General features: G+C 42.1%; 51 protein-coding genes and 1 pseudogene. 38 read left to right on the top strand and 14 right to left on the bottom strand.

Annotation, left to right across the window (positions count from 1 at the left end; all coding sequences use genetic code 11):
* Nucleotides 1–35: 35 nt before the first annotated feature.
* Complete coding sequence (locus ACTRWF_RS18005; RefSeq protein ID WP_012516828.1) at nt 36–872, top strand: formyltransferase family protein; 837 nt, start codon at nt 36–38, stop codon at nt 870–872.
* Between the two features lie 941 nt (nt 873–1,813).
* Here the strand turns inward: ACTRWF_RS18005 and ACTRWF_RS18000 are convergent.
* Nucleotides 1,814–3,220, bottom strand: coding sequence for a heavy metal sensor histidine kinase (locus ACTRWF_RS18000; protein ID WP_156079160.1), 1,407 nt, complete (start codon nt 3,218–3,220; stop codon nt 1,814–1,816).
* Complete coding sequence (locus tag ACTRWF_RS17995; protein WP_020742690.1) at nt 3,204–3,887, bottom strand: heavy metal response regulator transcription factor; 684 nt, start codon at nt 3,885–3,887, stop codon at nt 3,204–3,206. The genes ACTRWF_RS18000 and ACTRWF_RS17995 overlap by 17 nt, the downstream gene beginning before the upstream one ends.
* Nucleotides 3,888–4,634: 747 nt before the next feature.
* On the opposite strand from ACTRWF_RS17995, the gene ACTRWF_RS17990 reads away from it, so the two are divergent.
* From ACTRWF_RS17990 to ACTRWF_RS17950, 9 genes are all read left to right on the top strand, one after another.
* Nucleotides 4,635–5,144: a DUF411 domain-containing protein gene (locus ACTRWF_RS17990; protein ID WP_012516831.1), complete on the top strand. Its 510-nt coding sequence runs from the start codon at nt 4,635–4,637 to the stop codon at nt 5,142–5,144.
* Nucleotides 5,144–6,508, top strand: a complete 1,365-nt coding sequence (locus ACTRWF_RS17985) for a TolC family protein (protein WP_014996986.1) — start codon at nt 5,144–5,146, stop codon at nt 6,506–6,508. The genes ACTRWF_RS17990 and ACTRWF_RS17985 overlap by 1 nt, the downstream gene beginning before the upstream one ends.
* Entirely contained in the window at nt 6,505–8,523 is a 2,019-nt protein-coding gene (locus ACTRWF_RS17980; protein ID WP_156079161.1) for an efflux RND transporter periplasmic adaptor subunit, read from the top strand. The genes ACTRWF_RS17985 and ACTRWF_RS17980 overlap by 4 nt, the downstream gene beginning before the upstream one ends.
* Nucleotides 8,520–11,657 (top strand): efflux RND transporter permease subunit, encoded by a 3,138-nt coding sequence (locus ACTRWF_RS17975; protein WP_239241041.1) that lies wholly within the window; start codon nt 8,520–8,522, stop codon nt 11,655–11,657. The genes ACTRWF_RS17980 and ACTRWF_RS17975 overlap by 4 nt, the downstream gene beginning before the upstream one ends.
* A 257-nt stretch (nt 11,658–11,914) precedes the next feature.
* Nucleotides 11,915–12,307, top strand: coding sequence for a copper resistance CopC family protein (locus ACTRWF_RS17970; RefSeq protein WP_012516837.1), 393 nt, complete (start codon nt 11,915–11,917; stop codon nt 12,305–12,307).
* Nucleotides 12,308–12,474: 167 nt separating this feature from the next.
* A complete protein-coding gene (locus ACTRWF_RS17965; RefSeq protein ID WP_462835964.1) occupies nt 12,475–13,230 on the top strand; it encodes a CopD family protein in 756 nt (251 codons plus the stop codon).
* Nucleotides 13,231–13,241: 11 nt separating this feature from the next.
* On the top strand, nt 13,242–13,721 hold the full coding sequence (locus ACTRWF_RS17960) for a YybH family protein (RefSeq protein WP_020742693.1): 480 nt from the start codon (nt 13,242–13,244) through the stop codon (nt 13,719–13,721).
* A gap of 34 nt (nt 13,722–13,755) precedes the next feature.
* The gene (locus ACTRWF_RS17955) at nt 13,756–14,238 is read left to right on the top strand and encodes a YybH family protein (protein WP_015066008.1); all 483 of its coding nucleotides are present in this window, start codon (nt 13,756–13,758) and stop codon (nt 14,236–14,238) included.
* A 14-nt stretch (nt 14,239–14,252) separates the two neighbouring features.
* A complete protein-coding gene (locus ACTRWF_RS17950; protein WP_020744863.1) occupies nt 14,253–14,951 on the top strand; it encodes a heparan-alpha-glucosaminide N-acetyltransferase in 699 nt (232 codons plus the stop codon).
* Between the two features lie 272 nt (nt 14,952–15,223).
* Here the strand turns inward: ACTRWF_RS17950 and ACTRWF_RS17945 are convergent, their stop codons facing one another.
* Together ACTRWF_RS17945 and ACTRWF_RS17940 are read right to left on the bottom strand one after the other, a co-directional pair.
* Nucleotides 15,224–16,327, bottom strand: coding sequence for a hypothetical protein (locus ACTRWF_RS17945; RefSeq protein WP_020744630.1), 1,104 nt, complete (start codon nt 16,325–16,327; stop codon nt 15,224–15,226).
* Nucleotides 16,328–16,639: 312 nt separating this feature from the next.
* Nucleotides 16,640–18,754 carry an SDR family NAD(P)-dependent oxidoreductase gene (locus tag ACTRWF_RS17940; protein ID WP_043959776.1) on the bottom strand — a complete coding sequence of 705 codons (2,115 nt, stop codon included), beginning with the start codon at nt 18,752–18,754 and terminating at the stop codon, nt 16,640–16,642.
* Between the two features lie 433 nt (nt 18,755–19,187).
* Between ACTRWF_RS17940 and ACTRWF_RS17935 the strand changes: the two genes are divergently transcribed.
* The 20 genes from ACTRWF_RS17935 to ACTRWF_RS17840 all read left to right on the top strand — a co-directional run bounded on the left by ACTRWF_RS17935 (nt 19,188) and on the right by ACTRWF_RS17840 (nt 32,702).
* Nucleotides 19,188–19,361 (top strand): hypothetical protein, encoded by a 174-nt coding sequence (locus tag ACTRWF_RS17935; RefSeq protein ID WP_012516845.1) that lies wholly within the window; start codon nt 19,188–19,190, stop codon nt 19,359–19,361.
* Between the two features lie 8 nt (nt 19,362–19,369).
* Complete coding sequence (locus tag ACTRWF_RS17930; protein ID WP_012516846.1) at nt 19,370–19,585, top strand: hypothetical protein; 216 nt, start codon at nt 19,370–19,372, stop codon at nt 19,583–19,585.
* Nucleotides 19,586–19,600: 15 nt separating this feature from the next.
* Nucleotides 19,601–19,894 (top strand): c-type cytochrome, encoded by a 294-nt coding sequence (locus tag ACTRWF_RS17925; RefSeq protein ID WP_239241040.1) that lies wholly within the window; start codon nt 19,601–19,603, stop codon nt 19,892–19,894.
* Between the two features lie 96 nt (nt 19,895–19,990).
* Complete coding sequence (locus tag ACTRWF_RS17920; RefSeq protein WP_012516848.1) at nt 19,991–20,422, top strand: hypothetical protein; 432 nt, start codon at nt 19,991–19,993, stop codon at nt 20,420–20,422.
* Nucleotides 20,423–20,494: 72 nt separating this feature from the next.
* Nucleotides 20,495–20,851, top strand: a complete 357-nt coding sequence (locus ACTRWF_RS17915) for a hypothetical protein (RefSeq protein ID WP_012516849.1) — start codon at nt 20,495–20,497, stop codon at nt 20,849–20,851.
* A 28-nt stretch (nt 20,852–20,879) separates the two neighbouring features.
* Nucleotides 20,880–21,725, top strand: a complete 846-nt coding sequence (locus tag ACTRWF_RS17910; protein ID WP_020742694.1) for a hypothetical protein — start codon at nt 20,880–20,882, stop codon at nt 21,723–21,725.
* Nucleotides 21,722–23,656, top strand: a complete 1,935-nt coding sequence (locus tag ACTRWF_RS17905; RefSeq protein ID WP_202285640.1) for a 2Fe-2S iron-sulfur cluster-binding protein — start codon at nt 21,722–21,724, stop codon at nt 23,654–23,656. The genes ACTRWF_RS17910 and ACTRWF_RS17905 overlap by 4 nt, the downstream gene beginning before the upstream one ends.
* The gene (locus ACTRWF_RS17900) at nt 23,656–24,414 is read left to right on the top strand and encodes a hypothetical protein (protein WP_014996999.1); all 759 of its coding nucleotides are present in this window, start codon (nt 23,656–23,658) and stop codon (nt 24,412–24,414) included. The genes ACTRWF_RS17905 and ACTRWF_RS17900 overlap by 1 nt, the downstream gene beginning before the upstream one ends.
* Entirely contained in the window at nt 24,411–25,205 is a 795-nt protein-coding gene (locus tag ACTRWF_RS17895) for a cytochrome c3 family protein (protein WP_458733403.1), read from the top strand. Before ACTRWF_RS17900 ends, ACTRWF_RS17895 begins: the two co-directional genes overlap by 4 nt.
* Before the next feature lie 12 nt (nt 25,206–25,217).
* Complete coding sequence (locus tag ACTRWF_RS17890) at nt 25,218–26,441, top strand: hypothetical protein (protein WP_156079167.1); 1,224 nt, start codon at nt 25,218–25,220, stop codon at nt 26,439–26,441.
* A 14-nt stretch (nt 26,442–26,455) separates the two neighbouring features.
* Nucleotides 26,456–26,848: a hydrogenase maturation protease gene (locus tag ACTRWF_RS17885; protein WP_014997002.1), complete on the top strand. Its 393-nt coding sequence runs from the start codon at nt 26,456–26,458 to the stop codon at nt 26,846–26,848.
* Nucleotides 26,833–27,282, top strand: a complete 450-nt coding sequence (locus ACTRWF_RS17880) for an AIR synthase-related protein (RefSeq protein WP_014997003.1) — start codon at nt 26,833–26,835, stop codon at nt 27,280–27,282. Before ACTRWF_RS17885 ends, ACTRWF_RS17880 begins: the two co-directional genes overlap by 16 nt.
* Nucleotides 27,283–27,400: 118 nt before the next feature.
* Nucleotides 27,401–27,811, top strand: coding sequence for a MerR family transcriptional regulator (locus ACTRWF_RS17875; RefSeq protein WP_015066020.1), 411 nt, complete (start codon nt 27,401–27,403; stop codon nt 27,809–27,811).
* Nucleotides 27,812–27,835: 24 nt separating this feature from the next.
* On the top strand, nt 27,836–30,184 hold the full coding sequence (locus ACTRWF_RS17870; RefSeq protein WP_012516867.1) for a heavy metal translocating P-type ATPase: 2,349 nt from the start codon (nt 27,836–27,838) through the stop codon (nt 30,182–30,184).
* 9 nt (nt 30,185–30,193) lie between these two features.
* Nucleotides 30,194–30,550, top strand: a complete 357-nt coding sequence (locus ACTRWF_RS17865; RefSeq protein WP_015066022.1) for a cupredoxin domain-containing protein — start codon at nt 30,194–30,196, stop codon at nt 30,548–30,550.
* A gap of 46 nt (nt 30,551–30,596) precedes the next feature.
* Nucleotides 30,597–30,920 (top strand): DUF2933 domain-containing protein, encoded by a 324-nt coding sequence (locus tag ACTRWF_RS17860; protein WP_014997005.1) that lies wholly within the window; start codon nt 30,597–30,599, stop codon nt 30,918–30,920.
* On the top strand, nt 30,910–31,563 hold the full coding sequence (locus ACTRWF_RS17855) for a methyltransferase family protein (protein WP_014997006.1): 654 nt from the start codon (nt 30,910–30,912) through the stop codon (nt 31,561–31,563). The genes ACTRWF_RS17860 and ACTRWF_RS17855 overlap by 11 nt, the downstream gene beginning before the upstream one ends.
* 10 nt (nt 31,564–31,573) lie before the next feature.
* Nucleotides 31,574–32,026: a hypothetical protein gene (locus ACTRWF_RS17850; protein ID WP_015066023.1), complete on the top strand. Its 453-nt coding sequence runs from the start codon at nt 31,574–31,576 to the stop codon at nt 32,024–32,026.
* A 49-nt stretch (nt 32,027–32,075) separates the two neighbouring features.
* Entirely contained in the window at nt 32,076–32,444 is a 369-nt protein-coding gene (locus ACTRWF_RS17845; RefSeq protein ID WP_012516876.1) for a hypothetical protein, read from the top strand.
* 75 nt (nt 32,445–32,519) lie between these two features.
* The gene (locus tag ACTRWF_RS17840) at nt 32,520–32,702 is read left to right on the top strand and encodes a hypothetical protein (RefSeq protein WP_012516877.1); all 183 of its coding nucleotides are present in this window, start codon (nt 32,520–32,522) and stop codon (nt 32,700–32,702) included.
* Between the two features lie 251 nt (nt 32,703–32,953).
* On the opposite strand, the pseudogene ACTRWF_RS17835 reads toward ACTRWF_RS17840, so the two are convergent.
* The 4 genes and pseudogenes from ACTRWF_RS17835 to ACTRWF_RS17820 form a co-directional block, all read right to left on the bottom strand.
* Nucleotides 32,954–33,903: pseudogene (locus tag ACTRWF_RS17835) on the bottom strand (IS481 family transposase).
* A 71-nt stretch (nt 33,904–33,974) separates the two neighbouring features.
* Nucleotides 33,975–34,634 carry a hypothetical protein gene (locus tag ACTRWF_RS17830; protein ID WP_462835963.1) on the bottom strand — a complete coding sequence of 220 codons (660 nt, stop codon included), beginning with the start codon at nt 34,632–34,634 and terminating at the stop codon, nt 33,975–33,977.
* A gap of 158 nt (nt 34,635–34,792) precedes the next feature.
* The gene (locus ACTRWF_RS17825) at nt 34,793–35,608 is read right to left on the bottom strand and encodes a hypothetical protein (RefSeq protein ID WP_015066024.1); all 816 of its coding nucleotides are present in this window, start codon (nt 35,606–35,608) and stop codon (nt 34,793–34,795) included.
* Between the two features lie 61 nt (nt 35,609–35,669).
* Complete coding sequence (locus ACTRWF_RS17820; protein ID WP_232363010.1) at nt 35,670–36,041, bottom strand: hypothetical protein; 372 nt, start codon at nt 36,039–36,041, stop codon at nt 35,670–35,672.
* 1,198 nt (nt 36,042–37,239) lie between these two features.
* Here ACTRWF_RS17820 and ACTRWF_RS17815 point away from each other — a divergent pair.
* The 6 genes from ACTRWF_RS17815 (at nt 37,240) to ACTRWF_RS17790 (ending at nt 44,649) form a co-directional block, all read left to right on the top strand.
* On the top strand, nt 37,240–37,596 hold the full coding sequence (locus ACTRWF_RS17815) for a hypothetical protein (protein WP_223866653.1): 357 nt from the start codon (nt 37,240–37,242) through the stop codon (nt 37,594–37,596).
* A 44-nt stretch (nt 37,597–37,640) separates the two neighbouring features.
* The gene (locus ACTRWF_RS17810; RefSeq protein WP_015066027.1) at nt 37,641–38,921 is read left to right on the top strand and encodes a TolC family protein; all 1,281 of its coding nucleotides are present in this window, start codon (nt 37,641–37,643) and stop codon (nt 38,919–38,921) included.
* Between the two features lie 2 nt (nt 38,922–38,923).
* The gene (locus ACTRWF_RS17805) at nt 38,924–40,105 is read left to right on the top strand and encodes an efflux RND transporter periplasmic adaptor subunit (protein ID WP_020742699.1); all 1,182 of its coding nucleotides are present in this window, start codon (nt 38,924–38,926) and stop codon (nt 40,103–40,105) included.
* Nucleotides 40,106–40,120: 15 nt separating this feature from the next.
* The gene (locus ACTRWF_RS17800; RefSeq protein WP_012516886.1) at nt 40,121–43,228 is read left to right on the top strand and encodes an efflux RND transporter permease subunit; all 3,108 of its coding nucleotides are present in this window, start codon (nt 40,121–40,123) and stop codon (nt 43,226–43,228) included.
* A gap of 43 nt (nt 43,229–43,271) precedes the next feature.
* Nucleotides 43,272–44,150, top strand: coding sequence for a cation diffusion facilitator family transporter (locus ACTRWF_RS17795; RefSeq protein WP_012516887.1), 879 nt, complete (start codon nt 43,272–43,274; stop codon nt 44,148–44,150).
* Nucleotides 44,151–44,433: 283 nt separating this feature from the next.
* On the top strand, nt 44,434–44,649 hold the full coding sequence (locus ACTRWF_RS17790) for a DUF3955 domain-containing protein (protein ID WP_012516888.1): 216 nt from the start codon (nt 44,434–44,436) through the stop codon (nt 44,647–44,649).
* Nucleotides 44,650–44,893: 244 nt separating this feature from the next.
* Here the strand turns inward: ACTRWF_RS17790 and ACTRWF_RS17785 are convergent, their stop codons facing one another.
* The 6 genes from ACTRWF_RS17785 to ACTRWF_RS17760 all read right to left on the bottom strand — a co-directional run bounded on the left by ACTRWF_RS17785 (nt 44,894) and on the right by ACTRWF_RS17760 (nt 50,883).
* On the bottom strand, nt 44,894–45,301 hold the full coding sequence (locus ACTRWF_RS17785) for a diacylglycerol kinase (protein ID WP_015066029.1): 408 nt from the start codon (nt 45,299–45,301) through the stop codon (nt 44,894–44,896).
* The gene (locus tag ACTRWF_RS17780) at nt 45,289–46,896 is read right to left on the bottom strand and encodes a phosphoethanolamine--lipid A transferase (protein ID WP_462835962.1); all 1,608 of its coding nucleotides are present in this window, start codon (nt 46,894–46,896) and stop codon (nt 45,289–45,291) included. Before ACTRWF_RS17780 ends, ACTRWF_RS17785 begins: the two co-directional genes overlap by 13 nt.
* A 120-nt stretch (nt 46,897–47,016) precedes the next feature.
* Entirely contained in the window at nt 47,017–48,759 is a 1,743-nt protein-coding gene (locus tag ACTRWF_RS17775; RefSeq protein WP_168534324.1) for an ArnT family glycosyltransferase, read from the bottom strand.
* Nucleotides 48,734–49,450 carry a TVP38/TMEM64 family protein gene (locus ACTRWF_RS17770; protein ID WP_012516895.1) on the bottom strand — a complete coding sequence of 239 codons (717 nt, stop codon included), beginning with the start codon at nt 49,448–49,450 and terminating at the stop codon, nt 48,734–48,736. The genes ACTRWF_RS17775 and ACTRWF_RS17770 overlap by 26 nt, the downstream gene beginning before the upstream one ends.
* On the bottom strand, nt 49,451–50,185 hold the full coding sequence (locus ACTRWF_RS17765) for a glycosyltransferase family 2 protein (RefSeq protein ID WP_061094012.1): 735 nt from the start codon (nt 50,183–50,185) through the stop codon (nt 49,451–49,453).
* A 404-nt stretch (nt 50,186–50,589) separates the two neighbouring features.
* Nucleotides 50,590–50,883, bottom strand: coding sequence for an LNS2 domain-containing protein (locus tag ACTRWF_RS17760; protein WP_043961311.1), 294 nt, complete (start codon nt 50,881–50,883; stop codon nt 50,590–50,592).
* Between the two features lie 196 nt (nt 50,884–51,079).
* On the opposite strand from ACTRWF_RS17760, the gene ACTRWF_RS17755 reads away from it, so the two are divergent.
* Together ACTRWF_RS17755 and ACTRWF_RS17750 are read left to right on the top strand one after the other, a co-directional pair.
* The gene (locus ACTRWF_RS17755; protein WP_168534320.1) at nt 51,080–51,769 is read left to right on the top strand and encodes a response regulator transcription factor; all 690 of its coding nucleotides are present in this window, start codon (nt 51,080–51,082) and stop codon (nt 51,767–51,769) included.
* Nucleotides 51,753–53,192 (top strand): sensor histidine kinase, encoded by a 1,440-nt coding sequence (locus ACTRWF_RS17750; protein WP_069945568.1) that lies wholly within the window; start codon nt 51,753–51,755, stop codon nt 53,190–53,192. The genes ACTRWF_RS17755 and ACTRWF_RS17750 overlap by 17 nt, the downstream gene beginning before the upstream one ends.
* Nucleotides 53,193–54,506 lie beyond the last annotated feature (1,314 nt).

Here is a 54,506-nt window from a genome sequence, read left to right as displayed (position 1 = left end):
ATGGCATTCGCTACTCTCAGAAGGTGCAAACATGTATGAAGATAGTTTATTTTGGAAGTGACTTATTCTCGAATTGTTTGTCACTTCTAATCAAAATTAGATTGAACATTGAGCTCGTTTTCATAAACGATGTTCAGGAAAATGCGAGCTTTATCAAACGAATTTGTCGTACACACAATATTGTTTATTCCACCGAACGCCCAAGTGTCGTGACTCTTAAAGAATATTTAAATGACGAGCAGACAGTCTTTGTTGTAGCAGATTACGGATACAAACTACCCATAAACGAAATAAAATATGCGATTAATATCCACCCATCTTTACTACCCAAAAGTAGAGGCCCAACCCCACTAACCTACATTATCGACAACCCTGAGAACGCGGGTGTTAGCATTCATAAACTTACTGAGAAACTTGATGCAGGTAGCATCCTAATCCAAGAGAAATTTGAGGTCGAAGACAATGAAACGATATCATCATTGATGGTCAAGTCTCAGTTACTCGCAGAAACTCTGTTAGAAGAATTACTCAATAACTTTAATGAGCTTTATAATAACGCCACACCTCAATTGGAAAAGCTAGCGTCATTCCAAAGTCTACCTCCAGTAAAAAGAAGGTTTGTAAATTGGGATCAAAACACCACTCAATTTAGTCATGCTCTTCGACAATACGGGCACTTTGGGATTCTTATTTCGTTAGATAACGCGTTATATATCGCAAATGATGTCGAAGTCACAACTTTCAGTCACGATTTCACGTGCGGTAGCGTAATCTTTGAGGATGCACTAATTAAAAGCATTGCTATAAATGATGGCTATGTTGTACTTTCTAAGCGTAGTTTAAGGCTATATGAATCAAGAGTACTAAACTAGTTGATTACGGCTTTAATATTTAAAGGCCCTACGCACTTTTTTGTGTTGTGTTGATCTGCGTCAAAGTAAGAATAACGGAATACCGCTACTATTTCCTTACTCACTGATGGAGTTTATTTGTGTCAGGCATTTATAAATGGTTTAAATTAGTACTAATAGCTGCGCTGCTTTCACAGCATGGCTTTGCTATGACGAACCCAATTATATGTGATGGTCACGACACATCAGAATCTCATATATCCTCAAATGATTCCTTATCAAACGTAGAACATACTAATTTAAATAATCACACACTTCATTCAGAAAAAGAACCAAGATGCACAGCACTGCGAAGGAAATGATCAATCGATATGCGCGTGCTGCATAGGTGCTTACTGTGCAACTTCTTTAACCCAATTTTTTGCTCCTGCGCAATCCGTTTTTTCGAAAAATAGCATTTTGGCTTTTTATAAACATACACAATAGCACTGATATTTGTGGCGTCACCGTCCGAGCGTGTGGGAAAATTTCAAACGATGCGAATGAAATAGTCCTAAGTGTGATTGGCCAAAATGAGTCAATGATGACGACTATTATAGCAGCTGAAACAACACGACAGATGTGCGTTTTCCATCTGGCTCCAGGTGTTTTTCACAGTGAGCAGGTTATCATTCTTTATCCAATAATTGAGGAACTGAAAAATGAGTTTCCCAATTTGGTAGTGAGGCTCTAGGCTTGGTTTTTTCCGAAGGTATTAATCAACTTATTCCGAACTGTTAGATCAATCGTTGATACACACAAGTAAAGCCTATACCAGCAACTGTATTAAGATTAATGATGAAATGTCCAGTTTTATGAAGAAGGTGTTGGAAAGTGCAAACATGACAAATGAGGGGAAGTGGCCGATACATCAGCTTCAGAAAGTGACCACCTGTTTAGAGTCCAGGACGAAGTTTGATTGATTATTTGTGGAATGATACAACAAATACGGTTAAGTTGTCATCTGAGCTAACCGTTAGTTTAGCTCCGTTCATGTGAAGCAATGAACGAGCGATAGTCAATCCTAAACCAACGCCTTGACCATGATTTTTTCGTGAAGGGTCTGCTCTAAAAAAGCGATCAAAAAGTCTCTGAAGATGGTCATCAGAGATTTTCGGGCCTGGATTTGAAACGGTAATTTTTGTATGTTCATCGTTGGTAGATACTGCTACCTTAACAATCGCGTTTTCGAAGGAATATCGAATTGCGTTTGACAATAGATTACTCATAGCTTGTCGAAACATGAACCTATCGCAATCAATTGTGGCATCGGCCCCTCGGATGCGAATTTGAATTTGTCTTTCTTCTGCCAGTAGTTCAAAATACTCAACTAATTCTTGAAGCTCTGCCCGGCAATTTAGTCGCTCTAACTGTGGCTTGACGAGTCCATGTTCCGTTTTGGCTAGAAGTAACATGTCACTGACCATCTTGGTCATACGTTCGTATTCTTCCAAATTAGAATATAAAATTTCAACATATTCACTTTCAGTGCGCGGTTGATTCAGAATAACCTGCGTTTGAGTTGTCAGATTTGTGACCGGTGTTCTCAATTCATGCGCAATGTCCGCAGAAAAATATGAAAGTTGCTCAAAGCCAGCTTCGAGTCGTTCAATCATAGCATTAAACGACCCCACTAATCCTGCGAGCTCGACCGGTACCTCTAAAGGATTTAGTCGGATATCGAGCTTGTCAGCAGTAATAGAACCTATTTTTCTACTCAGTTTTCGTAGCGGCGAGTGGCCTCGATACACAGCAAAACGTGCCACTATTATCGTGATCAAACCAGACACGAAAATAATGCCCCATAACGTCTTTTCAAAGTCTTCCATGTAATTCATGTGAAATTCCATGTTGGAGGCTACCACAACACGGTATGTAGACTTATTCTGACCAGTGCTGACGGTCACGAGAGCTTCAGTTGCTCGCAACATATGGGATCCATCAAAAAAAAGTGTCAACATATCAGGCGTTATGAGATCGTTGTCAAACAATTGACCGGGGTATTTGTGCAAGTCAACGCCTTTACTCGAAAATACGGATTCTCCATCTTCATTTTGCACAAGGTAATAGACTCCATGATGACCAGACACTGCTTCAACGAGGATACTCGAAGGTGCCACCTTTTCAGTGTATGCTTCGCTAAGCTTTCGTTTTACAGCATGGAATACCTCATTTAATTCATCAGCATCCTGTTCAGCAAAATGCGTTGCAATTGATTGTTGAACGATTAAGCTGATTATTGTAAGGCACACAAATACGGTAATGCCAACAAGTATAGTGACTCTAAACGCAAGAGAGTTTGGCCGTTTTAGTTTATTCGTTACTATCATCTACACTCATTTTATAGCCCATCCCCCTGACAGTTTGAATTAGCTTTACAGGAAAGTCATCATCAATTTTTGCACGCAATCTTCGGATAGCGACATCAATGACATTCGTGTCACTGTCAAAATTCATGTCCCATACCTGAGAGGCGATCAAAGAACGGGGCAATACTTCACCTTGACGTCTGACCATTAGTTCAAGCAATGTAAACTCTTTAGTCGTCAGATTGATTACTTTGCCACCGCGCTTCGCAACGCGAGAAGGGATATCAAGCTCCAAATCTGCAATGTGTAACGTGTTGTTAGGGACAGAAGTCCCTCTCCTGATCAAGGTGCGCACTCTTGCGAGGAGTTCCGCGAAAGCAAACGGTTTAACCAAATAATCGTCTGCGCCTAACTCAAGTCCTTTGACTCTGTCATTAACGTGATCGCGAGCGGTTAAAAAAAGAACGGGTGTAAATTTACCAGTCTCTCTCAATGAAGACAGGATTTTCCAACCTTCTATGTCGGGCAGCATTACATCGAGTACGATTAATTCATAATCACCAATCATCGATTTGTGGTGACCATCCAGGCCAGTCCTTACTAATTCTACAACAAAGCCGGATTCAATTAGCCCTTGTTTGATGTAATCGCCCGTTTTTACTTCGTCTTCGACTACAAGTATTTTCATGGTATGTGATTAACCTGCTGCATAGCTTTAATTCAATGGAGTAAGCCTGTTGAATACACCGCAATCGTAAAATGCTGTTAGTATACTAATAATAAAACGTATGCCAGCAACCAACAGAGTATTCAATATACTAATGAGCGCACCACATCGTAGCTCGAAGTCGCAAATATTCAACTAAAAATACACTTTCGCTATCAATATCGCTCATGATTACAAAATTGTAATGTCAAGGTAATCTGTCTGTCAGGGCCATTTGATATTCTCATTGCCGTAGCTAATCCGTGAAAACGCGTTTCATTAAAGGAGTCAGGTTTAAGTGAAACTTTCATTCGTCAAATACCTCGTTGTTATCGCTTTGTTGAGCGTGCAAGTAAGCGGGTCTTTCGCGAGTGTAGCTACGCCATGTGCAAGCGATATGGTGCATGAAATAGATAACAGAATCGGTCATCACATGGACCACTCATCACACGACGCATCAGAGAGTTGTTGCAATCAAAATTGCTGTTGTCCCATGGCAGTCTTTCAGCTCGGCATGTTGGCTGGGGAGAGTTTCGAAACACCAAAACTGTTGAACACCCCAGCCCTAAGCAAACAAACAAGGCTGCATAAAGTCTTTATCGCTATACATTTACGCCCCCCAAAATACTCTCTCGTGTAATTAGATTAGTCGATGTAAAGACTAACAGTTACTGCACGTGACGTTTCCATCGTAAAGCGTGCAAAATCCAATATATGTGAGAGTTGTTTATGAACAAAAATATACCGTTTGGGGCTTTGTTTTCTTTAGTCCTCTTTTTAACGGCGTGCAGTGATGTACTGCAGGCAAAGAATGATGCAAAGTCTGCAACACAGGCACCGAAATTCACATTACATGTCTACAAGAGTAGAACATGTAAATGTTGTCAAAAATGGGTGCGACATGTTGAAGAACATGGCTTTGAGACAGATGTGACAAATGTCACGCTAATGTCCGGAGTCAAAGATAAATATGGCGTCGAACCCCAGTATCGCTCCTGCCATACTGCTCTTTCTCAGGACGGGTTTGTATTTGAGGGGCACATACCCGCAAAATACATCCAACAATTTTTAGAAAACCCTCCTGAAGGGGTTTTAGGGTTGAGCGTTCCAGCCATGCCAATTGGATCGCCGGGCATGGAAGTTGACGAACGATTCCAACCTTACCTTGTATTGCAACTCAATGTAGATGGTTCAGTTACGACCTTTGCTGAAGTCAACACCTATGAGGAGCAATTCTAATGAACCGGTTTTGTCTTTTTGTTTCTATTTGGGGAGCGTTCTCGTTCTCGATGGTCTCTCCCGCTATCGCGAATGAAAAATTAACGCTCAAACGTGCAGTAGAAATAGCGGTAGAAAATGATCCATGGCTCGTTAGCAGTGCACATCGTGAACGTGCCACATTGTCCAGTAGTGTCGTCGCCTCGAGCCTACCAGACCCCGTTGTCAACATCGGTTTAGCAAATGTACCCACTGATGGTTTTGCGTTTGATCAAGAGCCCATGACTCAGCTAAAAGTAGGTGTGTCACAGATGTTTCCTCGTGGTGATTCGTTAGCCATAAGGTCTCGTCAATTGCGGGAGCAAGCAGCAGAGCATCCCCTGATGAGAGCCGACCGAGTGGCCAAAGCACGCGTTCAAGTATCAAACTTATGGTTAGAAATATATCGGGCGCAGCAAAGTGTAAAGCTAATTGATGAAGATAAAGCGTTATTTGAACAGCTCAGCGATATCGCAAAGGCAAATTATTCAACTGCCTTTGGACGCGTAAATCAGCAAGATATCGTTCGTGCAAAGTTGGAATTAACAAGGTTGGAAGACCGACTTACTAAACTACGAGCATTAGAAGAAAGAGCCACAGGGAAGCTTCTAGAGTGGCTAGTTAGAGATCAAAATTATCCAAGTCAATCGGGATTTGATGCCTTTTCTCGATTAACGTTGCCGCATGCCCTACCTGAGATCAAAAACATGGGGCAGAATATGAGAACAATACTTGAGCGCAGAGATCAACAATCGCTTGCAATGGTTCTCAATCAACACCCTTTGATCCTCTCGATAGAGCAAAGAATTCGCGCCAGCCAAACCGGTATTGACCTTGCCAAAGAAAAATACAAGCCACAATGGGGGGTTAACGCTAGTTACGCCTACAGAGACGACACGCCCGACGGTACAAGTCGAGCAGATTTTTTATCGATGGGTGTAAGTTTCGATGTACCTCTTTTTACAGAAAACCGCCAAGACCAAGAGGTTTCGGCTGCCGTAAGCCTATCTGAAGCCATTAAAACCGACAAGCGCTTAGTCCTCAGAGAAATGATGTCATACATCCAGTCTTTATATGCGGAAAATGAGCGATTAATGGAGCGACAAGCGCTGTACGAACTCGAATTGTTAGAGCAAATGCAAGAGCAAGCTGAGGCATCGCTCAATGCTTATACCAACGACGAAGGAGACTTTGCTGAGGTAGTGCGTGCTCGTATTGCGGATCTTAATGCCAGAATTGACGCACTGGATATCAGTGTGGATTTGGTCAAAACAAAAATTCAACTCAACTATTACTTTGATACCAACGCAGGTATTCCTTTGTCTCAAATCGGAGAACAACAATGAGCACAATTAAAGCACTCGTCATAGGCGGGGTAGCAGGCGGTATTATGACTGCGTTGGCATTCACGTTTCTGATACCATCTTCATCATCCACCGCGAATAATGAGCAAAACGAAGAGAAGCAACCGTTGTATTGGGTTGCGCCGATGGACCCAAATTACCGCAGAGACGAACCAGGAAAGTCTCCGATGGGCATGGATCTCATTCCTGTCTACGAAGAAAGTTCAAGTGGTGATGCGGGCTCAGGAACAATTACTATAGCGCCAAATGTGGAGAACAACCTTGGTGTTCGAACTGCGAAAGTGCAGCGCCGCGCGCTGCATGTCCCTATTAGAACTGTCGGGTACGTTCAATACAACGAAGAAACATTAATCCATGTGCATCCTCGCGTTGAAGGCTGGATAGAAACACTGCATGTAAAAGCATCAGGAGAATATGTTAAAAAAGGGGAACCACTTTACTCTCTATACTCGCCTGAGTTAGTGAATGCACAAGAAGAATTGCTGCTTGCTATGCGCAGAAACAACAAAGATCTGATCGTAGCTGCTCGTTCTCGCTTAAATGCATTGCAAGTGCCTGAAGACGTCGTGGAGACGTTAACAAAAACAAAAAATGTTCAGCAAACCGTTACCTTTTCCGCACCCCAAACCGGATTCGTAGATAATTTAAACATTCGAGAAGGTTTTTTTATAAAACCTGGCGTTACAGTCATGTCGATTGGTGCATTGGATGAGGTTTGGGTTGATGCAGAGGTATTTGAGCGACAAACCGCCCAAATAGTGGAAGGGCTGCCTGTTACTATGAAATTAGATTTCCTCCCCGGAAAGACGTGGCAAGGCGTTGTAGACTACGTCTACCCAACCCTTGAACAGAGTACCCGCACACTGCGTGTGCGTCTTCGCTTTGCTAATCAAGATTATACGTTAAAGCCGAACATGTTCGCTCAAGTGACTATCCACTCTGATATGGATTCGACCAACTTGATCGTGCCAACCGAAGCGGTTATTCGAACAGGCAATCAAAATCGCGTTGTATTGGCATTGGGAGATGGAAAATTTAAATCAGTTGCAATCAAAATTGGGCGAGTGGTTGACGAGTTTACAGAAGTACTTGAAGGACTGATCGATGGTGACAGCATTGTCACCTCCGCTCAATTTATGCTTGATTCAGAGAGCAGTATTAGCTCTGACTTTAAGCGAATGGAACCCCCTGAAGAAAGTCCAACATCGGTCTTCACAGAGGTGATGATCACAGACGTGATGCCTTCTCACAACATGATAACTGCAAAACATGGTCCAATTCCAGAATGGGATTGGCCGCCGATGACCATGGATTTTGTGGTAGCGGAGCATATCAATTTAGCAACGGTCAAAGGTGGTTCATCGGCACATATCGAGATCAGTAAGCAAACTGATGGTCAATATGTGGTGACAACCGTGCACATTATCGATTCAGCACAAAGTACACAGGCGACTATGTCTGAAAGCGTTTGGACTGAAGTCAAGATTAATTCTGTAATGGATGGGCATCGAATGATAAATGTCGATCATCCCGCTATAAAAGAGTGGGATTGGCCCGCGATGACGATGGATTTTAACGTGGCAGATAACATTACCTTGTCTGATTTGGCCTCTGGAACGCTTGCGCATATTGAAATTTCAAAATCCTCAAGTGGCGAATATCTTGTTTCTACCATTCATGTTGTTGAAGAGGCAAGTAGTGAAACAAGTACCGCTGTCGACGCTGTGTGGACTCAAGCAACGGTCAATGCAGTGATGAGTGCTAGCAACCAGTTAAGCCTTGAACATGACCCTATTGAGGCGTGGGATTGGCCTGCAATGACAATGGATTTTAACGTCGCTAATGAGGTTGATTTATCTGACATTACCGCTGGTATGCGACTGCACATCGAAATTACCAAAACCCAAGACGGTGCGTACGTTATTACCACAGTACATATACAAGCATCTGATAAAGGAACGATGGATAACAGCCAACATGAAGGAGCGCACGAATGATAGAAGCAGTCATACGTTGGTCGGTCTCAAACCGCTTCTTTGTTTTACTCGCAACCATCATCATAGTCGGTGGCGGTTTAGTTACAATGAAAAATACGCCAGTAGATGCGATCCCAGATTTATCCGATGTCCAAGTGATAATCAAAACGAGTTATCCTGGTCAAGCGCCACAAGTTGTAGAAGATCAGGTAACGTACCCGCTAACGACCGCCATGCTTTCCGTACCGGGTGCACAAACGGTTCGAGGTTATTCGTTTTTCGGTGACTCCTACGTTTATATCATTTTTGATGATGATACCGACTTATATTGGGCAAGAAGCAGGGTGCTTGAATATTTATCGCAAGTTGCCCCCAATCTACCTGAAAACGCCAGGCCGCAATTAGGTCCAGATGCCACAGGCGTTGGTTGGGTTTATCTGTATGCATTGGTCGACAGAACCGGCCAACACGATATTTCTCAATTACGCAGTTTGCAAGACTGGTTCTTGAAATTTGAGCTCCAAACTGTGCCTGGCGTGTCCGAAGTCTCGGCGCTAGGGGGTATGGTGAAACAGTATCAAGTGAAAGTAGATCCTGAAAAACTCCGCGCTTACGGTATACCGCTTTCTCATATTCAGATGGCAATAAAGCGAGGGAATCAAGAAGTTGGGGCCTCTGTAGTGGAGCTTGCAGAAGCTGAGTACATGGTTCGTGCTACGGGGTATATTTCTGATAAGAAGGATATCGAAACTATTCCTCTTGGCGTCAATGACAATGGCACACCGCTTTTAATAAGGGATATTGCCACTGTAGATATCGGTCCACAAATGCGCCGCGGTATAGCAGAGCTAAACGGCGAAGGGGAAACAGTCGGCGGTATTGTCGTGATGCGTTTTGGCGAGAATGCTCAAAAAACGATAGATGGCGTCAAAGCAAAACTAGAGGACTTAAAAAAAGGACTACCTGATGGCGTTGAGGTGGTCACTGTTTATGACCGTTCCGCATTAATTGAAAGGGCCGTTGATAACCTAGCTTCAAAACTATTAGAAGAGTTTATCGTAGTCGCTTTGGTATGTGTCGCCTTTCTTTTTCATGTTCGGTCGTCACTCGTCGCTATCATCAGTATTCCTGTTGGGATCATTACCGCGCTAATCGTTATGTATATGCAAGGTATCAATGCCAATATCATGTCGTTGGGCGGCATTGCTATTGCCATTGGCGCCATGAGTGATGGTGCGATCGTTATGATTGAAAATATGCACAAACACATGGAAAAGACGCCTCTTACCAAGGAAAATCGCTGGCAGGTTGTTATCGATTCTGCGGTCGAAGTTGGACCTGCGTTATTTTTCAGTTTGTTGATCATTACGGTTAGTTTTGTACCTGTTTTTACGCTTGAGGCCCAGGAAGGGAGGATGTTTTCCCCTCTTGCTTATACGAAAACATATGCAATGGCTGCATCAGCGGCACTTGCGATTACACTGGTCCCAGTCTTAATGGGGTATTTTGTACGTGGAAAGGTTTTGCCTGAACACAAAAACCCAGTCAACAAGTTTTTAACGTTTTTATACATACCGACGCTCAAGACAGTTTTGCGCTTTCCAAAGTCAACGATGGTCGCAGCATTGATTGTCTTGGCTATCGGGCTTTGGCCAATTGATAAAATTGGTAGTGAATTTATTCCCCCGCTTGACGAAGGCGATTTGATGTATATGCCAACCACCTATGCCGGCATATCAATCGGGAAGGCACGAGAGCTTCTTCAACAGACCAACAAATTAATAAAAACCGTGCCAGAAGTAGAAACGGTATTTGGCAAAGTAGGGCGGGCGGATACGGCGACGGACCCCGCGCCACTGACCATGATTGAGACATTCATTCAATTGAAACCCAAAGAACAATGGCGAGAAGGGATGACCACGCAGGACCTTATTAAAGAGTTTGATGCAGTGGTCAATTTACCGGGCTTAACCAACGCATGGGTGATGCCAATAAAAACCCGAATTGACATGCTTGCCACAGGAATTAAAACCCCTGTTGGGATTAAAATTGGTGGTCCCGATCTAATGGAAATTCAAAAAATCGGCCAACAAATTGAGTCAATATTAACTGACGTCGATGGCACGGCTTCAGTGTATTCTGAACGCGTCGCTGGCGGTCGCTACTTGAAAGTCGACATTGATCGCGAAAAAGCCGCCCGATATGGGCTCAATATCGCTGATGTTCAGCAAATTGTCTCTAGTGCAATTGGCGGTGTTAACGTAACACAGAGTGTAGAAGGGCTGGAGCGCTATCCAGTAAATATTCGTTATCCGCAGTCATACCGAAGCTCTCCAGAGTCGCTTTCTTTGTTACCTGTAGTGACACCACAAGGAAAACGTATAGCCTTAGCTGATGTTGCTGACGTCTACATCGAAGACGGACCACCGGGTATCAAGAGTGAAAACGCGCGGCTCAATGGATGGGTGTATGTTGATATCGATGGTGTAGACATAGGCACGTATGTGGCTACCGCGCAGCAAGTTGTTGCTGAACAACTCGTTTTACCCGCCGGCTATTCAATTAATTGGTCTGGCCAATACGAGTATATGTTAAGGGCAAAGGAGAAGCTCACTTACGTTGTGCCTTTGACGCTCGCTATAATCGTTATTCTATTGTACCTCAACTTCCGAAACTTCATTGAAGTGGCGATTATTATGGGGACGTTGCCATTGTCGATGGTTGGCAGCATATGGCTTATGTACATCGAAGGCTTTAATTTCTCCGTGGCCGTAGGCGTAGGTTTCATTGCCTTGGCCGGTGTCGCTGTAGAAATAGGAGTCATTATGCTTGTATATCTCAATCATGAATATCAGGCACTGATGGATAGATGCAAAGAAGGGGGTACCTTACCGAGCGCCGAGATGTTGACCGAGGCAGTACTGCACGGTGCAGGATTGCGTGTTCGTCCCGTCATGATGACAACGGCCACTATCATCTTTGGATTGCTGCCGGTTTTATATGGCTCTGGTACGGGGTCCGAAGTCATGAGTCGGATTGCCGCGCCGATGGTGGGAGGAATGGTTAGTGCGATTATTCTGACACTACTCATACTGCCTGCCATTTATTTAATATGGCGCAAACAACAGCTTAAATACTTGGCTGTCGTTGCGTAATGAAAGGACCTGTTCGCCGTTCACATCGTTGGCTTATGCTGCTAGTCGGCGGGCAGGTGTTGTTTTGGTCGTTAAGCGGCCTTTACATGGTCTGGTTTGATATCTACTACATTCAGGGTGAACATTTTTTTACCTGGGCCCAGCGCGATGATGAAAGACGTCACAGGCTTGCTGATCGACAATACCATTGACCCAAATGCCATCAATATTGAAGCATTTGTGTCATCTATAACCCATCAAGTCTAAGGAGACTTCAAATGAAACTAATCTTTTCAATGCTCATGGTAGCCTTAAGTTTTTCTACTTTTGCTCACACAACACTTAAGACATCTACACCTAAGGATAATGCGATGTTGATGTCATCTCCACCTGAACTATCATTGGTTTTTACCAAGCCTGTAAGGTTGGCTAGAGTAACGTTGCAATCAAAAAGTGGGGAAACCATTCCGTTTGAGTTTAAGCCAAGTACGGAACTCGCTAGTGCCTTTAGTTACGAATTACCCGGATTACCAGTAGATACATACACTGTCAATTGGATGTTGCTAGGTCAGGACGGTCACAAAATGGAAGGGGCTTTTAGTTTTATGGTGCATGCTTCAATGATGAAACATAACGATAAAAAGCACGACAGCACGCACGGCAACCATTAGAGGACGCTATGGACATTTGGCAGTTGGGGTTGTTGATTTCAAAGTTTGGTGTTTATCTCGGCGTATCAGCGCTGCTTGGTGGTGGTTGGATTTTGTGCATTACCAATACTGATACTGACACCAAATTTACTCTACCCGCAAGCTTACAAACAACGGTAACAAGGCACATGCGTTTGTTTGCGGTCATTGGCATCATTTTTAGTGCTTTTGACTTTTTGTTTCAGGTTGGGCAGCTCGCTCAATCTGGATACGCTGGTATGTTTGACCCCGTTATGCGAGAGATGGTCGCGCATTCAACGCTCGGAGATGTTGCAAAAAGTCGACTAGTGCTGTTCGCAAGTGCGCTACTATATTTAACCTATTTAGGTCATTCAATTAGAAAAAATGCTTTTATTTCAAATCACTCTCTTGGAATTTTCATTGTTATTGCGTTGGCAGGATTTGGGTATACATTTACATTAACTGGGCATACTCAACAGTTACAACCTAGTTTCAAGTTTATCCTGGCTGCTCATGCCGTTATTGCGCTCGCGTGGGTGGGTTCACTCTGGCCTCTTTCAAGGACGTGCGTAGCGCTTTCTAACCCCAATTTGCACCTCGTCATGACAAAATTTGGGAAATCGGCTGTATACCCCATTGGGGGGTTAATTATTGCTGGTTTACTACTGGCTTGGCAACTTGTGCGTTCTGTTAGCAATTTGCTTGACACAAACTACGGCTTTGTATTGCTTGTTAAGCTGTTGTTTGTTGGTGCCATCTTTCTGATCGCGTTGTTACACAAACTGCGATTGGCTCCTCAGCTTTTAACCGGCATAACCAGTCCTCGAACGCTTCAAAAATCAATCCAAATCGAACTTTGTATAGGGATATCTATTTTAATGGTGACGGTGGTGTTAAGTACCGCCGTAGGCCCCAATTATTGAAGAAACACAAAATGAAAAAAATCTACTTGTTGTCAATCATACTCTTTCCTTTGCTATTAACTAACAGTGTTAATGCTCATGATAAATCGCATAACGACACCAGCAATAGTCCTATGTTCTCAGGGCTAGACTCCGACGCAGGAATAATAGCAAAACAATTCCACAAAGCACTCTCCGACGCTAATGCAGAGACAGTCATGAGCTTACTTGCCGATAATGTCCTTATTTTGGAAGGTGGCAGAATTGAGCGCAGTGCCGACGAATATCGTGCACATCATTTGCAAGCAGACATGCAATTTTCATCTGCCGTAACCACGAAGACGATTGAGCATCATGTTCGTGTGCATGGTAATACAGCTGTCTCCATTTCAAGAAGTCACACTTCTGGAAACTATAAAGGTCGAGATATTGATAGGACAGGCAATGAAACGCTCTTTTTAACGCTGATCAATGGACAGTGGAAAATCAGTCATATTCATTGGTCTCACTAACTCCCCACCAAACTAAAATAAAAAGGTCACAATAATGAAACTTTTCTATGCAAGCTGCGTTGTTATTTTTTTGGCCACATCACCATACATTTATGCGTCTGAGCAAACGAACGACGAAACAGAGATACTAGAAATGATCCAAGATATTGAAAAGGGGTGGGAGTCTGGTAACGGTATGCCGTTCTATCAACACTATCTTGGCCAGGTAGGTGCGCGTTACATTGAGTCAGGCAGTCAGAATAAAGGTTTAGAGGATTTGGTCAAAAATCATGTAGAGCCGGAAAAAGAGGTATTGAAACGATTGACCATTGATATTCTAGATATCGAAACAAACGTTGAAGGAGACTTCGCTTGGGCAATTACGACAGTAAATGTTTCAGGAGAAGTGCGCAAAACCGGCGCAGTTTTTGATAAAAAAGGATTTCAAACCTATTTGTTTCGCCGAACTGATGAAGGATGGAAGGTCATTCATTCGCATTCATCCACCCGTGATAACAAGCCACATAAGCACCATTAACAACGTTGAATTCCGTGCAAAATCGCAATATCACATTGGATGCAATACGAACGTTAGCCATTGTATTGATGGTTGTATTCCATTTTGCTTACGATCTTCGTTTTTTTGGTTGGGTTGATTGGAATGTCCCCAATGGAAAAGGGTGGAGGGAGTTTCGGTATGTAATATTGACGCTCTTCTTTGTGAGTGTAGGCGCGTCGCTCGTGCTCGGGAATTTTCGAAAATTTAATCTAAAAATGTTTTTACTGCGGCTGTTTTCCATAGCGTTCTGGGCCGCGGTAATATCGCTTTTTACGTATTATTTTTTTAATGCAAACTGGATATTCTTTGGCGTATTGCATTTTATTGTAGTAGCAAGTGTTTTGTGTGTTCCGTTGATTCGAAAACCCATATTGTCGCTGTTGTTGGGTTTTGTTGCGGTCACGTTGTTTAACAGTGGCCTCGTATCCAGTAAATGGCCATTTAATCTGATCAGTTTGTCACTACCTCATTCTCCAAACGATTACGTTGCGATTTTTCCATGGATAGGTGTGGTATTGTTTGGTATTGCGATAGGGCACGTTTTGAAAAGCGGATTTGATCCTGTTGCAAAATGGAATATTCCGAATAAGTTGACTCTTCTCGGACGGCATAGTTTAGTGGTTTACATATTGCATCAACCTATCTTTTTTGCGCTGTTTGGTACTATCTATTGGTTGAGCTCATCGGTGTAACTATACACCTTCTTTTACTTTGCCATTAATCACCTTCAGTAACTAATATCCGCTATGCTGCTGCAGACATAAGATTACGATGAGATGTGCACATTTTTTTTTGGGGGGGGGGGAGAGTCAAGGCAGCAGAGCAATGCTTAATACACGCATATGCGCTTGCGCGCAAATGCATGTGTCGATATAATCTTGTTATCAACGCTAATGTGTTTACAGCAACGCAAGACTAATTCGGAGAAGATTGTGCTTTTAGTGCCAACAAACCCAGACTACCGTTAATACTCGAACAGTTTTGGCCGTTCTTCTTTGAAGTTGGTGTATTTTGACCACAAAGAGCTACATTCATTTGAATCTATTACGTCAGTTATTTGTCTTACAGTAGCCATATCGTTTTCTACTAGCAATGCAGACACTTGTGATAACATTTCGTCTTTAGCGGGTTTTTCTTCAGATATTTCGTGAAGTTTCAAACATCCCCTGATAAAAACCAAGCTGTCTACCATGCAGATTACGCGAAAAATGAAACGCGGTAACCGCTCTGGTGTTTTGTATTCGCTTCGTTCTTCGTTTAACCAAAAGAGTACATTCTGCTCAAAAGCAACAAGGTTTTCATTGATCCGTTGTGTTGCATCGACATTCAATATACCAAACCGCGACATTTCAGCCTCATAAAACGCAAGATCTAGTAATGCTTCGTAATACAGCATTTTAGCATCTTCTAGCTTGTTTTTGACTTTTTCAAACCGTGAAATTGCGTGCTCTTGAATTGAAATCACTTCTCTTAATATGCTTGGATCACACCGAACCGTTGCTGTTTCATCAATTGAAATAAGCGTTAAGTCGTTAAAAAACCGATCGTAACCATCTTCCACTAAGAACCGGCGAAGATATATGGAGACCGCTAGATTTTTAAATATCAGCCCATTTTGTGTTTCTGTTTCTCCCATTAGATTTTCAAATGCTGTTTCTGCATGTTGAACCTTGTCTAAATTTAATTGCTCAAGACGCCTTACTTCTTCCTTATGATCTTGAGTGAGGCGAACAATATCGTTTTCGTGCCTCTCAGTCAGTGAATTAATTTGCCGCTGCGTGTTCATTTGTAGTTCGATCAGTTCACGATCCGTTGCTTCTCTCAAGGCAACTAAGTCGCTCTCAGCTTCATCTTTAACTGCCTTCGTTCGCGAACTTTGAACATGGTTCATCCAAGCAATTGCCGCTGAAATCATGGCGACCAACAGCGAAATAAGTGCCAGCGCCATTGTTGCAAGGTTTCGACTGGTTTCATTTGTGAAATCTCTAGACGCGAGTAGTGTTTCAGATTTAGTTGATTTGTGCAGTTGATTTAAATGAGGTTGCAATTGCATTCGAATGTCTTGCATGTTGAGAACCTGCAACGACTGCTTTACCTGCTCTAACTCTTGAGCACTCAACTCACGTAACTCTGCGTCAGAAGCCTCTGAAATTTTCTAATACGCGTCATCAATTTGTACTTTAAGACCAGTTAATCCTCTGTAAAAATCGCCATGCTCACGATCATTTGGATGTGCGAGCGATGATGACATCACAAGAAACAAACATATCCATCTTTTCATAAATTATTTCCTTGTTACAAGTAACCACAATGCCAATTCAATATGGGTAGAACATACGTTCACAATATCGAAATCGTCACAGCAATGACTAAAAAACTTTTAGTCAGGGCGCAGAAGAGAGCTCATAAACAGACCAGTAGGATCGTATTGTTGTTTTAATAATTTCAAACGAGCTGTGTGTTGGCCGTAGTAAAGAGCAAGTGGCGACCCATTCCCCATGTCATAATTTTGGTAAGAATGACCATTAAAAAACGGTAATAGCAAATCGAAAGATTTATTCACCCAATCGATAACTTCAGTATCGTCACATTCAGCTTGAGTGATCCCTGTGATACTACAGACGAAAGAAGCGTTGCGGTGAATAAATGCCGAATCGTCAGCGTTTACATCCTGAATAGCGCCACAAAGCGGGTCTAGCATAAATCCACCTGAATTTACCGGACAAGCTCGGTAACACGATAAAAGTGTTTCAATGAATTCGTCTGATAGCTCGCCTTCAATTATGCCATTTCGCCAATACAAACTCAGATCACTATCGTAGTCATTGGATTGGCATTCAACGTATTGCGACCGCCTACTTAACAATGTGGCACCGTCTTGCCATTTGGCTACAGAATCCAAACCGTGCACCCAGTCCTCACTAAACCCCATTATCGAAATTCGTGCTTTATCGTGCATCGATCGCGAGAGATATGCATATAGAAAAACCGATCTGTTATCACTGAGCACTGTTTTGCTATATTGCCTAAGAATAGATCGTGCGTGACATAATGGCCACTCGAGTATTCGGCCATCAATATTTTGGGGGGCATCATTTAATTTAAACGTGACATCGGTCACAACGCCAAATTGACCATGGCCACACCCTTTTAATGCCCAAAACAAATCCGGATGTTGGGATTCGGTCACTTGTCTTACTTTACCGTCAGCAGTTATCAATCCAAACGCGAGCACATTGTCGCAACTCAAACCAAGCTTTCTGGACAAAAAACCGATCCCCCCTCCCAATGTTGCGCCGACAACACCAACATCGGGACAGGTACCCAAAGGAACTACTTTGTTGTGTTGCGCTAGAAAATGGTCCAATTCACTATTTTTGACGCCTGCGCCGACGTTTACTGAGCTCTTATCAACATTCAGTACAGTTGTTTTAAACATCGACATATCAATTACAATTGCATTGTTAAGGACCGACATGCCACTTACACCATGCCCTTGACCCTTAATTGTAATAGATAAGCGCAACTGCTTTGCACATCTGACAATGTGTATAATATCGGTCTTTGTTTTAGGTTGAATAATTACTAACGGAAAACGCGAAACACCTTGATTGAATACTTTCCTGTTTTCTTCATATTCTGCACTACCCGGTGACCAGAATGCGCCGTCAACAAGACTTGCCAGTTCTACCAAACTTGTTTCAGTAGCCCGCGTGATTGAATCTGTTTTTGTCTGTTTTGCAGGTGAAACTTCAACAATACTCTCTAGTAAATTCCAACTACGACTACCAAAAGTGTTTGGCGTGATATCGCTCAGCAATTGTCGCAGATATTGTGCAACTAATCGGGGAGGTAAAAGCTTGTTTGCTGAATACATACTGCGCATTAACTCCGATGCAGGCAACGCGTGATTTGAAGCTTGCCTTATCGTTTCCTGCATTTTGGTGTCGACGTTTCCAGGAGCCACAGTTGTAAAAACAGCAATATCGTTATCGACTTCAAGTTGAAAACACTGGCACAGCATATTTAATGATGCTTTGCTCACACAATAAGCTGAGGCGCCAGCAACGGGTTGTACTGGCAAATCACTGGTTAAAAACATCACGCGGCTATGACTAAATTTTTTTAAGCATATCTGCGTTAAAAGGCGAGGTACTTCGACATTTATCCATTGGGTTGCCTCCCACTCATCAGGGGCGACGTTGCTAATATCTCCAAATGGCATGACAACACCTGCGCAATGGATCAGGTAGCTAAAGTGAGTATGCTGATTGACAACGTTTTGAAGGCTTTTAATACAATCCCTATTAGTGAAATCGATACACTCGATTCTGACCCTATCCCCATAAGACCTTTTAAGCTGTTGTAAAGTTTCTGGATTTCTACAAAGTGCTACGATCTGGATAAAAGGGTAGGAGAGTAGAAGCTCTTTTGTAAGCGCAAGTCCTATACCAGAGCTAGCGCCTGATATTAGTGCTGTCTGTTGATACAACATCTTAAAAGCCTATTTCGTAGAAGAGTGAAAGCTCACTTATATGTTTGATAGCTTCAGCATAAGTAAAGTCCTTGAATGGATAAATAAAGTTAATGATTTGATTACAGAAATGTAATCAAACCGTAATCGATTCGTTGTGATGCTTTGATCTGAATCAACTACAGTTGAAATGAAATCACTACGATTAAATACATAAACATTTTATTAAGGTGCCTACGACGAACAAGGACAACTAGATATCACAGCCAATGGGTTTGATATCAACTTTATTAGTACTCACGCCATCATCAGAGGCGAGTATATTAAAACTGAAACGGACTCATTTGTTGAGCGAGATCATGAGCAAACTATTGACTCATTTTCACGCAATGGATGGTTTTTACAAGGTACTTTCTTCGTTGGGCATGCTTTTCAATCCCTAGGTAGTACTGAATTGGTCCTTGAATATGCTGAAACCAATAAAATTGAAGAAGCGGAGCGCTGGATGGTAGGTGTCAACTATTGGTTGGACCCTCGTTCAGTTATTAAGGTGGGCTATGAAGATACAGACGTAGTTGAAGGCCCTGATGATACACGGTTTGCTGTGCAATTCAGCTATGGATTCTAGGGGATATCATGAACAAGAAATTAATTATATGTGCACTAATCACATTTATTTCGTTACCGAACTTGGCAGACGATGAAACCACACTTTCTGGCGCAGAGTTAATTAATAACAACTGTGCGCGTTGTCATAACAGTAGGCCTGTGCGTGAGTTTTCTATCAGTGAGTGGAGAGTGATCATGCCACACATGCGCGAAAAAGCGCATTTAACCGGCAGCGAAGTATAAGCCATTCTTGAATTCATGGAAATAGCTTCTAGTCCTGCTCAACCGGTAGAGGTGACTCTGGCTAAATCATTAACAGTCAATCCACGTGACGTACTCACTCGATATGGTTGTCAGGGGTGTCATCAAGTGCAAGGCGCAGGCGGAACACTCGGTCCATCGCTGGATAATGTTATTAGCGAAAACGGCAGGGCATTCTTTTTGCGCAAAGTTAAGGAGCCTCAATTTAATAACTCGTCGTCCGCAATGCCGCAAATGCCGATTACAGATGATGAGCTTGAAGCTTTAGCTGAGTTTTTATCGTCCATATAGCCTATTGACCTGAGTCTAAGACATTAGATTAAGGTGACAAGACGTAAACTTTAAACCTAAAACGCTCAACTGAGCATAATCAAAGGAAACAATCTTATGAAAAAGCTTACTTCACTATTACTGGCCAGTGCTTTAGTCGTTGCGCCAATAGCGACTTCTTTTGCATATCAACAGACTGACAAATCTGATATGCCGATGATGGATGGTCAGATGATGCAAAAGATGCAGACGCATATGGAAGAAATGCGCGCAGTATTGGATGCCGTTAAGAGTGAATCGGATCCGGAGAAGCGCGAAGCCATGTTGCATGAGCATGCCCAAAAGATGCAAGACATGATGGGCATGATGGAAGGAAGCGACTCGATGGGGATGAAAGCGGGAAAAGGAATGAAACACAAACACACTGATATGTCCACCGAAGACAAAATGAAAATGATGGAACAGCGTATGTCGATGATGGAAGACATGATGAGCCAAATGATGGGGCACACCGCTGAAAAGTCTAAACCAATACATAAACACAAATAGAGCTAATCACCACGTTACGAGGCAGGAGGTGACCTGCTGTCTCGCTTATTTCAATAATCACAGGAATTTTACATGAATAAATTAATTAAGTTTTTTTCAATTGTAGTCTTGTCAGTTGGACTCCTCGGAGGATGCGCAAGCCAGGTTTATCACGACTACATCATGAGTGGGCAAGTTGTTACAGTCGATGATAAGCAAGCAGTGGTATGTGTATCTGATACGGATGGTTTGAAGGAACATCAAGTTTTTAATGTCTATAGAACTGTCTACGACCCTACAGCAATCTCAGAAGGTGAAAACAGCTATTCACGAGAGTTCGTTGGGAAAATTCGTCTTGGAAAAACTAAGGATAAGCACTTCGCGGAAGCTATTGTGCTGGATGGCGAAATTACGCGTTATGACATGGTCGAGTTTGACCGTGGTTTTTGATTAATATTTTAATTAGGAGTATGCCGTTGTGAATAATAGAGTTTATCACCAACCCTACCGTATAGCGGTTATTGTGACGCTGGTATTAGTGAGTGTCTTATTCACAACCGCGTGCTCAGCAGTACCACAAAGTACTGAGCCAGACAAAAAAAACAATTCATCAGAAACTAAAGAAACTCAGCCTGAGTTAAACGTTGATGACTTCGCTAAAATCCAAACCGCTTTGCGCTCGTTAGACAATTCATTAGCGACCCAGCCAAAAAGCAATGAGAGTGTAAATCCGAGTGATACCAGTGTTTCACTCAATACATCATCAATGCCACTTTCAGCAACAAACACAATGAAAATGGGAAAGAGTAAGAATAAAGGCATGATGCCAATGCGCGGGAAATCGTGCATGGGAATGATGTGCAAAATGATGATGAAAAACAGCTCAATGATGGGTACACCACCTGAACAAAATAAAACACAGATATCTGGTTCTCCATTAAATGAAAGCTTACCCGGTGTCAGTGGAGCGCTGCATTTATACCACGTTGGAGAGCAAGCTTTTTTCTTAAACCACAAAGAGACACTCGAATTGACCGATGGTCAGTACCAAACGCTTCTCACGATCCGAACTGAATGGGAGTCTACTCAACAAAGCTTTACGCTGCAGCGAAGTGCGTTAGAAGCATCGTTGTGGGAATTGACCGCTCAGGGGCTACCTCAATACGACAATATCAAAGACACCATTGCTGAAATAGAAGCCACAAACAGCGCCTTGCGGTTGCAGTTTATTACATCGGTAGGGAAAGCGGTATCAGTATTAACGCCCTCTCAGATCGCTAAGATAAATAGCCTGTGGATGGCCGAACAAACAGGTGAGTTATGAGCATGTGGTGGCCACACACATCATTTTTTCTGCGTTACGCCGTCATTTTGAACGTTATGCTGTTATTCGCAACGACGAGCAGTTACGCACAGCAACAGCCAGAGGATAGTGAGCATGCGAGCCACCATCCTGAAGCTACCAATGATCCCACTGTCAACGCTAATACGGATGTTTTGCCGACTGCTACACAAGGTAAAGGACCGCTGGGCAATGCTGACGCCATGATGGGACCCGGTATGGCAAAAGGCATGGATAAAATGATGGAGAAAATGGGTGCACCCAAACCTAAAGATCTCTATCCCACGCTAATGCGCATGCATTCAGCTACACCCGAACAAAGAGAGACTGTTCTGATTAAAGCAACCGCAAGAATGCAACAAGGAAGTGAGCAACTTGCTACAGGTTTTGATTGGCTTGCCCGCGCAGCTGCCACTGATGACTATTCCCAAATGCAAATGGCTGTTGAAACAGTTAAAGAGGGTATAGCCCATTTTGACAGTGGTCTTGCTGCGAAACGTGCCATACAAGACGGGCAAGAACCACGAAGAGTGGCATTAACCTGGTTCAAGTCACAAATGAATTTGCTTCCCAGTGCGCCGGAAAAAGGTACTTCAACCCTATTTGGTATGACACCGTTTCACAGCGCAGTGATGCTCGTTTTACTCATATTTACAATTGTTATGGTGTATGTGTATGGATTTAAGATGCGCAGAGCTGCCGCGCTGCTCGAAGAGCTTAAGTCTACAGACACCGCAAGCACATCTGCGCCAACGACAAAAGTTTCCTCTGTTGTCGAATCTAATCCGGCTGCCCAGCAGCATGCTTCGGCACCAGCGCAAAGTAGCGAGCCAGCATTGTCATCCACTGCCTCATCGCGCAAGGGCACGTTTAGTGGCGATATGGTAGTAACCGCGATTTTTAATGAAACCCATGATGTTAAAACGTTACGTCTAGCCAGCCCAGATGGACAAACCATTCCATTTGATTTCGAACCAGGTCAATTTGTCACGTTCACACTGAACATCGATGGTTTTGAAAAGCCAGTTAAGCGCTCATACACCATTGCATCATCGCCCACTGAACAGTATTACTTTGAAGTTACGATAAAGCGAGAGGAGTTCGGTGTGGTTTCTCGTTATATGCATGACGCGGTTGAGGTAGGAAATACGCTTTCAATTAAAGCCCCCGGCGGTAAATTTTATTTCAATGGTCATGGTTCAAACAGCGTGGTGTTGATTTCTGGGGGAGTGGGGATCACACCGATGATGAGCGCTGTCCGCTACTTGACGACGACGTGCTGGGACGGTGATATTTATTTTCTGTTTTGTACGCGAACGTCCAACGACTTTATTTTTGAACAGGAATTAAAATATCTGCAAGCACGTCATCCTCGGTTAAAAGTACTGGTCAGTATGACTCAAGCAGAGGGTACATCCTGGATGGGGCCCCAAGGCCGCTTTTCATCCGCAATGATAAACGAATTTGTGCCAGATATTGCCTCAAAAACTGCGCATATTTGTGGGCCTCCTGCAATGATGGATGCTACGAAAAAAATGCTAGCCGAATTGGGTATGCCTAACACGCATATTAAAACCGAAGCGTTTGGGGCTGCTAAACCAGAGCCCGCTCCCGTTAAACCTCAATTAGCCACTAACACCAACGCAGGCGACAACAGACAAGTACGGTTTAGTCTTTCAGACGTCGAAGCCCACGCGGGTCCGGATGAGACCGTATTAGACGTCGCTGATGGACTCGATGTAGATATAGAGAATTCATGCAGAGCGGGTTCGTGCGGGAGTTGTAAGGTGAAACTGCTACGTGGTGACGTCGATATGGAGGTTGATGATGGGCTGGAGCCTGAAGATAAGCTCAGTGGGTATATTCTGGCGTGCCAAGCTATCCCTAAATCTGATGTGGAGGTTGAGGCTTAATGAATTCTCAAGAGCGCACAATTGTAAGCAGCTTGGTTGTCCTAATGATCCTGCTATGGCTCGGTTTTTTATGGCATAGAGACCCAGCATTCCCAGGCAGTTTTATTGGATTTGGCGTGGGTTTAAGCGCTTCGGTATTAATGCTTATCCCATTGGTATACATGACCATTAAGCGTAACAAATCACTTAAGAAAGTCGTGACGAAGCACATCGCTATGCCAACGCTCCTGCGTATACATATCTATGCTGGTGTGCTGGGGCCTATTCTAGCGCTGATCCATAGTGCCCATCGTTTTGATAGTGCTACCGGAGTTTCGCTTGTTATCTTTATGATGGTCGTTGTGATCAGTGGGTTTGTGGGTCGATATGTACTCGGTCTTATTTCATCGAATGTGAAAGAGAAAAAGCGCCAAGTAAATGAACTCCACGTTGCGCTTTCTAACGCAAAACAGGCGTTGAAAGACGCAGTCTGTGATGACAGATATTCGACGTTTGCCCAAACATCCGCACGACATATTCCTTACATCACGTTAAATGTGCCTACTTCAGCACAAAGTAAATTGTTCAAACAAGAAAGCCAGGTTCTTTCTATCATTGATACAATTTCCGATGTTGAGTACAGCATTCTCATTCATGACACCGCGAAGGTGTGGTTTGCTCGTTGGTTAAAATTTCACATCGTGATTTCAATGACACTTTATGTAGTCCTGTTTTTTCACATTTTCAGTGAAGTTTACTTTGGACTGCGCTGGTTATGATGAAATGGATAATAATCGTTCTTGGCTTAGTTGCTGCTGGCTTTGGCGTCAGTCATTTCATTCATATGCCTGAAGATAGCGCACAAATTCCATGGGAAAAAATGGTTGAACCCGGTTCACTCAATAAAGCACATGCCTTTCTCGCGGATGACTGTTTGAGTTGTCACACACCGGTGAAGGGCGTTGAGCGTGACAAATGTGTGGCGTGTCATGCAAATGATACGCATATCGTTGCGCGTCAACCCACTGCATTTCATACCGACATCAAAGAATGTGCAAGTTGCCATGTAGAGCACAAAGGTGAATCGGCCAACATTTCGCTCATGAGCCATATAGCGTTAGTCGACATTGGTTTCAATATGCTCCCCAACCCAAATGTCCCGTTTGACGAGGGCGCTGCCACCATGGCGTTTTTGGAGAACATACTAGCGAATAAACAAACTCCTGAGCCCTTGTTTGTGCACCCTGAGGTCAGTAATAAAGAAGCCTTATTAAATTGTACGCAATGTCACAGCAACGATGATCGCCATTTAGGTCTATTTGGAGAGGATTGCGTGCAGTGTCACAGCACAGACAAATGGTCATTGCCAAAGTTTATTCACCCGTCGAGTCAATCACGTGATTGCAATCAATGTCATGAAGCGCCGCCCAGTCACTATATGCAGCATTTTAAAATGATTTCCGCCAAAGTGGCAGGCGAGCCTAAAGCTAAAGTTGAGGAATGCTATGCCTGCCATCAATCTACGTCCTGGAACGATATTAAGCGTGCCGGGTGGTATAAACACCATTAAGGGGTACAAACTGTGATCACAAATTCCATTGCGCTCGCAACCTCGGTGCTGATCGCAATAGTATTGTGTCTGCCTCGCTTACGACAATCTTTCCAATGGCGAGCAACAGTCACACCGTTGGCTTCCATTATTGGTAGTGGCTTTTTGATCATTGCACCACTGCTGCATTCGGTAATGGGGAAATGGGCACTGCTTGGAATAGTGTTGTTGTCCATTCTGGCATATGCGCTGGGGTCGGTTATTCGCTTCAATATACGCCACGCAGAACCTGAGCTAGCTAGCAATCAACAAAGCAGTATTATGACGCTTGAAAAAGCAAGTCAATGGGCGCTTGGTGCGGCATATGCCATTTCCGTGGCGTTTTATATTAGTTTGTTTGCAGCGTTTGTTTTTGATCGTTTATCTATCTCTGATACGACGTACATCAAACTGTTTACCAGTGGGTTGCTTGTCATCATTATGGTGGTCGCTTGGCTTCGAGGTGCTAGGGGGCTAGAGACCATTGAGCTATTCGCCGTGACAATAAAGTTGGCTATTATAGTAGGTGTGCTCGCAGCGCTGGCAACCTACGACATACAAGTACAAAGTGCTTGGTTTCAACATGAAGCGATACAGGCATTGAGCCATTTTGAAACTGTTAGCATGCTCGCAGGGATGCTCATGGTAACGCAAGGGTTCGAGACAACCCGTTTTATGGGGAATAACTATACGCCAGAACAGCGCATTAAAGCGAGTCGTTATGCTCAGTGGATCGCTATTTTTCTCTATGTTGTTTTTATCGGTCTAACGTGTCCTATTTTCCTGGATTTTCCGATCACGGAATTAAACGAAACAACGATTAGCTACACCCTAGGGCAAGCAATATGGGTATTGCCGATTTTATTACTGGTTGCCGCCACGGCAAGTCAGTTAAGTGCAGCATTAGCCGATACTATCGGTGGCGGAGGCCTCTTAAAAGAGCTTTTCCATTTACCTATCTCCCCCCAATTTTACTACGTTTTAGTTATCGCCATCGCAGGTATATTAGTTTGGTCATCTAACGTATTTGAAATTATTAATCTCGCTTCAAAAGGGTTTGCACTTTATTACCTGATCCAAACAATAATCGTGATCAAACTCGTGATGCGTCAAAGCACAGGTCAACGCATTAGGTCAACAAAATTACTTGGTCTATCGGTGATCGTTCTCTGTTTATTCTTTGTGATTGGCTGGTCAATTCCAGCACCTCATAGCTAATAAGGAAAATACCGATGCTATCACTAGAAACTACACCAACAATTGACCAAATTAAAAATGCGGCTAAGCGCTACGCTATCATTGGTGTTGGAAATCTACTGCAGCGAGATGATGGCGTTGGTGTGCACGCGGTTCGTGCTCTGCAACCCCTGCTAAAGTCTTATTCAAATGTATCTTGCATTGACGCTGGGACACTGAGCTATGAACTTTTGGAGTGGGTCGCGAGTTCCGATCATACGATAGTCATCGACGCGGCCTACATGCGCTGTTCGCCTGGTACGGTGAGAGTGTTTGAGGACGAGGCAATTGCGGATCAGTTTAAGCAAGCGACGACCCATTCCGTTCACCAGATCACGGTGCGTGTGTCCTGCTTGCTCGCGAGGACTATGGTTTGCAAGGTCAGCTAAAGTCTGATTGTGGAAGCGTTGTTCCTCTTATTGATCCAATCAAGCATTTGGAAGGTGTTCGTTTTGTGCGTGACCCAACTCGTGGAGGGTTGTCAGTATTACTCCATGACGTTGCTAATGAAACAGGCTTCGATATCGAGTTAATTGAAAATAATATTCCGGTGCGACCTGAAGTGGCAAGCGTGTGTGAAATATTAGGCTTTGATCCGTTTGTTTTAGCGTGTGAGGGACGCATTGTTGCTGTTGTTGCCCCTGACATAAGCGGTAAGGTGCTAGAACACTGGCGGAGCATTCGAAACGGGGAGCAGGCCGAACACATTGGTGTAATAGTAAAAAACACCGAATCAAAAGGGCGCGTGACCATTGTTACGCCAATGGGAGGAAGACGTTTCATGAATGAACTCGAAGATGAGCCGCTTCCAAGGATCTGCTGAAAGAATAGGTGTTGACCTGTGAGCAACACATAGGTTTACCCTAGTAACGTGAGAGTAGAACATAGGATTAAAGGCGTGCTTAACCGCATATCTATGTTGATAAAAGAGGAGCGTTAAAATGCGCGTTAAACAAATTGCAGATGCACTAGAGATTAGCGCGGACAGCGTACGGTATTACACGCGCATTGGGTTTTTGGTGCCAAGTAAATCGCACAATGGTTACAAGTATTACAGGCCCGCTGATGTGACACGACTACGGTTTATTTTAAGCGCGCGTTCATTAGGTTTCTCTATCAATGATATTAAGGAAATTCTGTTCACGTCATCACAAACCAACGCGCCATGCCCGACGGTTCGGCGCCTTATTGAACAAAGGTTGAAAGAAACTGAACAGCGGTATCAGGACATGCATGAGCTAAGACTGCGCATGCGAAAAGCAATCTCAGAATGGGAAAATACACCGGATCAGCATCCAACGGCCGATACGATTTGCCATTTGATTGAAGGTTTCACAACACTTAAATCATAACATTATTTAGAGAGGGAGTGGCTCATGAATTCAAAAACGGACGATGCGAAAATTCATTCGTGTTGTGGCGGTGACAAAAAAGTATCAACCGCTAGTAAGGCGGTCGAGAGTGAAACAAATACTGAGCAAGTCTCTGCGTCTTCGGGTGAGCTACAACTCAATATCCAAGGTGCAAGTTGCGCCAGTTGTGTGTCTAAAATTGAAGCGGCCTTAAAACAGGTCTCGGGTGTCACCAATGCTGAGATGAATTTTGCTGAACGCTCGGTGTTGGTGATGGGCAGTTCATCCTCCCACGCATTGATTAAGGCGGTAGAGCAAGCTGGGTATAACGCAACATTAGCGAATACGGATTCAGATGAGGCTGCCATTGAAGAAAAGGAACAGGCGGACTGGGCATATTATAAAAAACTAATGCGAGACATGGTCATTGCATTATCTCTTGGTGTGCCACTGATGCTTTATGGCTTGGTGACGGGGGAAATGAGCGTCAACACGACCACTGAGCGGATCGTGTGGTTGATTGTAGGGATCATGACATTGGGTGTTATGGTGTTTTCTGGTCGGCATTTTTATGTAGGTGCTTGGAACTCCTTTAAAAATCACGCCGCGAACATGGATACTTTGATTGCATTGGGGACAGGAACAGCCTGGTTGTACTCTATGGTCGTTGTGTTTTTCCCCGGATATGTGCCTGAAATGGCGCGGCATGTCTATTTTGAAGCAACAGCCATGATAATTGGTCTCATTAATTTAGGCTTAGCGCTTGAGATAAAAGCACGCGGTAAAACGTCCGAGGCAATTAAACGACTGATTGGTTTACAAGCCAAAACAGCTCGCGTCATTCGTGATGGGCATGATATAGATATTCCGATTGAAGATGTTCTGCTAAATGATCTTATCCGGGTTCGCCCTGGGGAGCGCATCTCTGTTGATGGCTTAGTTGTCGAGGGCCAGACAAGTATTGATGAATCAATGCTAACGGGTGAACCCATGCCCATAGAAAAACGAAAAGACGATGAGGTCGTTGCCGGCACGATAAACAAATCAGGCTCTATCGTCTTTCGAGCAGAGCGCGTGGGAAAAGATACCGCGCTTGCTCAAATTATTAACATGGTAAAACGCGCACAAAATTCTAAACCGCCTATTGGTCGATTAGCTGATATGATTTCCGCCTATTTTGTACCGGTCGTCATGATCATTGCCGTGATCAGTGCGCTGGCCTGGTTGAATTATGGTCCATCTCCTGAAGTAGCTTTTGCAATCGTTTCTGCGACCACAGTACTGATTATTGCCTGCCCTTGCGCCTTGGGTTTGGCCACACCGATGTCGGTGATGGTCGGTGTGGGAAAGGCGGCTGAAGCGGGGGTTCTTATCCGAAACGGCGAAGCGCTGCAATCTGCATCAAAAATAACCACTATGGTTCTAGATAAAACAGGCACTATTACTGAGGGGGCCCCTAAAGTAACAGATGTCGTTATAGCTTCAGATCATAGTCACAACGATGTGCTTTCTTTGGCGGCTAGCCTTGAGTCTGGTTCTGAGCATCCACTTGCCATGGCGATCGTTGAATCTGCAAAGGAGCAAGGTGTGCCGATCCATTCCGTTACTGATTTTCAGTCCATTGCGGGGAAGGGGGTTGAAGCCATGCTAAATTCTCAACGCCTGCTATTTGGAAATGAAAAATTGATGATAGACCAAGGGATCGAGCTTCATCATTACATCGACAAAGCGCAGAGGTTAGCAGCGGATGCAAAGACCCCTATGTATTTTGCTATTGATTCTACATTAGTTGCCGTAATTGCCGTCGCTGACCCAATAAAATCTGACTCAATAGATGCGATAAAGCGGCTACAGCATAACGGGATACGAGTTGTGATGTTAACCGGGGATAATCGACTGACCGCAAAAGCCGTCGCCCGAAAAGCGGGGATTGCAGATTACGTTGCCGAAGTGATGCCGGAAGATAAGGCAAACAAAATACTTGAGCTTCAACGTGAAGGCGAAATTGTGGGTATGACCGGTGATGGCATAAATGACGCACCGGCCCTTGCTCATGCCAACGTCGGCTTTGCGATTGGGACTGGGACTGATGTAGCGATCGAAAGTGCGGATATAACGTTGATGCGCGGCTCCCTACATGGGTTAGCGGATGCAATTGCCGTGAGCAAAGCAACACTGCGTAACATCAAGCAAAACCTCTTTGGCGCATTTATTTATAATGTCGCCGGAATACCATTTGCGGCAGGCCTCTTTTATCCATTCTTAGGGATACTGCTTAACCCAGTCATTGCTGGTGCAGCGATGGCATTCTCATCACTAACGGTGGTGACCAATGCTAACCGATTACGTCTATTTAAAGCGAAAGAGCACTAGGAGTACACAATGATGATATGGATTAATTTAGCAGGGCTTATCCTGATTGGGCTTATTGTTTGGTGGTTTTGGCTTTACAAAGCACAATCAACCCAGATAAAAGACGGCAGTATCAAAGTCCTTGTAAAAGACGGCGTGTATCAGCCTGCCAATATCACGGTGCCGGCGCATCAGTCCGTTAAGCTTATGTTCGTCAGAGAAGATGCAACGCCCTGTGCAGAAACGTTATTGATCCCGGAGTTGGATATCAATGAAACATTAGCGCTTAACAAGCGAGTGACGGTCACTATTCCTGCTTCCAGTGCCGGCGTTTACCCATTTCATTGTCAGATGCAAATGTATCGTGGCACGTTGGTGATCAAGTGATTAAACGCTTTTTATTAACGTAAAAGATACCAAAGCGAGGTGTATTATGAGTAAACAAAAAGTCCCCTTTTGGCGCACCCCCAGTGGTTGGTCTGCCATAGGCCTTATTACCGCCGCGAGCTACTTCTTGCTGGTTGAGCATGGTGAGCATGTGTTTCCGTATTTACCTTACTTGATCTTGTTGTTGTGCCTTGTCATGCACATTTTTATGCACGGCAGTCATGGCAAAGGACATGAAACACATGAGCACACCGAAAAAACATTTAAAGAACAAACCGAGGACAATGAGCAATATCGAAAAGGCTATATCGAAGGGTTAGAGCAGGCCCGTAAAGGAAAACATAAAACGGAGAATAATAATGCACGGTGATTCTGATTATGGGCTCTGGGCACTAGTCATTATAAACTCAGCCATTTTTATCTTTTTTGCGTTTAGTTTTATCAAGCCGAAGTCGAAAACAGATTGGCGAAGCCTAGGTGTATTTTCCGCTTTTATCGTGGCCTTATTTACCGAAATGTATGGTTTCCCCCTGACAATATATTTTTTGTCAGGGTGGTTAGCGGAAAGTTATCCAGGGGTAGACTTTTTAGCGCATGAAAATGGTCACTTGTGGCATACTTTGCTAGGGCTATCCGGCGATGCTCACTGGGATATTTTACACATCTTAAGTAATGTCATCATCATTTTAGGTTTCTTTTTACTATCCGCTTCTTGGAGTGTCCTACACCACGCGCAAAAATCGCATAGTTTAGCCACTACTGGATGGTACGCTCGCTGCCGGCATCCTCAATATGTTGCATTTATACTGATCATGTTTGGCTTTTTGTTGCAATGGCCAACACTGCCAACCTTACTTATGTTTCCAATTCTTATTGTCGTTTATGCTCGACTCGCCACGCGAGAAGAGCAGCAAGCTGAATCCGAGTTTGGTGATAGCTACAGACACTATAAACAAACGACGCCAGGTTGGTTTCCCCGTATGGGTATTTCAAACGTTTCAAGCACTAATTAAGGATTACAAAATGAACAAAGTACTACTGTCATTACTGTTTGTTGGAGGGGTGTTACCCGCGACATTTGCTGCTGCTCAAACGTCGATGAGTGCGGATGATATGCTTCGAAGTAATGAGCTTGTCATGGATGCACTAATGCAACGCATACAACGGATCAACGACGTCTCTGATAGGCAAACTCTCATCGTTGAGCATATGAAAATGATGGAAATTTATTTAACGAATATTGAGAAGAGACTCCAAAGTGAAACAGACCTGCAACACAAAGCACATCTGGAAGAAACGTACACAAATGGCCTTCAACGAAGTCTCGTTCTTATCGACAGCGGTTTAGCAGGGGGCGACTTTGTAGTCATGGGAAATTCGGTAGACGAACTTTTGTTTTATCTTGAACAAAGAATGTCAATTTTACAATCGTTAATGAAGCAGCAGCTCGGTGCCAATAGTGTTTTAAATAATTAAAGAAATGACGAACATAAACAAGTTAACAATCGATTTATAGGAGGAAAAGATGAGCGATCTAGATCACAGAGTCGGTGTATCAGAGGCGAATTTAGTCGTACGGCATTTAAAGTTGGTTGGTATTACCGAAGATAACATAGAAGCAATTATTGCTGGCATTGATGGGACCTTTGGAATCGATGCAGTTTCATTTGAGGACGCCAAAAGTACCCTGCATATAGGCTACGATGCAACCCACTGCAATTTAGATGGCATTGAGACAATCATTCGTGACAACGGGGCAGACATTTCGGACGACTTTTGGACAAAAATGAAAGAAGGCTATTACCAATTCGTTGACGAAAACATTCGTGAAAATGCAAAACACAAACCCTGGAGTTGCCACCGTGTTCCTCCTGGGCAAACCCATAAAAAGTAATTGGTTCAATAGCAACGATCAGACTTACGTTACGCCTGATCGTACAGCCATAACAAACAAAAACAGGACAACACAGTGGTACATAGTAAAAACGAAGCGGACAGAATTAAGTTACTTAACTTGGGAATAATTGAAAGAAACCCAGCTGAGCATGAAATCCATCAAGCGGTACAAGAATTCACAGGTTCCGTTATGCCTAACGCAAAATATTCACTGGAAAAAGCATTAAAAGCGTTTTCTTCAAGCAAAGACGAATAGAAGCGTGGCAAGTTTTAGCCGCTGGAAGGGGCAATTTTTCTATTACCGGCACATGGGTAAATAAAGTGTTAGTGAGTACTTCAATAGGGGCTTTGGTAGCTGTTTTAATAATAGGATTGGCGAAGTTAAATAAATTCGATAAAGACCGAAGTTTTTATCCAACGCTCACTGTTGTGATCGCGAGTTACTATCCATTGTTTGGAGTGTTAGAAAGTCGATTTATATGGCATGAGTTGTGTGATTCATAGACATCATTTCACTTTTCTCAATTGCAGGTCGCGTTGATAATTTGATAGCTGAATGCGCTCGTCCTCAGTTATATAATCCTCGTGAACCTCTTCTCAAAGTGGGGCTTGTTCAAGTCTTTCACAGACAATATCCATTGGCGTTTTTCCCTTTAACTAACCATGTGCCCGTTGCCAGTTGTAGTAATGCTGCCATTCGGGCAATGTTTCGTTTTTTAGTTCGTCTAGATTCAAGTTTACTGTTGAATAAAACTCTTCTTTGTCGGTTCTTTGCTTTCAACCTTACCATTCAGGTGAGGAGAACCAGGCTTGTTAGGACGAAATTTGATGCCATAATCCATCAGCTTTCGCTGAACTTTCTCTGCGAAGAATTCTGTACCACGGTCGGTTTGTATTCGCTGTATTGGAAATGGCATTTCCTCGATTACCTTATCGATAAAAATAAGGGTGTTTGCTGCCGACCTCCGGTTAAACACATCCAGTACGCGATATCTAGAGCAGTCATCAATAGCAGTATATTGGTAAATTCCAGGAGCGATTTTGCATGTATCCATCTGCACTCGATCACCTGGAATGGGTCTTTGGTAACGGATGAAGTCTTTTTTCTTCCGTTGAAATACTATTGGTTTAACGTCATGTCTGGTCAGCACCTTATGTATGGAAGCAAGCGATGATTGAACACTATGCTCGCGAAGAAGTTCATTTTGGATTCTCCGCGCACCAAGCTTCCTGTCTTTTCTCAGGCTTAGAATCCATTCCTCTATCTGATGGTTTATTTTAGTATTTGGCGAGGTATGAGGGCGTTTAGAAACGTCCTGAAGACCGTCTAGACCATTTTCTTTGTATCGTTTTAACCATTTACGAAGAGTGGGTCTGGATATACCACACCTGCGGCAAACCAGACCTGCATTTTTAGTTTCTTCGTAAAGCTCAATCCACTTGAGTCGCTGTCTAATTTCTTTGTTCTTAGAGTCGTATTATGTTGAAACGATCTCTATGAATCACACACATAAACGTCCTTGTTGTCTTAAATATTCTGACTACTGTTTTCGAAGACCGTAATTAAAGATTCATCCAAATAGGGACCGATCTCGCTAAAATCGTAAATGCTATTTATGTTCTTATTGCTAATGATCCTTCTGCATTTTAATTTAGTTAAAAATGAATCACTACTAGCAACGGTGAGAATATCTTGTTCAAGATCTCCAGCTAGTTTTTCAACCAATTTAGATTCTAACCTTCGCGAAATACTCTCAAAAGAAGGCAAATTTTCTTCGTTAGTGTTATCGACCCAATCTTTGGTCCTTGTTAGATGATTCTCTATTACCTCGAAAGTTTTTTCAATTTTTATGTTTTTCTGCAATCGGTAAGCAAGTATTGGGTCATGTTTTGAAAGCTCTAAAATAGCGCTGTCAAACTGAGAGGAGAAATCTACTCGCAGTTCTTCCTTCATATCAATGATTAACGAATTAAATGCTTTCTCAAGGGCAATTCGTAGCTCTGCTTCGAATGCTGATTTATCTTTAGGCGAGAATGCTTGGTCATTCAATTTCTCTAAATACAGCTTCAAGTAACCGTCAATCGCGCGATCTGTATTAATTACTGAATTGATAAATACATTGCGTAACTCAAGGAGTAAATAAATTATTGTTCGATTACTTTCTTTTTTTCTCTCTGAATTTTCCATATATATGTTGCTAAGGCTACTAAAATAGTTGCACTAGCGGTAATAAAGGATCCTAAAATCTTAAGTTCTATCATGTAACTCTCGTGCGATAAACTCATCAACTAAAGATGCTAACAAATGCAAAATTAGTTTTTGTTTATGAAGTAGATTAATAAGTATCAGCAATTTTGTAATACTGTGAAGATAGCGTTTTGCGCAGACTCTCTAAATTCACGACCAATTCTTGGTGTGTATGAAGGGTGGGGGGCTGATATTACAGTTGTTTTAAAATCGCCTTTTTGCAGGCTACCTACTGAAAACTTGAACGTTACTTTACCTCTCACTTCGTGATGCTGTATGTCTGTTAAGTTTGAAGAGTGTAGTAGCCAATTCTTTGATGATGGGCTATTAGAGCTCTTGGGAACAAGAACAACCTTTGGCTTGAAGTACTCTATTATCTGATTGTTCAGCTCGTAAGAAAACTGAATAGCTCTCTCTAAAAGCGCTTTATCGTATTTAGCCAACTGAGAAGTGAAGCTTTTAAAATCCTTACTTCCCCACAGCACTATGTTAGCCATGAGCGTTTTGTGTTCGCCAAACCGCTTATTGAATATTTCTGAGTAGAATTGCCACTTGTTGTTTGGCTTGTTAATAGGATCCCACAACGGGGCATTCACACCATCGCTATTTCTGTACGCTTCGCTGAAGTTGTCGTTCATGGCTTGTTGCACAAACCCCTCGTAGTGAGAAGGGGAGGAAGGAGTCAAAATAGCGTCGAGAGATTCAGGAACATTAGGATTTGAGCCTAACCAAATCACATCGACTGATTCGGTATTGAGCTTACTTAATACTTTTTCTGTCTCGATTTCTCCAAAGATAGAGCCTCTAAACGGTATCGAATAAGAGCCTGTACCTCTCTTGAGCGCTTTATTTTCTTGGTTTTCTACAAAATCAGAAATACTATTGTTTATTACTCCAAATATATTCAACGTCATGTCCCTATGATTTGCTAGCGTATTCTTGAGTGAGCGACTTTTTAAATTTTAGGTATGCTTTTTATGAACTAAAGATGCGGTAATGCTTATCTTGCTTCCAAGTGCATTGACTCGGTATAAGGTTAAATTTATCACATATCAAAGTTTGAAGCTCCCTGCTTTTTATCACGTTTCTGTCTGCATAAATGTTAAAGAATGTTGAGTCTCCAGAGTAGATTACTCTACCCCTGCTGATTTCTTGATATTCAACAGCAATGAGCTCAGGAAAACACGGAAGGTATATTCTATGCTCTTCCCACTCTACTAAATGGCTAAAGTCACTGTCATAGAGTGAAAGGCTATCAGGCTCTGCACTATTCAAAGGCATTGCTTTAGCAAGTACAGTCGACTTGTAGACCCAAAAAATACCAATATGAGGCAGCTTAGTTTTCATCTTGTATATCTCCAACATGTTGACGTCACCCAACTGTCTTGACAGAGATTTACAACCCTTTAATTATTTTAAATTTGCTGCTGACGTGAGCGCTATTCGCTTGCATGACATATCGTAATCAAAAGCGGAAAGCTAACTTCTTATCTTTACTCGAATAGGTAACGTTAATGTGCATTAACATGAACTATTTAACATGAAAGTAACTCTGCTACGGTTCTAGATCAGAAAGAGAATTATCACAATTATTATAGTGCCCCTTCATAGATTTCAGTCATCTGTGGAGCCTCTTCAGATTTTTAGGAAACCTCCCCTAAAGAAGCTTGCTATGCCAGGAATGAGTGGTTGTTAACAAACAAAGTATACTTCAGAATTCATACTCGAAGCGGTATTACTCTGCTAGAAACCTGATATTATTGGTCGTCAGATTGCTTTAGATATTAGTATTTTTCTTAGTCTACCTAACTGCTGAAAACATCATGCTGCGCAATCTAAAGATAAAACACATAAGAGCAGTGATCCCCGTTGTGACGCGGGGATAGCAGATTAAAACATGAACTTGCCAAGGTCAAAAAATGACCGGTATTTTTACGCGAAGCGACAACGTTTTTAGCCAAAAAGTTACAGTAAGGTATCTAGCGATATCGAGTTTCCGATATGCCTTTCTACTAGTCTATTGTACCGTTTATTCGAAAATGGAGCCTTAGATGATTTGGTGAACTCAAAGAAGCGATGCGAACCAACTTCATGCTCATAAGCATAGCATCACGGTTATGGCATGAGCCAGATAATATTTACTTTGTTGTTCATTGATGCGCTCACTGTAAGGAGATCAGATAGCAATTGGAAAAGCTACCTCTTGGGTCAACGGTGATTTTATCTTTCAGTATTGGACTTGCTTTTACACTTGTTGTAGGGGGTATTACAGGTTTTGGTACGAGCGAGACGCAATAATTGTGACAGGCTTATTGAAAATGCATTTTGTATTCTCCTATTCCTTCGGTGTACTTATTTTACATTGCCGGATTATGTATGAGCAGGCTTCGCAGTAGATTTCTGTTTTTCTGACAAGATTTAGCAACTTAATTGAAATACATGGCTTTTTAATACAGAGTTCCTCTTGTGAATCAGAAAGCTGACCATTTAGGCATTGACTACAATCATATTTTAAGAGAACATAGATTGCCAATAGAGGAATCTTGTGTTGAAAACGAATTACCGCATTAGCAAAAATCTAAAAGTGGTCTTAGCCGCTTTTTTGTTGTGCGCACAATTTTTGTTGATTGTGACTGACGCGTTTTCTATTGAACAAGACCACTTGTTTAGCAATGAATTATGTACTGAAAATACATTAATCGAACTGTCCGATGCTTACGATTTAGATGCGGGAAGTGATTGTGACCATTGTTGTTCTTGTCATGGTCATTTTACACACATAGCTTTTTACTTTGATATTGAAAGCTCGTTTCTAAAAAAGTTTCCCAATTTAGTCTCAGTTTATAGTGAAGCTACACCTAATCGTTTCATTAACCAAATAGAGCGTCCTCCAAGAATTTAATCCCTGTCGTTTTTCGTTTTTTCAACTGACTAGGATTATATATCATGAAAATTTCACAGTTTCCTGTGCGCAAACTTACGCGCGCCGGGATATTGACTAGTGCATTGATGCTATCTCAAGCCAATGCATTGGCAGAACAAGTAACTTTAGATGATGCAGTTCAACTTACTCTCAACCGTCATCCAAGCTTGTTGAAATTCAGACCTCTTACTAGAGCTCTTGAGGGAGATCGCCAACAAGCTTTGCTTTCTCCAGCTTACACCGTAGGTGCTAATCTAGAAAATGTGATGGGCACAAGTTCTACTTCGGGAGTTCAAGCAGCAGAAGCAACCATCTCTCTATCTTCAGTGTATGAACTTGGTGGAAAGAAGAGTGCAAGAACACTGGTTGTGGATGCCAGAGCTGCCCTTTTAGATTCAGAGCAGTATTCAATGTCTCTCTCACTACTTGGTGGGCTCACTCAGCAGTATATTCGCGTTCTGGCACAACAGGAGCGTCTGCAAATAGCTGAGCGAAGTGTGAGCTTAGCTGAAGATGCTCTTACTGTGATCACTAATAGAATAAAAAGTGGTGCAACGAATGATGCTGAATTGTTCAGAGCTAAATCGGCTTTAAATCAAGCGAAATTAGAACTTGCGACAGCAAAGGTGAATAAAGAAATAGCCCTGCAATCTCTCACACTATTCTGGCAGGGCAATTATGAAGATATCACGCTTACTGGTTCTTTAAATTCACCCGCTAAAAATTATTCCTACGAAACACTTTTTAACCAATTCTTATCATCATCGAATGCGGATTTACTAATTAAGTCACTTGACCTGAAGGACGCTGAAATTCAGTTGGCTAAGTCTGATAATACCGCAGACCTATCTTGGTCTGTTGGTGTTAGAAGGAATCAGGGAGCTCAAGATACATCGTTAGTTTTTGGTGCCTCAATTCCACTATTTGCTGAGAAAAGGAATTCGGGTGCAGTCAAATCTGCAATTGCTAGTAAGGAGGCGGAGTTATTAGAGCGAGACACCAAGTATCTCGATGTAAAAGCGATTCTATTTAAAGCAACGAAAAGCATAAATTTTAGTTCACAGGCAGCATTGCACCTGGAAAAAGAAGTAATGCCAGATTTGAAAAGAGCATTGGAGCTGACCAAGGAGGGCTATCAAAAGGGAATTTACACTTATCAAGAATGGTTTGCTTCACGTGATGCACTTCTCCAATCTCAACGGAGTCTCATCAACTATCGCGAAGCCACCCTGCTCAATGAAGCACTTATCGAACAATGGACAGGGCAATCTCTGAAATCATTCACTTTCAATCTCCAGGATTAATTATGCTAAAGCAAATTTTATTTTTATTTCTTATCGGCACTGTGACATCTATCGCGACCGCAAGTGAAGATGTCACCAATTCAAATGACAACCAAAATATATTCCAGAAAGGTAACATCGAAATAGAAGTAAGTATCGATGAAAGCCCCGAGGGCTCTGTAATTATTGCCTCGACTTTTGAAGATGGGAAGCCATTTATCCCTGATTCCTTTTCTATAGAGCTACAGAAGTTAGGTTCAAGCTCAGAAAAATTTGAGTTTCAAACTTCAGAGGGGGTTTTGCGGTCAATAAAAGCTCTGTCTGAACCTCATTCTTTTAGGGCTACTATTTATCTGACTGACAAAAGACGAAAGTATTCCTGGGAGTGGGAAAACTTCGAGGGAAGAACACAGATCTCAAGAGCATTAACTGAAAAGTTTCAATTAGCAACCTCCGAAGTTCAGAGTGGGACCATTGAAAGACATATCGAATTGTTGGGTACTCTTGTAATTCCACCCAAGAACAAGGCTGAAGTTAATGCGCGGTTCTCGGGAGTTGTAGAAACTCTCGCTTCGGATGTTGGTGACAGCGTGAAGGCTGGCGATGTAATTGCAAAAATTCAATCAAATGACAGCTTACAAACCTACATCGTGAAAGCGCCAATTTCGGGTACGGTAGTAAGTCGAAATGTTAATGTTGGGCAGTTGGTTACCAGTGAAACGCTTTATAAAATAGTCGACGCTGAAACGCTTTGGGCAGAATTGAAAGTATTTCCATCCAAGAGGGATACAATAAAGCAGGGCTCTTATATCCACATAAAAAAAGGTTCCCGACAGCAAGATGCAAAGGTCAAATTTCTCATTCCGTCAGGTTCACTTGAACCTTATCAGATCGCAATTGTTGAAATCACTAATACCGAAGGAGAATTCTCCCCCGGCGATATGGTTACAGGTGTAGTTGATGCTCAGAAAGTCGATGTTTCGCTTCGCGTTGAGAATGAAGCTATCCAATCAATGGATGGTAACTCAGTTGTATTTTTAAACGATGGTAACACGTTTCAAGCTGTCCCTGTCGAGCTGGGTATAAAAGATGACAACTTCACTGAAGTAAAGCGTGGCTTAATCGCTGGTCAAATTTACGTATCAAAAAATAGCTTTCTGATAAAAGCGGATCTTGAAAAATCCGGTGCCTCTCACGCTCACTAATCCTGGAGACGATAAATGATTGATAATATTATTCGTCTTTCAGTAGAAAGACGCTTTTTGTTTCTTGTTCTTGCACTAATCTTAATTGGGATCGGCGTTTGGAGCTACCAGCGATTACCTATTGATGCTGTACCAGATATTACAAATGTACAGGTTCAGATTAACACCAAAGCTCCGGGGTACTCACCATTAGAAGCTGAACAACGAATAACATTTCCTGTCGAAACAGCACTATATGGCTTGCCTAACTTATCCTATACACGTTCTATATCGAGGTATGGTCTTTCACAGATTACTGTTATTTTCGAAGAAGGAACGGATATCTTTTTTGCCCGAAATTTAATCGACGAAAGACTTGCTAACCTTAAAAGTGTTTTACCTGATGGCCTTGAGCCAGAAATGGGGCCAATCGCAACAGGGCTTGGCGAAATTTTCGTATATACACTGGAAGGGAAAGATGGAGCAACGTTACCCGATGGCTCGCCGGTCACACCTATGGCTTTAAGAGAGGTACAAGATTGGATCATTCGACCACAGTTAGCCCAGGTTCCGGGAGTAGTAGAAGTAAACACTATTGGAGGTTATGACAAGCAATATCACGTCAATCCCGACCCTGTAAAAATGCTGGAGATGGGAGTCTCGCTTAAAGACATTTCTGAAGCACTATATTTAAACAATGATAATGCTGGAGCAGGCTATATTGAGAAAAATGGCGAGCAACTTCTTGTTCGCTCTCCAGGTCAATTGACAGGGATAAAGGATATCGAAAATGTCGTAGTAGGAAAAAAAGGATCTGTTCCTGTTCTAATAAAAGATATTGGAACTGTAGGCTTGGGTAAGCAGCTGAGGACCGGTGCCGCTACAAGAAATGGTAAAGAGACAGTGATGGGAACGGTCATGATGTTGCTGGGAGAAAACTCAAGGGAAGTTGCAGCTTTAACTGCCAGTAAATTAACTGAAATTCAAAGATCGTTACCAAGCTGGGTAGTTACTGAACCCGCCTATGATCGAACTACACTGGTCGACAAAGCGATAAACACTGTGCAGAAGAACCTGCTGGAAGGAGCATTACTCGTAATTGTCATATTATTTTTACTATTAGGCAATATTCGAGCGGCTCTTATTACGGCTGCGATCATACCTATTGCTATGATGATGACAATCACTGGAATGGTCCAGAGAGGTGTTTCGGCAAATCTGATGAGTTTGGGGGCTTTAGATTTTGGTCTGATTGTCGATGGCGCTGTCATCATTGTTGAAAACTGTATTAGGCGCTTATCTGAAGCGCAACAGCATCACGGCAGACTTCTTCAACTCAAGGAACGTCTAGAAGAAGTGAAAATAGCAACGATTGAAGTAATCAGGCCCAGCTTATTTGGAGTCGGGATCATAACCGCTGTTTATCTGCCTATTTTTACTTTAACAGGCGTAGAGGGAAAGATGTTTCATCCCATGGCAATAACTGTTGTTATCGCTCTTATTGCGGCAATGATTTTGTCACTGACGGTAGTGCCTGCAGCGATCGCAATTTTCATGGGGGGAAAAATCAGTGAAAAGGAGAGTTTTTTAATACGTTGGGTGAAACTGGCTTACGAACCAGCACTTAGGGCTATTCTTAAATTTAAAGCTGCTGCTCTTGGGGCTGCACTAGCGTTTGTTGTCTTCTGCGGATGGTTGGCAACAACACTTGGGTCTGAATTTATTCCTCAACTGGATGAAGGTGATGTCGCTTTACAGGCTTTACGCATAACGGGTACCGGTCTAAACCAATCAATTCAAATGCAAGAATTACTTGAAGGTGCGCTGTTAGAAATTCCAGAGGTAGCGGTAGTCTTTGCGAAAATAGGTACACCAGAAGTCGCTACAGACCCAATGCCTCCTAATGTAGCCGATAGTTTTGTAATACTTAAACCTCGCTCAGAATGGCCTGATCCAGCTAAATCTAAATCGGATCTAGTGGCTGAAATTGAATCAGTCGCCTCAAAGCTTCCCGGTAATAACTATGAATTTACCCAACCAATTCAAATGAGATTTAATGAATTGATTTCCGGCGTAAGGGCTGATGTTGCAGTCAAGGTTTTCGGTGATGACTTAGAGCAATTGTTGGATTCTGCAAATAAGGTTGCTGAGATCGCTGAGTCGATACAAGGTGCCTCAGACACCCGAGTTGAGCAAGTTGCCGGCCTTCCTATGTTGTCCATATTACCAAAACGAGATGCTCTCGCAAGGTACGGTCTTAACGTAGCAGACATTCAAGCACTCGTTTCAACCAGCATAGGGGGTAAGGAATCAGGCATAATCTATGAAGGCGATCGTCGGTTTAAAATTGTAATCAGATTATCTGAAGAGTTGCGTACAAATATTGACAAATTAGAGAGCTTACCTGTTCGTGTCGGCAATAGTTTTGTACCGCTTGAAGAGGTAGCCACTCTCGAGTTAAAGCCGGCGCCTGCACAGATCAGCCGAGAGAATGGAAAGCGCAGAGTTGTCGTAACGACTAACGTACGAGGAACCGACCTAGGAGGATTTGTCGTTGATTTACAAAAAAGACTTAAATCCGATTTAAAAATGAAGGAAGGATATTGGTTAGAGTTTGGTGGTACCTTTGAACAACTGGAATCCGCCAGCAAACGGCTGACTTTAGTCGTTCCGGTTACGCTTGCGTTGATAGTTGGCATACTCATTATGGCGTTTGGGTCTGTTAAAGACGCATTGATAATTTTCACTGGTGTACCACTAGCCTTGACTGGAGGAGTACTGGCACTCTGGATTAGAGATATGCCTCTTTCAATTTCTGCGGGAGTAGGCTTTATCGCTTTGTCCGGGGTCGCGGTTTTGAATGGACTAGTGATGGTCGCATTCATCAGACAACTCTGGCAGGAAAATGGTGATATTTATACTTCAGTAATTCGAGGGGCCATAATCCGGCTTCGACCTGTTTTGATGACTGCGTTAGTGGCCAGCTTAGGCTTTGTTCCCATGGCACTTAATACAGGAACAGGTGCTGAAGTACAAAGACCGCTCGCCACTGTAGTCATTGGGGGAATTATATCGTCAACTTTACTGACACTGTTTATATTACCTGCGCTTTATCAGCTCGCACATAACAAACGCAACTCTTAATCAAATTTTACGCCCGGTATGTTCCGGGCGCACCGGAGCCTCTATGACTCATAATCATTCAAATAGCTCAAACAAAATTGGGTGGGCTTTTCTATTAAATTTCAGCTTCACAATTATTGAATTTATTGGCGGCTGGCTAACGAACAGCACTGCTATAATGGCAGATGCTGTTCATGATCTCGGCGATTCAGTTTCTATTGGAAGCGCCTGGTGTCTCAATAGGTTAGGAGAGAGAGAGGCCGATGAAAATTTCACATATGGGTACAAGCGACTCAGCCTGTTAGGGGCATTTATTAACGGAGCCGTACTTATCCTTGGCTCAATCTGGGTATTATCAGAAGCCATTCCTCGAGTATTAGACCCGGTCGTTCCAAATACAGAAGGCATGATATTACTTGCGATTCTAGGTGTCGCTGTAAACGGCTTTGCTGTGTATAAACTCCAGGGAGGAAATACCCTAAACGAGAGAGTGTTGAACTGGCATTTATTGGAGGACGTTTTAGGCTGGGTTGCTGTATTAATTATTGCCATAGTAATGCAATTTGTCGACTGGCCAATTTTAGACCCCCTACTTTCGATTGGCTTTACGCTTTTTATATTGTTTAATGTAATTCGAAACTTATTAGCAACCTTAAAATTATTTTTGCAAGGTGTTCCAGAGAAAAACTTATACAAACAAGTGTTAGATGAACTCCGGAGTGTTGATAGAGTTGAATATATCCATGACTTAAAAATTTGGTCACTTGACGGAGAACACAATGTTATTACTATACGCGTTGGCAGTGCCTTAAAGACAGTTGAAGAATACAAGTTATTGAAGCTTGATATTTATGATAGCTTGGCCATGTTTGACTTCAGTTACAGCACAGTTGAAATAGAGTTTACTGACGAGCATTCTGCAGTTAATGAGGAGGTGAGATGAAATTCCATTACTCATTAACAATGATAGTCGACAGTAATTCAAGTTTTAATACTAAGCTAAAATTTTATTTGTGACACATTGTCTACAATCATGACTATAGATTTTCATGGAACTTTTTAGTTTGTTCCCCTCATGATTAAATTTTTTGTTAAACTGTAAGGAGAGTGTGATAGATAATAATGCGTAACTAAAGTGGTAAGAGGCAAGATTGAACACGTACCTTCGACATCAACGTTTCTTTCGTGCTCTTACGAGATGTTGAAAATAAAATATAGAGACATTAATGAAATTTATAAGTAACTATAAGATGAGCTTCTTATTTTTTATTAGTGGTATTCTGTGTTTAATCGCTTATAACATAAAAGGCTCGAGTATAGATGAAAATGGTTTTTTGGTTGAATCGTTTGGCTTCATTCCTATATTTTGGCTATTTGAGCTGATGGCATCGCTGACTTTTGCTTTCACTTTCATTAAACTTAAAAAAAATCAGCGAAAGTAAAAGCACGCGAAGAACTTTTTCTAACTGACAATTTTGCTTTGCGATTTGCTATGCAACTCCTGGCTAGTAATTGAAAACTGAACCCAAAGGTTGTTGGGTATTGCCTTTTAGTTATATCAGACTTTAACTTCTTATATTAAAGCTCGCTAATTATTGGCTTTCTATTCTTTTATACACATTGATGAATTTGCACAGTTGGACCCATGTCAGTGCGGTACCTCATCGGTGAGTCAACAGTCTCAAATCAAAAATATCTACACAATGTAGCTAACCACAACAGTGATGAAATTGCGATCGTCACTAAAACAGCCGCTGAGCCTAAATCTTTAGCTAAGCCTGACAGTGGGTGAATCTCTTTTCCAATACGGTCAATAGTTACTTCAATTGCAGTATTTATAATTTCAGCGAACAAAACGAAGAGTATGGAGGAAAGTAAAATCGCCTTTTCCATATAAGGAATTGACCAAAATGCAAGCACTCCCGCCGCTAAGATAAGTAAGATAAGTTCTTGCCGGAACGCTGACTCGTTTTTAACAAGCCATGATATAGCTCGAACTGAGTTTTTCATTGCTAATACAATACGCAACATGCCCTTTGGTTTGGCTTTAGGGTCGAAATGCATTTTTGATGTGGTTTCGTCTATGACTCGCATTTTCGTAAAATATCCTGAGTGGGTTGGTAGGTGCTGCTTTGCACATTAGTAAGACCAAGTAATGTGTCAAAAAGGTTGTCATGCGAATAAGGATGACTGGACAACGACCTTACGCAATCACTGTATTCAGGTTGGCTAAACTTGGAGGCCCAATAAACCATTGGTACATGAGTTTGCTCAACAGGCGCTAAATTATAAGGGAAACCGTGTAAATAAAGCCCTTTTTCTCCCAATGACTCACCATGATCCGATAGATAAAGCATCGACGAATTAGGAATAGTGGAAAGCTGTTCAATAATCTGGCCTAGCACGTAGTCTGTGTATGCAATAGTATTATCGTACGTATTTGTCAGCTCTGCCTCTTCACAATTTTGAATATCACTTCTGGGACAGTCAGGCACGAACTTAGCAAATTTCTCTGGGTATCTCCGGTAATAGGTAGGCCCGTGTGAGCCAATCATATGTAAGACTATAACTCTATGTTCTTTAGATGGTCTTGAAAGAGTTTCTCTTAAAAGGTCAATAAGTACCTCATCATAACAATAATCTCCATCGCACAACTTGGGAACTCTTGACGGGTTGAAGTCTATAGTCTCTACCCTCTTGCATACTCCTTTACAGCTACTGTTATTGTCAATCCAAGTCACGTCAACACCTGCACGATGAATGATGTCTAAAACATTGTCCTGACTGTCTGCGATACGCGAATCATAATTTTCTCGTGAAAGTCTTGAGAACATACATGGCACAGAGACTGCGGTAGCAGTGCCGCAAGATGTCACCTTGCTAAAACTGATTGCACCTGCGTTCTGGATATTAGGCGTAGTACGCCTCGAATAGCCGTTGCTTGAAAACTTGTCAGCTCTGGCCGTTTCGCCAACCACAAACACTGTAGTAGACGGATGTATATCAGCATTCCCTTTTATGTAGGGACGCTTGTCTAATACTTTGTAGGGGAAAGGCGGATAGAAGTAAGTGTCCCGAAGGTACTTGTACCCTGAATCATAAAAGGCGTAGGGAATAATATACTTCGTTAGATCTTTGTTATTTCTGCCGACAGCTGCATAGCTCTTAAAAAGGAACGTGGCTATAATTGCAATACCCAATAAAGCTAATAAGTTCAGCACTAGAAGGTGCTTGATTCGAGCCTTGAGCTTTCCATTTATTTCCAGATTAAAAATCGCAAATACAGGGATTAATCCCAGTATAGAGAAGAATAAAAAAAGTGTTGAATTTAGATAAGAAAAGGCTTCACCAGAATTTGTTTCCATTACATTCTGTATCATGCTCTTATCGAAAATGACACCATAGGCCAAGGTGCCGTAAAGTAGAATAGAACTTACAACGAAAGCAATTGCAACGGTGGTGCGCGGCAAAAATAGGGCACCAAAAAGACTTAGAAAAATAATATTAAAAAAGGTTAGCAAGAGCGGTACAGAGAGAAAAAACACCCACTCATTCAATGTTACAGGGGCTACAACTTCATAAACAGCGGACAAAAATGGTATGTTAAATATTGCTGCGATAAACAATGAAGAAAGTAAAATGAACTGAGCTGATGTAGGATTGAAATTTAGTGTTCTTGGAAATTTCACAATAAGGTTCTCGTGTACTTCTTAGCACATAAGTTACCTGTCTAAACTTAAATAACGCTTAAGAAAAACTGTAGAATGAAAATTCTCGCATTATTTTTTAATTGTATGAAAACATGTACCTCACGTAACGGGCCTATCTGGGATATAACTAAAGATCTCAGTCGCAGTTTTCGTAAGCGGACACTTTTCGGTTAATGCCTCGTGCGATAATAGTACCCAGTGGGCGCGATGTGCATACCCTACAGACGTTGCCATTTCTTTTTTAAAACAACTATTGCGTACATGTTTTTCATCGACGAGGATGTATCTTCCCTTTTCAGTCTTATCCAGCCACTGGTAGGCGGCAGACAATTGCTGATCAACAGGGGTATGATACCCAAAATGAGTGATGGGATAAGGCGAGAAGAGAATGAACTGTTCAGAAAAATCAACAAGTGCAATAGTTGCATCATGTTTACCAATTTCTTTTTCAATATTTGCAAATACGCTTTTAGGGGTTTTTACATCTTCAAGTAAAGTGTAACCCCAAGTAGCGTACATGCCCCAAAGAGTACACAAGAAATAGGGCCAGACTTTCCAGTGCTTCCCTCTAGTAGTGATCACCGTAACCAGACACGTCAGTCCCCCCGTTACTAAAAAAAACATCCACGGAGAAAGCCCGAACTTTTCTTCTAACTTTAGGGCGAATGATGCTTTTACTATGCCGGAAAAACCAAACCCCAATAAGCCTACTGATAGTAAAAATACAACGCCCCACAAAAGCCAGGAAAATACTTTCTTATTAACAACTGAATCAAAGTAAGGCGCAGAGATCAGTGCCAGCATCGGCAATGCGGGTAAGATGTACACCCCCCGTTTACCAGGACTTACACTGAAGAAAAGCAGAACAAGTACAATCCAAACCAATGGTAAGTATATGCGGGCATCACCTTTTTTGATTGCGCGATACCAACATGGGATGAGCCATGGGAGAGCGATGCTAATTGGCAACCAGAATAATGGAATAACCTCTACGAGGTAATACCAGAACGGCTTTATGTGATGCCAGGAATCAGCATATCGAGTGACCGTTTGCCTGAAAAGAATATTATCTCTATATAGAGCAAGTGATGTGTTGTGGCTATTTTCGACCAATATCAACATAGGTATAAACCATAGTGATATAGCCAGTAACATCACCACTGCACCCATTATCCACGGTAATACGGACTTTTTAGTTTGCTTCTTAGCTATGACCCGCTGAGGCCAAAAGTGTCGATGTATCAAGTATGGTATCAGCATCAGGACTGGTAAAAATCCGACCCCTTTTGTGATGACGCCAATTCCCATGAAGAAAAAGGCGAGGTAATACCAACGCCATCGCCTTTCAACTAAGAAAAAGCGCAAAAGACCATAGCATCCGATTGTTATCCAGCAGCAGACCATTGCGTCTATCTGTGCAGACTTGGCTTGAAGCAAAAATTGAAAACTCAATAAAAGAAGTGACGTTGCGATCAGCGCCTCTTTTGTACTCCACAGTCGTTTTGAGATGTCATACACCAAAAAAAGTGTGAGTAGGCTGCATAAAGCAGATGGGAGCAGAAAGGCAATCTTAATTGACCCGAATAGCGCAAAGAAAAAAGCGATAGACCACATAAACACAGGTGGTTTATCAGGATAAAACTCTCCCGCTCTGGCTGGAAAGAACCACTGACCTGTTTCAACCATTTCTTTTGCAACTTGTGCAAAACGAGGTTCGTCAGCAGGCCAGGGATCTCTTAACCCAAGCCCGATAAATATCAACACGCTAGCCAGTACAAAAAGCCAGAAAGTATAATTTGGGTGCTTGTTCTTATGTTTAATGGCTAGGCTCGTCTGATTCATTGCTACATTTGCTGCTTTTTGTGAGAGAACGAAGAGTTTTATCGTCATTATGTTGACGATGATAAACCTTAAAAAGATATGCGCTTAGCAAGCTGGAAATCCCAAATAATAGGGCGCTTATGATTATTTTAAGTTCAGAGTTGACTAATACACCCTTACCCATTAATGCAAAAACCGCCATTTGAGGGATGTAGCCAATAGTAGACCCAAAAATAAAAGAGCGTCGTGGAATCTTTGAAACGCCAGCAAAAATGTTTGTGAGTAGATTATTCCCTATTGGCAACAGTCTAATGATAACGGACTTAAGAAAGGGAGAGCGAAGTAGAAAGTGGTCTAACTTGCGCACTCGCATTTCAAAGTGTTGAATAATAATCGGTCTAGCGAAATACCGGGACACTGCCATAACTGTTGCACAGCTGAGCGTAGCTGCTAATGTTGAATAGATGACACCTTCAGCAAATCCAAAGGCATACCCCCCCATAAATGCGACTAACTGGCGTGGAAGTCCGATAGTAAGTAAAAATACTGAGACGGCTAAAAATTTGGCTATCCCTGTCACTCCATTATCACGGGTATGATTGTCTATCCACTCCTGATTAAATGCGTCAAATGAGGGGGAGAGCGAAATCAAATGACTAAAAAACAGAATGGCAAGTACCAGAATGAAGAAACGAAGGAGACTGGAATTCAATTAGATACTCTCTTCATTTTCTAAGATGACATCATTAAGTTTATTACGTTTCTGAAGCCAATAAACTCCTGCCATATCAATTAGTCCAACCCCAAGCCGCCCTAACATATTATATTTTGATTTTCCGAATTGCCTGTCTCTGTGATTCACTTCAACAACTTTAATGATCCCACCTTGTCGTCGGATCAGTGCTGGCAGAAAACGATGCATATGATCAAAATAGGGTAAATCGAGGAATGTTTGTTTTGGAAAGACCTTTAACCCACATCCGGTGTCAGGTGTATCATCATTAAGAAGTTTACTTCTTACAGAATTTGCTAGTTTTGACTGAAATCTTTTCCAAGCTGTATCCTTTCTGTTTTTACGGTGACCAGCAATGCAAAAGTGACTCCCTAACGGAAATTGAGAGGCCATAGTCAGGAGGTTTGGTATATCAGAGGGATCATTCTGCCCATCCGCATCAAGTGTTACTACAAGTTCTCCATCAGCATGGCTCACCCCTGTCCAAATAGCTGTACTTTGTCCCACCGAGTGCTTATGCCGTAGTACGTTAACTTTGTCAAAGCCACTCGCTTTCAGGTAAAGCAAATTCTCAAATGTCTTATCCGTACTTCCATCATCAACATAGATGACTTCGAAGTTTGCTACACCTGTTAACGCTCTATAAATTTCCTCAATTAAGGGTTTTAAATTTTCTTCTTCGTTTTTTGCTGGTATTACAACTGAAATTCGCACGTAGCCCTCTGTCAAAGCCCCAAGATCAAGCAAATTCTATTTTCGACAGGAAAACTCTAACAAACGAAACTTAAGATACGCTTATGAAGAGTCATTTAATTGAGGTAATAATGTTCTAATCGCTCAGGAAGGAAGAAAGAGGCTGGTTAAGGAGGGAACGCTATAGGAGTGTGTTTCGACCAGCTATCGTAGTACTTTCGCCACGGCCTTGGCTTGCACTTACAATCACCTTGTCATGTTATTGCAAATATTTTGTCCTGAGGAACGCTTGCGGCCAAATAAGCCACAAAGTCAGTGCTTGAATCGGCATAAGCAGCGAAAAGTTTCCAGCCAGACTCCTTGTAAGGCTTTAGAATATTTAGTTTAAACGTTTTAAAAGCTTTTTCGCTAAGCCATCGAATTAGCTACCTGAATATCTCTATCTGGGAGATGGTAACGGGATAAAAAAGTGGAATGTTGAACTGGAAGTATACATTTCGCGCAGTCAGATAGATAATTTTGAAGCCTTTATCAGCGTATGCTTGAACACGTTCAGACGCATTTTCTCTTTCAGAAAAAATGCAGGCGTTACAGGGGATCAATGTTCCATCGATGTCAAAAATGACAGCTTTGTCACTTTTACCATTGGGGGGAGAAATTTCTGTAGAGGTTATTGAGCACCCACAAAGTAGCAGCGCTGATATAAAATAAGCCTTCATCGTTAGTCACAAGACTGTTATTAATATGAACAAAATATCGAGATAAACTTAAGAGCTATTGAAGTAAATCAATCGATTTATGCTAAAAGAACCACGTATACGTAGGTTAACTATAAGCACCTTTTCAATAGCTTCTTCAGCAAATCCTAAGGTTGAGAAGGTATACTCAAATAACTTTAAAATTGACATTCAAATTATGAGAATACTTCTGATAGAAGACTCTTTATCATTGAGAAACAGTTTGAGCTTAGGCTTGGAAAAATTGGGCTATTCAGTCGATACTGCTGGCACTGGCTCTGAGGGATTGAGTATGGCGTTGCTTGGTAGCTACGAAATAATCATCCTTGATATGATGCTACCTGAGTTGGACGGTATGACTATTCTTAAAACGTTACGAAAAAGACATTTAGAAACAAAGGTTATCATCTTATCTGCGCGATCTGAGTCTGAAGACAAGGTAGCGGGGCTATTGGCAGGTGCTGACGACTACCTTTCTAAGCCGTTCTCGTTTGACGAATTGACTGCTAGACTACTTAGCTTGATGAGGAGAGGTGCGGTAAATTGTCTCAATGACCAAGTTACTATCAACAGTTTGACACTCAATATCCAGTTTAAAACGCTTTCATACAATAATGGCATTATCAACCTGACCCCGAATGAGTACAAAATTGTTGAATGTATTTTTCTCAATAGACACAAGATAGTTACCTCAGAAATGCTGAGTGAATTTATTTCTGGAAGCTATGACCATATCTCAAAAAATGCTATTGAAGCTCACCTTTCCTCAGCAAGGAAAAAAGTAAGAGAAAGCGGCGCGTCTCTACCCATTAAAAGTAAACGTGGTTTTGGTTACAGAGTTGTAGAAGCTAATGAAATCAATACGTAAAACATTAACACGAAGACTTTCTATTATTATTTCACTGTTAGTCATTGCCGTTTTACTTGCAGCAGATATTGGCGTCGATTCCTGGATCGAACAAGAATTCAACCAGGCTATGAAGGCAAAAGTAGGTATGCTTCAGAGCTTGGTAAATGAAGATGTCGAGGGTGTGGAGTTCGAATTTGCAGGTGAGTATTTGCCTGAGTTTGAAGGGACATCTTCCCCCGAGTATTTTCAACTTTGGTACAAAGACTCAACGTTTGAAAAATCAGATACTCTGGCGCTTTATACCATCAATGAATTGCCTTACAGCAGCATTGGCCTGGATGAATATTCTTTCCAGGATATTACTCTGCCCGATGGCCGTACGGGTCGGGTAATTTACACTCGATATATACCTCAGATTGATTCTGAAGACAGAGCTGGATTTTATCGCGTCATGGATAAGGGTAACGATACTCGCCCGTCAATGGTTATCGCGTACGCAACATCTACAGAATTGTTAAATTTCACGTTGTGGTTTATCGATGGTGCTTTTCTATTTGCATTAATTATCGTGCCGCTAGTTGTTCGATTTACAGTGCGTAACACTGTGGCTTATGCTCTGGCACCCTTGGATGCCTTAAATGCCAAGATAAAAGGACTACGATTTACCACTAGGCAAAAACACGAAGCTTTTCAAAATAATGTCGAGGAATTGGAACCCATTACCCAAAGTTTGAATCACTTTATTGAAGATAATTATTCGCTTTACCTGCGTGAGAAGAGGTTGACTTCGGATATCGCACACGAGCTAAAAACACCAGTCTCTGAATTAATAAATATGACTGAAGTAGCAATTAAGTTTCCAGGAGAAATAAGATTAGAAAAAGATTTTAAGCCACGTGTTTTGCAAATAGGCACAAGAATGAAAAATATTATTTCTGGCCTTATGTTAATCCAAAAATATAGTTTTAAGACCCTAGAGCTAACTGATGAGATAGATATCCACAAATTAGTAACTCAACTTATTCAGATAAAAGAAGCAAGAAATGTTAAGGTAGAGATTAGCTCCAATTTTCAGTTAAGCGTCAAGAGCAATCGCGTTGCAGTAGAATCGATAATAAGTAATCTGATAGATAACGCTATAGAACACGGAAAAACTGATACAGAAATACTTGTGAACTTAGGTGTAAATAGTTCTAGTAATGTTTACCTCAGAGTGACAAATAAGGTGGGGACAGAGGTTAATGAGGATGATCTAAAGCATATGTTTGAACCGCTTTGGCAAAAAGATGCTTCTAGAACATCTGAAGATAACTTTGGGCTAGGTCTTTCTATAGTAGATGCATTGTGCGACGCTGTATGTGCAGAAGTTTCTGTAACCAAAACTGCCGAAGAAGACATATCGTTTTTGTTGACTTTTAAAAATGAAACTATTGGTCCGTAATCTTTGGCAGGCTTAAGTTACTGTAACCTTAGCCTTAATATCACTCCTGAAAAGAGAGACTGCGACTTAGCAAGAGAATAAAAATAGGGTAATGAAACGTAACCTAGCTTTCGAATTTGGTATGTAGTAGAGATCAAAAAAGTTTTCGGCCACCTGTTCCTTGTCACGGATAATTGCTGCTGGAACAAGTCAATGCTTCCATTCAACTCATTGGGCGTACAACGATAAAATGACTTTACGATTTTTTTGCAGAGTTCTATCAAGAAACTGTTGAAAAACACTTGCTGACAATAGGTTATCCTAATATAGATTAACGTTACCTGTCTCAATGAATGTCCCGAGATCGATGAAATAATTAGAAACAGCATAAAAATGTTATTCAATTGATACTAGGGAAGATCCGAATAAGTTCCTAACGTGAGATCATGACTGCATGTTAAGTTACATTTTCTACTGCTCGTGAGCCAACAGTTAATTATTGCCAGTAGTCAGCTAAAGCAAGCGCTGATAGCCCTATAAAGAGGTTTTCCTATCACGGATAGACAACTTATTACCGTGCTCACAATTGATAGAAGTGATTGAACTTTTTTATCCTAAAGCTGATATTAATCGCCTTATTCATATGCAGAAAAATAAGTGAAACAGAGAGTATCTATAACCGCGGGGCGAAAGTCACTTATCGACCAGCGCTTGAGTGGCGCTTGAGTGGCGCTTAAGTTGAAATCGCTGAAGTGAGTTTGTGCCTCAACGATTTAAACAGAATATCTGATTTCTCTTTCAAGTTACCGGTGAATTTATATTTATCGGGTGTGTTTATTTATATAGCTCCTCAAGCCTCCTCAATTTTCTAGTATTTCTGGTTAGCCCCCGTTATAACGTTAATGGAACTGGACAAAAGGAAAGTATTGTGGCGGCTACTTAAAGCGTTCAAGTTCTACCGCAGTATCTGAATTATAGAGTTAGAGACGCGCCCAAAAATTTGCATGGTTGTAGGCAATCTCCCTCATCATGACTATTTCCTAAATTCTGCCGATGAACGGGCTATTCTAATTACAAATCAGCCTCAACTGTTTACCAATTCGCGAAAATCCATTATTCTCCATATTGGTTATGTTTAATGCTTAAGAAATGTTTAAATCCATATCAAAAGTAATATTAGTGTTTACAGTGCTATCTGCCCTCGTCGGGCAAGCGATGGCTGTAGATACTATGAGTTTTGAAATGGCTATTGACAACAAACATTACAATAGTAATTCTGAATCGAATTGCTCTACGAACATGAGCCATGGTATGAGAGTAGATTCTAGCAGTTCG

Source organism: Alteromonas sp. G5_S2_22_S1, assembly GCF_054968525.1.
This window is presented reverse-complemented; position numbering and strand designations above follow the sequence as displayed.

Excerpts from the sequence above, each read along its gene's own strand:
- ACTRWF_RS18005 (WP_012516828.1), top strand. The coding sequence starts at position 36 with ATGAAGATAGTTTATTTTGGAAGTGACTTATTCTCGAATTGTTTGTCA.
- ACTRWF_RS18000 (WP_156079160.1), bottom strand. The coding sequence starts at position 3,220 with ATGATAGTAACGAATAAACTAAAACGGCCAAACTCTCTTGCGTTTAGA.
- ACTRWF_RS17995 (WP_020742690.1), bottom strand. The coding sequence starts at position 3,887 with ATGAAAATACTTGTAGTCGAAGACGAAGTAAAAACGGGCGATTACATC.
- ACTRWF_RS17990 (WP_012516831.1), top strand. The coding sequence starts at position 4,635 with ATGAACAAAAATATACCGTTTGGGGCTTTGTTTTCTTTAGTCCTCTTT.
- ACTRWF_RS17985 (WP_014996986.1), top strand. The coding sequence starts at position 5,144 with ATGAACCGGTTTTGTCTTTTTGTTTCTATTTGGGGAGCGTTCTCGTTC.
- ACTRWF_RS17980 (WP_156079161.1), top strand. The coding sequence starts at position 6,505 with ATGAGCACAATTAAAGCACTCGTCATAGGCGGGGTAGCAGGCGGTATT.
- ACTRWF_RS17975 (WP_239241041.1), top strand. The coding sequence starts at position 8,520 with ATGATAGAAGCAGTCATACGTTGGTCGGTCTCAAACCGCTTCTTTGTT.
- ACTRWF_RS17970 (WP_012516837.1), top strand. The coding sequence starts at position 11,915 with ATGAAACTAATCTTTTCAATGCTCATGGTAGCCTTAAGTTTTTCTACT.
- ACTRWF_RS17965 (WP_462835964.1), top strand. The coding sequence starts at position 12,475 with ATGCGTTTGTTTGCGGTCATTGGCATCATTTTTAGTGCTTTTGACTTT.
- ACTRWF_RS17960 (WP_020742693.1), top strand. The coding sequence starts at position 13,242 with ATGAAAAAAATCTACTTGTTGTCAATCATACTCTTTCCTTTGCTATTA.
- ACTRWF_RS17955 (WP_015066008.1), top strand. The coding sequence starts at position 13,756 with ATGAAACTTTTCTATGCAAGCTGCGTTGTTATTTTTTTGGCCACATCA.
- ACTRWF_RS17945 (WP_020744630.1), bottom strand. The coding sequence starts at position 16,327 with ATGCAAGACATTCGAATGCAATTGCAACCTCATTTAAATCAACTGCAC.
- ACTRWF_RS17940 (WP_043959776.1), bottom strand. The coding sequence starts at position 18,754 with ATGTTGTATCAACAGACAGCACTAATATCAGGCGCTAGCTCTGGTATA.
- ACTRWF_RS17930 (WP_012516846.1), top strand. The coding sequence starts at position 19,370 with ATGAACAAGAAATTAATTATATGTGCACTAATCACATTTATTTCGTTA.
- ACTRWF_RS17925 (WP_239241040.1), top strand. The coding sequence starts at position 19,601 with ATGGAAATAGCTTCTAGTCCTGCTCAACCGGTAGAGGTGACTCTGGCT.
- ACTRWF_RS17920 (WP_012516848.1), top strand. The coding sequence starts at position 19,991 with ATGAAAAAGCTTACTTCACTATTACTGGCCAGTGCTTTAGTCGTTGCG.
- ACTRWF_RS17915 (WP_012516849.1), top strand. The coding sequence starts at position 20,495 with ATGAATAAATTAATTAAGTTTTTTTCAATTGTAGTCTTGTCAGTTGGA.
- ACTRWF_RS17905 (WP_202285640.1), top strand. The coding sequence starts at position 21,722 with ATGAGCATGTGGTGGCCACACACATCATTTTTTCTGCGTTACGCCGTC.
- ACTRWF_RS17900 (WP_014996999.1), top strand. The coding sequence starts at position 23,656 with ATGAATTCTCAAGAGCGCACAATTGTAAGCAGCTTGGTTGTCCTAATG.
- ACTRWF_RS17895 (WP_458733403.1), top strand. The coding sequence starts at position 24,411 with ATGATGAAATGGATAATAATCGTTCTTGGCTTAGTTGCTGCTGGCTTT.
- ACTRWF_RS17885 (WP_014997002.1), top strand. The coding sequence starts at position 26,456 with ATGCTATCACTAGAAACTACACCAACAATTGACCAAATTAAAAATGCG.
- ACTRWF_RS17875 (WP_015066020.1), top strand. The coding sequence starts at position 27,401 with ATGCGCGTTAAACAAATTGCAGATGCACTAGAGATTAGCGCGGACAGC.
- ACTRWF_RS17870 (WP_012516867.1), top strand. The coding sequence starts at position 27,836 with ATGAATTCAAAAACGGACGATGCGAAAATTCATTCGTGTTGTGGCGGT.
- ACTRWF_RS17865 (WP_015066022.1), top strand. The coding sequence starts at position 30,194 with ATGATGATATGGATTAATTTAGCAGGGCTTATCCTGATTGGGCTTATT.
- ACTRWF_RS17860 (WP_014997005.1), top strand. The coding sequence starts at position 30,597 with ATGAGTAAACAAAAAGTCCCCTTTTGGCGCACCCCCAGTGGTTGGTCT.
- ACTRWF_RS17855 (WP_014997006.1), top strand. The coding sequence starts at position 30,910 with ATGCACGGTGATTCTGATTATGGGCTCTGGGCACTAGTCATTATAAAC.
- ACTRWF_RS17850 (WP_015066023.1), top strand. The coding sequence starts at position 31,574 with ATGAACAAAGTACTACTGTCATTACTGTTTGTTGGAGGGGTGTTACCC.
- ACTRWF_RS17845 (WP_012516876.1), top strand. The coding sequence starts at position 32,076 with ATGAGCGATCTAGATCACAGAGTCGGTGTATCAGAGGCGAATTTAGTC.
- ACTRWF_RS17830 (WP_462835963.1), bottom strand. The coding sequence starts at position 34,634 with ATGGAAAATTCAGAGAGAAAAAAAGAAAGTAATCGAACAATAATTTAT.
- ACTRWF_RS17825 (WP_015066024.1), bottom strand. The coding sequence starts at position 35,608 with ATGACGTTGAATATATTTGGAGTAATAAACAATAGTATTTCTGATTTT.
- ACTRWF_RS17820 (WP_232363010.1), bottom strand. The coding sequence starts at position 36,041 with ATGAAAACTAAGCTGCCTCATATTGGTATTTTTTGGGTCTACAAGTCG.
- ACTRWF_RS17810 (WP_015066027.1), top strand. The coding sequence starts at position 37,641 with ATGAAAATTTCACAGTTTCCTGTGCGCAAACTTACGCGCGCCGGGATA.
- ACTRWF_RS17805 (WP_020742699.1), top strand. The coding sequence starts at position 38,924 with ATGCTAAAGCAAATTTTATTTTTATTTCTTATCGGCACTGTGACATCT.
- ACTRWF_RS17800 (WP_012516886.1), top strand. The coding sequence starts at position 40,121 with ATGATTGATAATATTATTCGTCTTTCAGTAGAAAGACGCTTTTTGTTT.
- ACTRWF_RS17795 (WP_012516887.1), top strand. The coding sequence starts at position 43,272 with ATGACTCATAATCATTCAAATAGCTCAAACAAAATTGGGTGGGCTTTT.
- ACTRWF_RS17790 (WP_012516888.1), top strand. The coding sequence starts at position 44,434 with ATGAAATTTATAAGTAACTATAAGATGAGCTTCTTATTTTTTATTAGT.
- ACTRWF_RS17785 (WP_015066029.1), bottom strand. The coding sequence starts at position 45,301 with ATGCGAGTCATAGACGAAACCACATCAAAAATGCATTTCGACCCTAAA.
- ACTRWF_RS17775 (WP_168534324.1), bottom strand. The coding sequence starts at position 48,759 with ATGAATCAGACGAGCCTAGCCATTAAACATAAGAACAAGCACCCAAAT.
- ACTRWF_RS17760 (WP_043961311.1), bottom strand. The coding sequence starts at position 50,883 with ATGAAGGCTTATTTTATATCAGCGCTGCTACTTTGTGGGTGCTCAATA.
- ACTRWF_RS17755 (WP_168534320.1), top strand. The coding sequence starts at position 51,080 with ATGAGAATACTTCTGATAGAAGACTCTTTATCATTGAGAAACAGTTTG.
- ACTRWF_RS17750 (WP_069945568.1), top strand. The coding sequence starts at position 51,753 with ATGAAATCAATACGTAAAACATTAACACGAAGACTTTCTATTATTATT.